This window comes from Oricola nitratireducens (genome assembly GCF_014904745.1).
GTDB lineage: Bacteria > Pseudomonadota > Alphaproteobacteria > Rhizobiales > Rhizobiaceae > Oricola > Oricola nitratireducens.
In genome coordinates, this window is sequence record NZ_JACZCS010000042.1 from 1 (window position 1) to 55,436 (window position 55,436).

Consider the following 55,436-nt stretch of genomic DNA (forward strand, 5'->3'; position numbering starts at 1 on the left):
TGACGGTCTCCAATTCGCGCGGCGCGTGCCTATTTCGCCGAATATCAATTAAAAAATCTCAACGCGCCGCACGAAACCGCTTCAGGACCGGCGGGATCGCGGCGACGGCGGCAAGCGCCAGGAAAGCAAGCGTGATCTGCGGCGTCACCAGATCGCCGGCCGATACTTCCGTGCCGGCCTCGTGCGCCGCAACGAGCACGCTGTCGAGACCCTCTCCGAGATAGGCATAGGCGAAAGTGCCCGGCAGGATACCGAGAAAGGTCGCCGCGACATATGTGCGCAGCGACACGTTGAAGAGCGCCGGCGCGATATTGACGACGAAAAACGGAAAGACCGGCGCCAGCCGCAGCACCAGAAGGTAGGAGAAGGCATCCTTTTCGAAACCGTCGGCGAGCCGCCGCGCGACACCGCCGACCTTGTCGCGCAGGAAATCACCAAAGGCGCTGCGCGCCGCCAGGAACACGATGGTCGCGCCAGCCGTCGCGGCAAAGGCAACGACGGTTCCGGCGACCAGCCAGCCGAACAGAAACCCGCCGAAGATCGTCAGGATAGACGCGGCGGGGACCGAAAACGCCACCGCGAGGACATAAACGACAGCAAATCCGGCGACCGACAGCGCATAATTGGCTTCGACGAAACCGAGCAGCATCTCGCGGCTTTCGGCGAGAAAGGTCAGCGAGAAATAGCGATGCCAGCCCATCGCGTAGGCAAAGGCGAGCCCGGCGGCAATGACCGCCAGGGGAGCAAAGCGCCGGACAGCACTCACGCGCTTTGTCGTTTTACCGGCTTCGGCCATCATGATCGTCTCGTCGGGCACGCAGCTTTCCTATCGTGTACCGTCTTGATAAACCGTTTTGCCGGCTCCGATACCATAGCCGCCCACCGCATTTGGCCGTCGCGGCGGTAAAGAACAATTCACAAAGCATTGATGCCCGCCAGTGTGATCGGGAGGGCGGCCAGCTTCACAATGCCGTGAGCCGGATCACGGCCGCATCCCGCCATCGCGGGCATTGACTTGATGGCCCGTTTGGATCATAAGCCCGCAACGCTCGGGCGCGTCTCCGGCGGCGCATATTTATTGCGCAAGCCATGAAGACCACGTTCCCAACCGAAAGAATTCAGCCAAGGGCCGCCTCAAGAGGGCGGAAACGACAATGAAACGCACCTATCAGCCTTCGAAACTGGTTCGCAAGCGCCGTCACGGCTTCCGCACGCGCATGGCTACCCCCGGCGGACGCAAGATTCTTTCCGCACGCCGCGCCCGCGGCCGCAAGCGTCTCTCGGCGTAATCGCCCGCCCGCGACGCTGGCGATGTACGAACCGGCAGCAATAGCCGGCACGGATGACCAGCGCGCCAGCAGACCATATGGCGTTTTGCGAAAACGCTCCGAATTTCTTGCCGTGCGCCGTGGGACCAAAGTCCGCGGCGCTTTCGTGCTTGTGGAGGCCTTGAACCGGCAGGAGGGCGGCGCTCCGCGCCTCGGCCTGACCGTGTCGCGCAAGAACGGAAACGCCGTCAGGCGCAACCGCATCAAAAGGCGGCTTCGCGAGGCGGTGCGCCTGCATGGCGCGGGTGACATGGCGGATGGAAATGACTATGTGATCGTTTCAACGCCGAAGGTGCTGCGCGCACCGTTCGATGCCCTGTGTGCCGATGTCTCTTCCGCATTCGCCCAGGCCAATACGAAACTGCAGCGCCGGCAGGACGGCGCGAAAGAGGACCGGAAACCGCACGATGGAAAATAACCGCAACCTGTTCATCACGATCATTCTTTCCGTCGTGATCCTGGCGGCATGGCAGATTTTTTACATCGGGCCGAAGATCGAGGCCGAAAAGCAGGCGCAGATCGAACAGCAGGCCACGCAGCAGACCGAGACGGCCGCCGAAACACCGGCTACGACGACCGAGGCGGGCGGAACGGCCCCGCAGGCGGGGACCGCTCCGGTGATGAGCGAGACGGCAGCCGATACCGCGGCCGAAAGCGCTGGCCGGATCACGATCGACACCCCGGCGCTGACCGGTTCCATCAATCTGCGCGGCGCGCGTTTCGACGACCTGAAGCTCAAGCAGTATCGCGAGACGATCAAGAAGGATTCGCCGATCGTCACCCTGCTGCAGCCGGCTGCCGATCCAAACGGTTATTTCGGCGAGTATGGCTATATCGGCGTCGATGGCGCGCCTGCGGCCGATACCGTCTGGCAGGCGCCGGACGGCGCGACGCTGACGCAGGACTCCCCCGTCGAACTCACCTACACGGCGCCCAACGGGCTCGTCTTCAAGCGCACGGTCTCGGTCGACGACAAATACATGTTCCAGATCAAGGACAGCGTGACGAACAGCTCCGGCGCGGCGGTCGCCCTGCAGCAATACGGCCGCGTCACGCGCTATTCGAAGCCCGAGAAGCCCCCGATCTACGTGCTGCATGAAGGCCTGATCGGCGTCACCGGCGACGAAGGCCTGACCGAGATAAAATACACCAAGATCGAGAAGGAAGGCGAAGTCAAACCCGGCAAATCGACCGATGGCTGGCTGGGCATCACCGACAAGTACTGGGCGGTCACCGTGATCCCCGAAGACGGCAAGTCGTTCCAGCCGCATTACGCCTATTACACGGAGGGACGCACCCGCTACCAGAGTGATTTCCTCACCGATCCGGTTACGATCAATGCCGGCGATACGGCGCAGTTCGACAACCTGTTCTTCGCCGGTGCGAAGATCTCCACCCTGCTCGACGGCTACAAGGAAAAATACAATATCCGCCTGTTCGAGAAGCTGATCGACTGGGGCTGGTTCTTCTTCATCACCCGGCCGATGTTTCAGTTGATCGACTTCCTCTATCATTTCCTGGGCAATTTCGGTCTCGCCATCCTGGCGACGACGGTCATCGTCAAGGCGGTCTTCTTCCCGCTGGCCAATATGTCCTACGCCTCGATGGCGCGGATGAAGGTCGTCCAGCCGAAAATGGCGGAGATCAAGGAGAAGTTCGGCGACGACCGCGAGAAGATGCAGAAGGCGATGATGGAGCTGTACAAGACCGAGAAGATCAATCCGGTCGCGGGCTGCTGGCCGATGCTGATCCAGATCCCGGTCTTCTTCTCGCTCTACAAGGTGATCTACATCACCATCGAGATGCGCCAGGCGCCGTTCTTCGGCTGGATCCAGGACCTGTCGGCGCCCGATCCGTCGCATGTGCTGAACCTGTTCGGCCTGCTTCCCTACGATCCGTCGGCGATTCCGGTCTTCGGGACGTTCCTCGCCATCGGCGTGTGGCCGCTGATCATGGGCATCACCATGTTCCTGCAGATGCGCATGAACCCGACACCGCCGGATCCGACGCAGGCGATGATCTTCACCTGGATGCCGCTGATCTTCATGTTCATGCTGTCGAGCTTCCCGGCCGGCCTCGTGATCTACTGGGCGTGGAACAACACGCTTTCGATCATCCAGCAGGGCATCATCATGAAACGAAACGGCGCCAAGATCGAACTGTTCGACAATCTGAAAGGATTGTTCGGCGGCAAGAAGAAGGCCGATGCGGCGAAATAGCGAAGCCGCATGACCTCCGGCACCAATCACGGCGACGATCAGGCTCTGACGAGCTTCCCGCTGCAATGGGACTTCATCCGGGGCGTGCCCTCGATGAAGTTCCTGCCGCCGGAAGGCCCGCCCGAGGTTGCGTTTGCCGGCCGCTCGAATGTCGGTAAATCGTCGCTGATCAACGCCATCGTCGCCAAGAAGGGCCTGGCGCGCACCTCCAACACGCCGGGACGCACGCAGGAACTGAACTTCTTCGTGCCGGGCGGCTATTCCGGCGAGGCCGGCGACCTGCCGCCGCTGGCGATCATCGACATGCCCGGCTACGGCTTCGCGCAGGCGCCGAAGACGCAAGTGGACCAGTGGACGAAGCTGGTCTTCGACTACCTGCGCGGCCGGGTGACGCTGAAGCGGGTCTATCTGCTGATCGACGCGCGCCACGGCATCAAGAAGAACGACGAAGAGGTGATGGACCTCCTCGACAAGGCGGCCGTCTCCTACCAGGTGGTGCTGACGAAGATCGACAAGATCAAGGAAGCCGGCGTGCCGGGGATGCTCGCGGAAACGGCCAGCCGCATCAAGAAACGCCCCGCCGCATTTCCGTACGTGCTGTCGACCTCGTCGGAAAAGAATATCGGGATCGAGGAATTGCGAGCGGCGATGCTGGTCGCCGCCCGGTCGTAACCGTCAGGCCGTTTCGCCGGGTTTGAACGTCAGCGCGACGCCGTTGATGCAGTGGCGCTTGCCGGTCGGCGGCGGGCCGTCGTTGAAGACATGGCCGAGATGGCCGCCGCAGCGGCGGCAGTGTTCCTCGGTGCGCGGATAAATCAGCTTGAAATCGGTCCGGTTGGCGACAGCGTTCGGCAAGGCCTCGTAGAAACTTGGCCAGCCGGTGCCGCTGTCGAACTTCGCCTCCGAGGAATAGAGTGGCAGGTCGCATGCGGCACAGTGGAATATGCCGGCGCGATGCTCGTCGTTGAGCGGGCTCGTGAACGCCCGCTCCGTCGCTTGCTTGCGCATCACCGCGAATTGCTCTTCCGTCAGGATCTTGCGCCATTCGTCGTCGGTTTTCATGATCTCGAACTCACCTTCAGATCCAGCTGCCAAAGCGTAGGCCGATGCACCGCCGAGAAGAACCGCCGCGGCGCCCATGCCGAGAAAACTGCGTCTTTTCATTGCGGAAACCTCCATCTTTCTCCCGATATATAGGAGGCCGCGGGCGCCGCTGCACATCACGGTTCTGAACAAATTCGTGATGGAACCGGCGCGGGGAAAATCCGGCACCGGGGACCCCGGATGGTTTGCGGGCCGCCTTTCAAACCGGAATTGCCCTCGTTCCCGCAAACGGATAGACGAGAGGAACCGAATGAAAAGGCCCATCGAAAAAGCGGTTCCATGTCCGAAGATACCTCCCCTCCCGCCCCGCAGTCCGAAGCGCATATCCTCGCGAAGGCGCTGCCCTATATGCAGCGTTACGAAAACAAGACGATCGTCGTGAAATATGGCGGCAACGCCATGGGCGACGCCTCGCTCGGCCATGCCTTCGCCCAGGACATCGCGCTTCTCAAGCAATCGGGCGTCAATCCGGTCGTCATCCATGGCGGCGGGCCGCAGATCGGCGCGATGCTGAAAAAGATGGGCATCGAATCGAAATTCGAGGGCGGCCTGCGCGTCACCGACCAGGCCACCGTCGAGATCGTCGAGATGGTGCTGGCCGGATCGATCAACAAGGAAATCGTCGCGATGATCAACGCGGCGGGCGAATGGGCGATCGGGCTGTGCGGCAAGGACGGAAACATGGTCTTCGCCGAGAAGGCCCAAAAGACCGCCAAGGATCCGGACAGCAACATCGAACGCGTCATCGACCTCGGCTTCGTCGGCGAGCCGGTGGAGGTCGACCGCACGCTGCTCGACCTGCTGGCGAAATCCGAGATGATCCCGGTGATCGCGCCGGTCGCGCCGGGACGCGACGGCCACACCTACAACATCAATGCCGACACGTTTGCCGGCGCCATCGCCGGCGCGCTCGCGGCGTCGCGGCTGCTGTTTCTCACCGACGTGCCCGGGGTGCTCGACCGCGACGGCAAGCTGATCAAGGAACTGACCGTCTCGGAGGCCAAGGCGCTGATCACGGACGGCACCATCTCGGGCGGCATGATCCCGAAGGTCGAGACCTGCATCGAGGCGCTGCAGCGCGGCGTGAAGGGCGTGGTCATCGTCAACGGCAAGGTGCCGCACGCGGTGCTGCTGGAACTTTTCACCGAACACGGCGCCGGAACGCTTCTCGTCCACGACAAGAGCTGACGCGAAAAAAATCGCGTCCGACCGCTTGACCTGGAGTTCACTCCAGCCGGTAGAGTCCGATTCACCCGTTCAAGAGAGCGGGCGCAATCGGAGACGGCAGGATGAAAATCGGCGACGTTTCGGCGAAGACCGGCCTCAGCATCGATACGCTGCGTTATTATGAGAAGATCGGGCTGATCGACCCGCCGCCCCGGTCGGGCGGATCGCGTGTCTATGACGACAGCATCCTTGGCTGGATCGGTTTTCTCCAGGCGCTGAAATCGACCGGCATGCCGCTGTCGCAAATGGCCGACTATGCGCGTCTGCGTCGCGAAGGTACCGCGACAGCGGCGCCCCGGCGGCTGATGCTGGAACGCCAGCGCGAGGCCGTGCGGGCGCGCATCGCCGAACTCGAGGACTGCCTGCAGCTTCTCGACCACAAAATCCTCAACTACGAGCAAATCGAAGCCGGCCACGCAGTCGAAGACCGACGCAGAACAGGAACCAACCGATGACCGTACAACCAACCCAAACAACCGCACTCGAACGCGGCCGCGACCTGATCGCGCGGATGAATCCCGACCTCGAACGTGTGCTGGCGGAACGCTACGACGAACATCTGCCGGGCTTTGCGGAAACCCTGATCGAACAGGCCTATGGCCGCCATTACGCCCGCGACGGGCTCGATCTGAAAACGCGCCAGATCGCCACCGTCGCCGCGCTGACGGCGCTCGGCGGCCAGACAGGTCCGCAACTCGCGATCAATATCGAGCACGCGCTCGCGGCGGGCGCCAGCGAGCGTGAAGTCCTGGAGGTCATCTACCAGATGGCCATCTATGGCGGCATGCCGGCGGCGATCAACGGCTTGAACACGGCGATCGCGCTGTTCGAGGAGCGCCGGAAAACGGCCAGCTCTAGCCCTCGATGACCGGTTGCGGCGCGCCCTCGTCGCGGGGCGGGGCGGCGACCGGCTTCGGCAGCAGGCGCACGAGCAGAGCGATCACGACGAAAGCCGAGGCGTTGTAGTATAGCGCGTCCGTCAACGCGGCGGTGTAGGTCTCGGCTTTCGGCAGACCTGCCTGAAGGCCCTGCGCCAGACGCGAGAAGAACAATTGCCCCATCAGGGCAAGGCCGAGCGCGCCGCCGACCTGCTGGAACGACTGCAAGGCACCCGATCCGGACCCGGCATCGCGCGGCGGGACATTCGACAGCACGGTCTGGAACATCGGCGAGATCGCGACGCCGAGTCCGATGCCGCCGGCAAGCAGCGGCAGCGCGAAAAGGAGCCTGTCCAGTGGCGGCTCGATCGCCTGCACGACGAAATGCAGCGCGATCATCGCCGCGGCCAGGAACAGCGCGCCGGCCATGATGCGGCGGCGCAGCCATTGCATGCCGAGCCGGCCGGAAATGACCGAGGCAATCAGGACGCCGATCGAAAACGGCATGGTGGTCAGCCCCGATTGCAGAGGCGTCAGGCCGTTTCCGTTCTGGAGGTAGATGGCGAGCACTAGGAAAAAGCCGGGAATGCCGGAAAACAGGATCGTCGCCATGGCCGAACCGATCAGGAAATTCCGGTTGGTCAAAAGGGTGAACGGCAGAAGCTGCGGCGCACCCGTGCCCTGCTGGCGGCGTTGCCAGACAACGAAGGCCGCGGCAGCGGGAACGGAGGCAGCGATCATCACGAATGTCCATGCCGGCCAGCCGAGTTCCCTGCCCTCGATCAGCGGGAAAATCAGCAGCAGGACGGTCAGGCTGGCGAGCGCGATCCCGCCATAGTCGTTGCGCAGCTCGCGCGATCCGGGCATCGGCGGGATGAACCGCAGGGCGCCGATCACCGCCAGCGCGCCGACCGGAATGTTGACGAGGAAGATCGGGCGCCAGTCGAGCCCGTAGATGTCGGCGTCGATCAGGAAGCCGCCGGCGGCGGGGCCCGTCACCGACGCCAGCCCGGCCGTCAGACCGAAAAGCGAGAAGGCCATCGCGCGTTCGTGCGGCGGGAACAGCACCTGGGCGATCGCCAGCGTCTGCGGCACCATCATGGCGCCGCCGAGCCCCTGCAACACGCGCGCGGCGATCACGAACTGCATCGAGATGGCAAGGCCGCACAATGTCGATCCGAGCGTGAAGACGCCGACACCGATGATGAACATGCGCGGACGGCCGAAAATGTCGCCCAGCCGTCCGAAGGGAAGCAGGCCCAGCGCGAAGACCAGGATATAGGCGGCCACGACCCATTCGATCTGGCTGCTGGTTGCGCTGAAGGCTTTTTGCAGGCTCGGCATCGCGACGTTGACGATGGTCACGTCAATCAGGTTCATGAAGCCGGCGAGCAGCAGCACGAACATGGCAATCCACCGGTCCGGACGCAGGTCTTCCGGCTGGAACTGTTCCTTGGTCATGGCCTTCCCGTTTCGCCGCACTCAGGATTGAAATGATCGAAGCAGTCCGGCCGTCAAGTTCCGCGATGCGATTCGCCGTTCAGGCCATCGACTGCATGCCCGATCCGAACATCAAAGGGAAGGTTTACCGGGCGGTGGCGCAGTCCTGCCGCCGGGGATCGCACCGCCTGGCGCCGGATGTCCCGACCGGCACGAGGCCGGTGACGGCGTTGCCGAGATGCCGGCCCAACTGGTCGGCCTGGTCGTCCAGGCTGTCGCGGGTCGCCGGATCGATGATGGCGATCGGCACCGAGACGGCAAGTCCGGCGGCCGATCCGACCGTGTTGGTCACATCCATCGCAGCCGCGCCCAAACGCTCGCCCAGACCGATGTCCTGATCCGTCACGGTCTGGCCGGCGATCAGGCGGGCGCCAAGCAGGCGAACGACTTCCGGGCTTTCGGCGAACTTGGAGTGGTTCAGCCGGTCGCCGACCCGCAAGGCGGAGAGATCCAGAACCACGATGCCTTCGCGCTCCAGGAGCGCGCGATACTGCGGGTCGTTGATGTCGATCGCGCCGAGGCGATCCACATTGCCGGATATGCGCCGGGACACGCGCAGAGCCTGGTCGTCACGCGACACGAAAACGGTGAACTTCGGATGCTTCGGCCCCATGTCCGCCAATTGCTGACGGAACACGTCGACATCGAGATCCGGCGAGGCGAGGATCACGTTCTCGATCTTTGAGGGCACACCACCATCCCGGATCGCCATCTGGCGCAGCGCCTCGACCGTCAGCCACGTGCCCATCGAGTGGGCGAGCACCGTGATCTCGTCCACCGCGGGATTTTGCACGGCTGTTTTCAGCACCAGTTCCAGCGCGGACCGGGAATAGTTGGTGCTTTCCTTGTCATAACCGTAGGCGAACAGGCTGCCGCGCGACGGCCAGGTAAACAGCAGCGGCGTTGCCTCCATGCGGCTGTCATGGGCGATCTGGGCGAAGCGGAACACCGCGTCTTCATAGCGGTTGTTGAAACCGTGCACGAAGATCAGCAGGCGACGGTTCGGCGTGCGATGCTTGAGGAACCAGGCTTCGGCCGCGCGAACATCGGGAATGGTTTTCACCGAAAGCGCCGCGAAATCCCTGGACGGGTCGGGCGGCAGCTTCTTCGGCCACTGGACTTCCCCGACAGTGCGGTTTTCCTCCGGCGGAATGGAGACGACGATTTCGTTGAGGTCTATCGCGGGGCCCCGTTCACCCGAATAGAGGATGCCGGGATCGGCGGACGGCGCACGGGTGGTTGCAACGAGAATCGGAACCTGCGTCGTGCCTGGAACATCGGTCTCCAGCGGAATCAGGACGCCCTCGGGCAATCCCGCGCAACCGGCGAGCCAAACTACCGCAAACAAGCCTGCCATGTGACGCCCGGCAAAACGCCGGACGGAAGCAACGCAAAACATCCGTCTTCCCTGTAAATAGCCGGCGAACCGATACCCGATCCGTTCCGGACCTACGGGCCGGACGAGGTAAACACATTCGCCCTGAGCATGAAACCGTCCTCAGCCGAGAACAAGGACGAGAATTCCTGCCACAATGAGAAAGCAGCCGGCCAGTTCGAGCCGGTTAATGTGCTCGCGGAAGAAGAAGACGCTCGTCGTCAGCGCAAAGATCATCTCGATCTGGGCAAGCGCCTTGACGATGGCGGCCTGCTGCAGGGTCATGGCGGCGAACCAGCCGAAGGACGCCGTCGCGCCGACAAAGCCGACGACGGCCGAGATCTTCCGGGCCGAGCGGATCTGCGCGATCCCGTCGCGCTCGCGCCAGAGCATCCAGGCGAGCATGACGACGGTCTGGAGCGTGATCGCCCACAACAGCGTCGTGGCCGCCTGGATGGCGAAATTGGGATAACCGAGAGAAAGCGACGCGGCGCGATAGGCGACGGCGGCGACCCCGAACAGGGTACCCGACAGGAGGCCGATCCCGGCGGTGCGCGTGAAGACGGACGTGACCAGCGCCGCCGGGCTGAACACGCTGCGCGCAACGGAAATCAGCATCACGCCGGCGACCGAAATGGCGATGGCGACAAGGCCGGGCGGGCTGACCGTCTCGCCGAGGAAAACGAGGCCGAACAGCGCGGCCTGCGCCGGTTCGGTGCGCGAATACGCCGTGCCGACGGTGAAATTCCGGAAGGCGAAGAGATGAATGAGCAAAAAGGTCCCGGCGATCTGCGACAGGGCGCCGACGCTCATCCAGCCAAGGAAAACGGGCGACGGCGACGGGACCGGCGCGCCGGTGAAGGCGGCGAGGAGAAACAGGTAGAGCGCCGCGAACGGCAGGCCGAAGCCGAAGCGCACGAAGGTGGCGCCGGTGGTGCCCATATGGCCCTTCAGGTGCCTTTGAAGCGAGGAGCGGATGTTCTGCAGGAACGCCGCGGCGATTGTGATGACTATCCAGAGTTCCATGGGATGTCCCATTGTCGGGCTCGATACCGCGGCGACGAAACCGGCGGGCGGTTTCAAATCGCGGAGGCCAAGCAATCAGGCGTGGAGATGCGGGTTGAGCGGCCGCAACGATGCGGGCCTTTGAACTGTTCAGGAAAGCCGGCTCAGCATCGTGCCCGAGAAGGCGCCAAAGAAACGCACCGGCAGGCGTTTGCGGTCCTGCAGGATAAAGGCGGCGGCGAGCGCCTTGCGTTCGGCGGTCGAGTTCGACATGCGCGAAATCTACCACCCTTTGGTCAGAGCCGCCAATTCTATTTCACGCCATGTCCGCCACGGCGGCAAAACGCGAAAGCCGCGATCACAACCCTGAAATCTCCATGACTTGGCCGGGATTTCGTGCTTAAGCATCGCGCATGAACGCAAAAGCCTCCCCCGCCGATTTCGCGCATGTGCGCGAATGGGTATTCGATCTCGACAACACGCTCTACCCGCATCACAGCAATCTGTTTTCGCAGATCGACGTGAAGATGACGGCCTATGTCGCCGAGCTTCTGCAGATCCCCAGCGACGAAGCCCGCACAATCCAGAAGGACTTTTACCAGCGCTACGGCACGACGCTGAAAGGGCTGATGGAAAACCACGGTGTCGATCCGGACGACTTCCTGGAGAAGGTGCACGACATCGACTATTCGTGGATCGCGCCCGACCCGGCGCTGGGCGAGGCGATCAAGGCCCTGCCCGGCCGCAAATTCATCTTCACCAATGGCGACCGCGGACACGCGGAACGCGCCGCACGGCAACTCGGCGTGCTCGATCATTTCGACGACATTTTCGACGTCGTCGCGGCGGATCTGGTGCCGAAGCCGGCGGCAGAGACCTACGACAAGTTCCGCGCGCTCCACAGGGTGGATTGCGAACATGCGGCGATGTTCGAGGATCTGGCCCGCAACCTGACGATTCCCAAGTCGCTCGGCATGACGACGGTGCTGGTCGTGCCGCATAATTTCGAGCCGGACTTCACGGAGATCTGGGAACAGGACGCCGGCGAGGATCAGGTCGACTACGTGACCGACAATCTCGCCGATTTCCTGAGCGCGCTGACGGGAACCGCTGCCGGCGCCTGACCGCGTACGCTTTCCCCGGTCAGATCGCGTAAAAGGCTTTCACCACGCCCCACGCCTCCTCCGCCGTATCGACCGAGTCGAAGAGCCCGGCATCGTCCGGGGAAATGGTGCCCTGTTCGGCGAGGAATTCGAGATTGATGACGTTCGCCCAGAAGTCCTTGCCGAACAGCAGGATGGGCACGCGCTCCATGCGCCCGGTCTGGATCAGGGTCAGCGACTCGAACAGTTCGTCCATCGTGCCGAAGCCGCCGGGGAAGACCGCGATCACCCGGGCCCGCATCAGGAAGTGCATCTTGCGGATCGCGAAATAGTGGAAGTTGAAGCAGAGGTCGGGCGTCACATACTCGTTCGGCGCCTGTTCGTGCGGCAGCACGATGTTGAGACCGATCGACTGTGCCCCGACATCGACCGCACCACGGTTTCCGGCCTCCATGACCCCCGGTCCGCCGCCGGTCACGACCACGAACTCGGTGCCGCCGGTGGAAAGGGAGTGTTCGGAGCAAAGCCGGGCGAAGGCGCGCGCCTCGTCGTAGTAACGCGCATTGGCCTCCAGGTTCCGCTTTTGCGTCTCGTTCTTGGCCGCCCACGCGATGCCGCCCGGTTCCGGGATGCGCGCGCCGCCGAACAGGACGACCGTCGAGGTGATGCCGCGCTCCTGCAGCATCAGCTCCGGCTTGAGGAGTTCCAACTGCAGGCGGACAGGACGGAGATCTTCCCGGCACAGGAAATCCGAATCGTCATAGGCAAGCCGGTAAGCCGGTGCGCGCGTCTGTGGCGTGTCGGGGACGACCCTCGCCCGGTTCATGTCCTGATGGGAGGGGACCAGGGGGTCCCAGACATCCCGGTATCGCTTGGCACTCATTCACTTTCCCCAAGGCGCGCACAGATGCCGCACCGCCGTTGTCTGCATTGACCACGGCACGCGCATTCGCGTAGGAACCCGCCGAATGCGCACAGCCGAAGCGCCCCATATTATCCGCCGATAAGGAAACAATTCATGACCGCTCACGACATCGCGACGCTGGAAACCATCATCGAGGCCGCGTTCGAGAACCGGGATACCGTATCCACGAACACGCGCGGCGAAATCCGCGACGCGGTCGACGAAGCGCTCAACCTGCTCGATTCCGGCAAGGCGCGGGTCGCCGAACGCCAGGCCGACGGCAACTGGACCGTGAACCAGTGGCTGAAAAAGGCGGTGCTGCTGTCGTTCCGGCTCAATCCGATGGAAGTCATCGGCGGAGGCCCTGGCGACGCGGTCTGGTGGGACAAGGTGCCGTCCAAATTCGACGGCTGGAGCGGGCAGCATTTCGAAAAAGCCGGGTTCCGCGCCGTGCCGAACTGCATCGTGCGCCGTTCCGCCCATATCGCCAACGGCGTCGTCCTGATGCCGTCCTTCGTCAATCTCGGCGCCTATGTTGACGAAGGCACGATGGTCGACACCTGGGCGACCGTCGGCTCCTGCGCGCAGATCGGCAAGAACGTGCATCTTTCGGGCGGCGTCGGCATCGGCGGCGTGCTGGAGCCGATGCAGGCCGGACCGACGATCATCGAGGACAACTGCTTCATCGGTGCGCGTTCGGAGGTCGTGGAAGGCTGCATCGTGCGCGAGGGCTCCGTGCTCGGCATGGGCGTCTTCATCGGCAAGTCGACCAAGATCGTGAACCGTGCGACCGGCGAGATTTCCTACGGCGAAGTACCGCCCTATTCCGTCGTCGTTGCCGGCACGATGCCCGGCAAACCGTTCCCGAACAACGAGCCGGGCCCGAGCCTCTATTGCGCGGTGATCGTGAAGACCGTCGACGAAAAGACGCGCTCGAAGACCGGCATCAACGAATTGCTGCGGGACTGAACGCGGTGACCGGGGCGCCTCGTCATCCGGTAACGGTCGGCTGGGTGCTGTTCGGTTTCAGGGGCCGGATCGGGCGCAAGAGCTTCTGGCTCGGCGCGCTGCTGATGATCCTGATCCAGGCGGCGGTTATCTCGCGGATCGTCACTATTCCGGAGGACAGCCCGGAAATCGCGCTGTGGGGGCTGGTGTTGCTTGCGATCTGGCTGGCATCCGCCTGGGTGGCTCTCGCGCTGGCGGCGAAACGGCTGCACGATCTCGGCCTGCCGGGCATGCTGGCGATCTGCCTGCTGATACCGGCGATATCGTTCATCGCCTTCCTGCTTCTGGCATTCCTGCCGTCGCGCCCGGAAACCAACGAATACGGCCCGCCGCCTTTTTCGAACAGCTAGACCATCGGAATTATCCGGCGATCAGAGCCCGGCGACTTTTTTCGTCAGGCCGGTGACGCGCAGCCATTCGGCGGAATTCTCCGGCGACTGGATCTTGGAAATCCTCACGCTGGTCTTTGCCGCCGGCAGCACGGCGTCGGTCATGTTGTCGAGAACAAAGTCACCCTTGTCGGTCCTGACGACCAGAACGGCGTGGGGTTCACCGTGGCGCCGGCCGACGGCGATCAGGAGATCGCTGGCCGAATATCCGCGCCGCATCAGTTCGGCCCGTTTCTCCAGCACATAGTCCTCGCAGTCGCCGGCCTTGTTGACCGGCAGGCGCCAGACCTCGCGCTTGCCGTAGTGGTCCCAGTCCGACATCGACTTGACGGAGCGATTGACGCGCAAATTGACGCTGCGCAACACGCCCATGCGACTGGACGCGAGACGGCCGGCGCCGCCATGCGCCCTGCAATCGGAACGGTGGGACTTGCAATATTCGTAATGGCCGACCGGTTTGGATGCCGGGCCGCCCATTCTCAACCAGGTGGAAGCATACGCGCCTGACGGGATACTGCCCGAGATGACGAGGGCAGCGGTCAAGAAGAACCTTTTCATCCCGGTTACCTCCTTCGCCTGTTCTCCGCTTCCCTCATTTTTCGGCCGCGAACGTTGTCCGGAAACGACTTCGGCGGCTTTTGCATTAACAGTTAACCAAATCCCGGGCGCTGGCGCCAGAACGAATTGGAAGGCACGGCGGACGCCGTGCCTTCAGGTTACAGTCTTCGACGCTCGACTCGCGGTCGGCGCGCCGTCTCCGAGACGGGACCGAGCCTGGTCCAGCCTTAATGGTGGATTGCGCCGGTAGCGGTGGAGTCACGGTCCTAGTGACTCTCATGCCCCGTCGTGGCCGCCGGGGCGCTGTTGCCGAGGCGCAGGGACTGTTTCATCGGCGCCATGTCGTCGCGATCAATCGCGGCCGTTGCGGTGTGGTCGATCGCGGCCGTCGCGGTGTGGTCGATCTTCGACGCGGCGGCAGGCATCGGATTGTAGAAGTCGAGCCGGCCGGACTTGGCGAACGCACCGGATGCAGTGGCGAGAACGATACCCGTCGCGATGAGGAACTTTTTCATTTTCATACTCCTTATCTTTTCGAATACGGCCGTCTTGGGAGGATGGCCCTGCTCCGGCGGGTTCGTTTTCACCGCCTCGGCTGTCTACAAGTTGAGGTATCGGGCGCTCATGTTCCAATTACAAAAACGTAACCGGAATCACGCATTCGTTGCCTTGAACATCCGCCCGCGCGCTCCTAACCCCTGAAAAATAATAGCAATATCAATATGATATGACTTCCGCCTCCGTGTGATTCTTCGTGATGTGCGGCCGCTCGTTCACGGGATGGAGCCACACCGTTCAGGCATGCGTGAACGCCGGGCGCGCGAAAGGCGCTTTTTCGCATGACATTCACCGCCGGGACTGACGGCCAGCGGCTCGCCGTCAGCGCCGCGGCGGCCATTGTTCACGCGAAACGTGAAGTCCGTGACCGGTTTTGCGCCCGCCCGGGCGCCGTCACGGACCGCTCCCGGCCGGCAAACCGAAAGTTAAGCACGGGCGATTACAGTCGCGGCAATGCCCTACCGCACGCTCGACAAGGACCGGATCGAAGCAACCGCCGCTTTGCTGGAACAGCGGATCGCGGAACGCTTTCCCGATTCCAGCCTGCGCAAGGTTGCCGGAGAGATCGTCGCGCTGTCGCGCGACATCGGCAGACTGACCGCCGACCTCGAAAAGCCGATCGTCTGGCTGCGTCTGCTGACGCTGGCCGCGATCGCCGCCGCCGCGACGATCTTCGCGCTTGTCGGTACGGTCCTGTCCTTCGACCGGATCTCCACCGGCGCGTTCGACTTCGTCCAGGGACTGGAAGCCTCCCTCAACACGCTGGTCTTTGCCGGCGTTGGATTCTGGACGCTGGTGACACTGGAAGAGCGGTTCAAGCGCAGACGGGCGCTGGACGGGCTGCATGCGCTGCGCTCGGTGATCCACATCATCGACATGCACCAGCTGACCAAGGATCCGGCGGTTCTCCAGCAGGGCTTCACCCCGACAAAAAGTTCGCCTGAGCGCCACCTCACGCGGCCGCAACTGACCCGTTATCTCGACTATTGCTCGGAGATGCTCTCGATCACCGGCAAGCTCGCCGCACTCTACGCCCAGGCGCTCAACGACGACATCGTCGTCAACGCGGTCAACGACATCGAGAACCTCGGCACCAACCTGTCGCGCAAGATCTGGCAGAAGATCATGCTGATCGGCGAAGAGACGATGCACGCCACGGCGTGATATCCGGACAAGACCGGCCGATTGTAAAATTGACGAAACAGCCGGGGCGGATTACGGGAAAGGCATGAATTCAAGCCTTGGCCGTCCGGCAGACATTCTCAAAGATCTCATCCACTGTCCGTCGGTCACGCCGGCGGAGGGCGGCGCGCTGTCGGCGCTCGAAACCATGCTGAAACCGCTCGGATTCGAGATTCAGCGTCCGGTCTTTTCCGAGGACGGCACGCCGGATGTCGAAAACCTCTATGCGCGGCTCGGCACCGGCGGCCCGCATCTGATGTTCGCCGGGCATACCGACGTCGTGCCGGTCGGCGACGAGACCGCCTGGACGCATCCGCCTTTCGGCGCGGAAACCGCCGACGGCATGCTATACGGGCGCGGCGCCGTCGACATGAAAGGCGGCATTGCCTGCTTCGTCGCCGCGGTCGCCCAGCACATCGAGAAACACGGCCCCCCGCCCGGATCGATTTCGTTCCTGATCACCGGCGACGAGGAAGGCCCGGCGATCAACGGCACCGCAAAGCTCCTGACATGGGCGGTCGAGCGCGGCGAAAGCTGGGATGCCTGCATCGTCGGCGAACCGACCAATCCGGACGCGCTCGGCGACATGATCAAGATCGGGCGCCGCGGTTCGGTGTCCGGGACGGTGACGGTTCACGGCGTACAGGGCCATGCCGCCTATCCGCATCTCGCCGACAATCCGGTTCGCGGCATCGTCCAGGTGGTCGAGGCGCTTTTCGATCCACCCTTCGATGCGGGCACGGAGAATTTCCAGGCGACAAATCTCGAAGTCACGACCATCGATACCGGCAATCCGGCGGTCAACGTGATCCCGGCGGCATCGTCGGCCTCCTTCAATGTCCGCTTCAACGACAGCTGGAGCGTGGACAGCCTGAAGGAAGAAATCGGCGCGCGTATCGCCAAAGCGGCGGCGTCGACGCATCTGAGGCCCGGAAAATCCGCGCCGATGCGATACGACCTCGTCTGGAAAGACCCGCCGAGCCCGGTCTTCCTGACCCGCGACGAGACGCTCGTCGGCGTCGTCAGCGGCGCCGTCGCGGCCGTGACCGGCAGGACGCCGGTCCTGTCGACATCGGGCGGCACGTCGGATGCACGTTTCATCAAGGATTATTGCCCGGTGGTGGAATTTGGCCTCGTCGGCAAGACCATGCACATGGTCGACGAATGCGTGGCGGTCGACGATCTCGATACGCTGACGGAGATCTATGCCCGTGTCATCGCGGACTGGTTTGCGAGCCGCGCATGAATTTCTTCGACTATGCCTTCCACCACATCGGCTGCGTGGCGCGGATATTGCGCGGCGACCCGCGGGCGCTTGGCGACATGGATATCTCGGCCGACGGCTTCTGGCGGTCGTTCGAGGCGTTTCCCGCCGCCCTGCCGGCGCTGATTTTCGCCTGGGTGGTGGAGGCGCGCCAGATCGAGGCCGCCGGCGCGCTGGCTCCTCTCGGCTCGCTGATCGCGCGGATGGCGGTGCTGGAGGTCGTGTTCTGGATCCTGCCGGTGATCGTGCTGGCGTTCGTGCTGCGGGCGTTGCGGATGCAGCGGCGCTTTTCGCAGCTGATCATCGCCAGGAACTGGCTCTCCGCGCTGATGAGTTACGTGTTCGTCAGCGTGCCGCTTGCCGAAATGACGCTGAATGGCGGCCAGACCAGCCAGGCGACCGCGTTGCTCACACTGGTCACGATGGGCCTGATGCTGTGGTTTTCCGTACGCGTCACGCGAACCGCCCTGAATGTCACGCCGATGGTGGCGGTCGGTTTCGTCGCCGTCGAGACGCTGATCACCTACCCGCTCGCCGTCTCGCTTTACGAGGTGGCGGGGTTGTATCCAGGGGCGTGAACACGCGGTCGTACTCGACCCGGGCCAAGTAGAGGCCGTGCGGCGGCGCGAGCGCGCCGCAGCGCTGATGGTCGCGGGCATCGAGCGCCGCCTGCACGTCCTCGCCGGTCCAGCGCCCCTCACCGACGAGCTTCAGCGTGCCGACCAGCGAGCGGACCTGATTGTGCAGGAAACTGCGCGCGGAAACGCGAACCTCGATCAGTTCGCCATTTCGCGAGAAACGGATCTCGTCGAGCGTCTTGACCGGCGATTTCGATTGGCACTGCGCGGCGCGGAAGGTCGTGAAATCGTGCGTGCCGATGAGGATCGCCGCGGCGTCCTGCATGACGGCGACATCGAGCGGCATCTTGACCCACCAGGCGCGCTCGCGTTCCAGCGGGCTCGGCGTGTGGCGATTGACGATCCTGTAGAGATAGTGGCGCGTCGTCGCCGAAAACCGGGCGTGGAAGCCCTCGTCCATCTTCTCGGCATCGAGCACGACGACGCATTCATCGGCCATGACCAGATAGGCGTTGATCGCCTCCATGACGCGGCGCGCGTCCCAGTCGCGCGTGAGGTCGACATGGCAAACCTGCCCGAGTGCGTGGACGCCGGTGTCGGTGCGCCCGGCGACATGGATCGTGACGTCCTCGCCGGTGAACTTCTTCACCGCCCGTTCCATCGCTTCCTGCACGGCATAGCCGTTGCGTTGGCGCTGGAAGCCAACATAGGGCGTGCCGTCATATTCGACGGTCAAACGGTAACGGGGCATAGGGTCACTTCAGGTTAAGTCAGGCACCGGCTCATAAAGCGCGGCGAGCGCCTCGTCCAGTTCAGCGAATGGCGGCGATGGTCGCGCCCCTGACGAAATCGGCGGCGCCAAGCGGCTTGCCGCCGGCCTTCTGCATCAGGAGAAGCTCCACCGAAGCATCGGCGCAGGCGATGAACAGCCGGCCGTCGGTCACCGAGACGGCCCCCGCGCCACCCGGCACAAGCGGAGCCAGGCGGCTGCGCAGGAGCTTGACGCGCTCCCACTTGCCGCCGATCTCCATCTCGCACCATGCGCCCGGAAACGGCGACAGGCCGCGAATATGGTCATGCACATCGCGCGCGGGACGCGACCAGTCGACCCGGCATTCCGCCTTGTCGATCTTGGCGGCATAGAGAACACCTTCGTCGGGTTGCGGCGTCAGCGAAAGGCTGCCGCGCTCGAGGGCGGCCATCGCACGCACCATGAGATCCGCGCAGAGCTGCGACAACGCGTCATGCAGTTCGCCGGCGGTCATGTCCTCGCCGATCGGCATGCGGTCTTCGAGCGCGATGTCGCCGGTGTCGAGACCCTTGTCCATCTTCATGACCATCATGCCGGTTTCGGCGTCGCCGGCCATGATCGCGCGCTGGATCGGCGCGGCGCCGCGCCAGCGCGGCAGCAGCGAGGCATGGCCGTTGAAGCAGCCCAAACGGGTGCCGTTCAGAACGGTTTCCGGCAACAGCAGACCGTAGGCGACCACCACGGCGGCATCGGCCTCCAGATCGCGGAAGGCGTCCTGTTCCTCGCTTCCCTTCAGGCTTGCCGGTGTGCGCACGGGAATACCCAGCGCCTCGGCCTGGCGATGCACCGGGGACCTGATGAGTTCGAGGCCGCGGCGGCCGGCGGGACGCGGCGGCTGGGTATAGCAGGCCACGACGTCGTGTCCGTGGGCGACCAGGGCGGTCAGCGTCGGAACCGAAAACTCCGGGGTCCCCATGAAAATTAACCGCATACTGCCGTCCCTCATAAAAAAATAACCGGATCACTAAAATGCGCGCGGTTTTGTAAAGGCAATCTTCAGTCGCTTTGCAAATATACGATTAACCTAGCTAGAGGTTCGTTCGGAGGGCATGAAGCATGACACGGGCTGCTTTCGGCCAGCGTGAGGCCAGGCAACTTACCTATGCGCACGCGGGCGTATTGAAGGAACACGCGGACTACACAAGCAGCGCCAAGGAGCGCAAGCCGGTCCGCAAGAAACTGCATACGCCCGTCGTCAAGAAGAAACGCGTCACGGTCAATAACAACAAACAGCGGATGAGTTTACTCGACCGCATCCTGACCTCGTTAACCGTTGTCGCACTGGCCTTTGCCGCCGTTAACATTTTCCTGCCCGACGCCGCCGTTGCCGCGGCGTTGCGGGTCAGCGAGATCGCCGGCATCGCGCTTCCGGCTTAAAGCCGGGTTCCGCCGCGCTGCCTGGCCAGCTTGGTGAACTTCTTGACGACCATGTCGCGCTTCAGCTTGGAGATGTGGTCGATAAACAAGATGCCGTTGAGATGGTCGATCTCGTGCTGCAGGCAGGTGGCGAAAACGCCGTCCGCCGTTACCGTGTTCTCCTTGCCGTTCCTGTCGAGATAGTTGACCGTCACGGTCGCCGGGCGCTCGACCTCGGCATAGTAGTCCGGAATCGACAGGCAGCCTTCCTCGTAGGTCGACACCTCGTCGCCGGTGGCGACGACTTCCGGATTGATGAAGACCTGCGGATTCTTCGGTTCGTCCTCTTTCGAGACGTCGATGACGAGCAAGCGGATCGGCTCGCCGACCTGCACGGCGGCAAGGCCGATGCCCGGCGCGTCATACATGGTCTCCAGCATGTCGTCGGCAAAACGGCGCAGTTCGTCATCCACGCGCTCGACGGGTCTGGAGCTTTCGCGGAGGATCGGATCCGGCAGAAGTACAAGCGGTTTGGTCGTCATTATGGCGCTCACGTAAGCAATGCGATACGCATCGTCAATCTCCCGCGATACAGTGCGATCTGACAGCGGCACGCGAATCGCCTAAATTCGGCAAATGGAAACAACTCTCGATCTGTCCCGGCCGTTTCTGGCCGTCGGGAACACCGTTCTGACCCTCGGCGACACGCTTCTGGCGGGAGCCGGTTTGCTGGTGCTCGTTCTCGCGGGCATGGCGTTTGCAGGCTGGCGGGCGGCGAAACACCGCGCCGCGGTTCTGGAGGACAACCAGCGCCGGGCGGCGGAAGCCGAAGCGCGCATGGCCGACATCCTCAAGGCGCAGTCGGAAATGCACGGGCGCATGGCCTCGATGACGGAAATCTTCGGCTCGCGGCAGTCGGAACTGAACCAGGCCATCCACCAGCGCTTCGATTCCATGACCAACCGGATCGGCCAGTCGATGACCGAGCAGCAGAAATCGACGCATGAAAATCTCGCGAAGCTGCAGGAGCGGCTGGCGGTGATCGACACGGCGCAGACCAACATCCAGCAACTCGCCGGTCAGGTCGTCGAACTGCAGTCGATCCTGTCGAACAAGCAGACGCGCGGCGCGTTCGGGCAGGCGCGCATGGAGACGATCATCTCCGACGGTCTGCCGATGGACGCCTACACATTCCAGGCCACGCTTTCCAACGGCAACCGGCCCGACTGCATCGTGCACATGCCGAACGACGCGCCGGGCCTCGTCATCGACGCGAAGTTTCCGCTCGAAGCCTGGAACGCGATCCGCAGCGCCGGTGACGCCGCGCAATCGGCGGAGGCGGCGAAACAGTTCCGCCGCGACATGGACGTCCACATCAAGGCGATCTCGGAGAAATACCTGATCACCGGCGAAACGCAGGACACGGCGTTCCTGTTCGTGCCGTCGGAATCGATCTTCGCCGACATCCACGAGCATCACGAGGCGGTCGTCCAGAAAGCGCACCGGGCGCGCGTCGTCATCGTTTCGCCATCGCTCCTGATGCTGTCGATCCAGGTGATCCAGGCGCTTCTGAAGGATGCGCGCATGCGTGAACAGGCGCATCTCATTCAGGGCGAAGTGTTGCGCCTGATGGAGGACGTGGTGCGGCTCGACGACCGGGTGCGCAAGCTGCAGACCCATTTCGGCCAGGCGCAGAAGGACATCGACGACATCCTCGTCTCGTCGAACAAGGTCACGCGGCGCGGCCAGAAGATCGAGGCGCTCGAATTCAGCGGCGACCGGCCGGTTGCGGACGCGCCCGCCGTGGCAGATGCGGCGGAGTCGAAGACGGCCAGCAGCAAGACCGGCCAGTTGCGCCTCAGGGTCGTCGATCCGGAAGAGGACTGACCTCGAAGGGCTGCTTCAGAACGACCGCCGATATCGCCGACAGGACCGCGCGCCGGATGCGCGCCAATGTCTCGCCGTCATTGCGCAACGACGTGATCAGCGGCAGCGCGGGACGGCTTGCGGTCCAGCCTGCCACATATACGTCCTTCGCCGCCGGCTCGTGCTCCTGCGCGATCGCCCAGGTGACGCAGTCTATCGCCGCGTAGTCTGTTTCTCCCGCCGCGACGGCACGGATCGAGGCGCGATGCGAGCCGGTCCAGATGATTTCAGCATTGTCGGGCGGCGCCATCCCCAGGGCTTTCCTGTCGCGGGCAAGCGCCACCCAGCCGGACATGGAATCGGCGCTGTTGGCTGCCTGGCGTCCGGCCACGGCTTTCGGCGCGAAGCGCGGTGCGAATGTGCGGCGCGGCGCGGGCATGTCCGCATCCGATCCTTTTCGCAGAATGGCGCTGCGGTAGGTGGCATTTCCGCACCCGGGCACGCGATGCACCGGCGTCGCGACATAGCGGACACGACCATCGAGAACAGTCGCCAGAGGATGGCTGCAGGTCTCGCCGATCAGTAAATCCGGGGAAAGCCAGAGCATTTCGAGGTCGCCGTCACGCGTCAGGGTTTCAGGTGCGTCAAAGCCCTCGGCGCGCAACGCGTCGCGCAACTTCGCCCAGCGCGCGTCGGTTTCGGCGCGGCGCTCGGGCCAGTCATACATGGGAAGAGTAGCGATAGGCGGCATTGCGTTTCCCTACGCCGCCCGGCGGGCGGCGTCCACCGGATCAATCCTGGTCCGGTTTCGCGGGCACCGCGGCGTTGCAGCCGATCTGCGGGCCGGTCGGAACGCCGACGGGATGAAAGCTGCCGCCATTTGCCGGCACAACCGCTTCGCCCGTTCGCCAGGCCGGATGGACAACCGGCTCCTTGGCGCGGAAGGCGAAGGCGCGGAAAATGGTCCAGTAGTCCGGGAACACATAGCCGCCGTTGCGCCGCAGCCAGTCCGCGCGGCCTGCACGGTAGAGTTTCGGCAGCGCGTACCACGGCGCGCGCGGCAGCTTGTGATGAACGAAATGCAGATTGTTGTAGAGGAAGAGCAGGCCGAAAATTCCGCCGTGCTCGACGATCACCGTGCGCCCGTCGGGATCATTCTCCCAGCGGTGCTCGCAATAGGTGCGGATCGCGATGATGGCGAGCCCGCCATAGGCGACGGTCACGACATAGAGCAGCGGATCGATGCCCATGACACCCTTCACGATGTAGAGCAGCACGGCCAGACCGGCCAAATGATTGAGCCATGCCTGGCGAACGCCGCGCTCGCCGCGCCACAACCGGCCCGCTTCTGCAACCATGAATGCGGTGACCATCAAGGCGGGGCCGAGCAGCAGGCGGCCGGCAAGCGTGTTGTTGACGGCGAGCAGGAAACGCAGCGGCGCATTCATGCGGCCGTGGTCGGCGGCGGCGCGATACCAGCTTTCCGGATCATCGTAAGGATCGGTCAGACGCTCGTCGTCGTGGTGGCGCAGATGCAGCTGCTTGAAGCGACGGAAGGGATAGAAAACGGTGAGCGGCAGCGCGACCAGCAATTCGTTGATGCCCGCGTTGCGGGTCGGATGGCCATGCAGCGCCTCATGCTGCAAGGACGAGTGCAAGGCCGCCGCGACCGCCATCACGCACAGCGCCAGAACCGGCCAGGCCGGGTAAAGCGCCAGGCCACTGACAAGCCAAAGGCAGTAGCACAGGGCCAGCATGGCCAAGGTCGGCCATTCCAAACTCTTCGAATCCTTCATGTTTTTCCCCTTGTGGAGAATACATGACTCCTGACACTCGCTGTTTCCATGAGGAAATGGTGAACTTTTATGGATTTTGACAAACAAATTCCGAATGTGTTGATTGTTATCAACATATGGGGAATATTATCTTCGAAACAGGAGGTTTGACATGGAGCTACCGGACAAGCGGGACGTCTCGCGGCTGTTCCGCGAGCGGCTCGAACACCTGCTGCAGCGTTCCGGACAGAACCGTTCGACCTTTGCGGCGAAGGTCGGGATCGACCGGTCGGCGCTGTCGCTGCTGCTCGCCGGCGAGGTGACGCGGCTGCCGCGCGCCGAGACGCTGATGCGGATCGCCATCGTGCACGGCGTCAGTCTCGACTGGCTGCTCGGGATCAGCCAGGCGGAAGACGTGACGGCCGCGATCAAGCCGTCGCTGGAACTGGAAGAGGCGCCGGACGACACTGACGAGACGCTGCTGGAAACCTGGCACGCCGAAGCCGCCGGAACCAAGATCCGCTATGTGCCGACGACCCTTCCGGACCTGCTGCGCACCGACGCGGTGATCTCCTATGAAAGCCGTGAAAACAAGCGCTCGCTCGTCTCGCGCATCGACGAGGCGCAGGGCCGCATCGCCTACACGCGCAGGCCCGAAACCGACATCGAGATCTGCATGCCGCTGCAGCGCCTGCTCGACCTGGTGCGCGGCACCGGCATCTGGGGGGATCTCGCTGCGCCGGCGCGCATCGCGCAGATCGAGCACATGGCGAACCTGATCGACGAACTCTATCCGAGCCTGCGGCTCTATCTCTTCGACGCCCAGAGCCATTTCTCGGCGCCCTACACGGTGTTCGGGCCGTACCGCGCGGCGGTCTATATGGGCGACATGTATCTGGTCCTGAACACCAAGGAAGCGGTGTCCGCGATGACGCGGCATTTCGACAACCTCATCCGCGCGGCGACGGTGCAGGCGCACGAGGCTGCGGCCTGGATACGGGCACTGCCCGGCGAAAAGCTCTAGCGGATCGCGCGGACGAGGCCGGCGGACGGGAAACAGGCCGGCGAGCGGCCGTGTTTCGCCTCCCAGTCGCCGATCGACCGGCGGGTCTTGAAGCCCGGAAGGCCGTCGGCGCCGCCGACGTCGTAGCCGATTTTCTCCAGTGCGCGCTGCATGGCTGCGATGTCGAACCGGAACAACTTGTCGGTGCGGCCCCATTTGGCGGCAAAGCTCTTGTCGCCCCACTGGATGCGGTCGCCGGCATGACCGACGAAGAGCGCATAGAGATCGCTCTCGTTATAGGCCTTCAGGACGTAGAAATTCGGCGTGACGATAAAGGCGGGGCCGTAGCGGCCGGCCGGCATCAGGAGATAGCCATCCTGGCGCAGTTCGTGCGCGGGGAACGGTTTTCCGGAGACGCGCCTGACGCCGAGCTTCACCCAGTCGGACATGCGCTTGCCGCGATCGGGACCTTCCATCGCACAGGAAATCGAGGCGGGAACCGTGACCTCGAAGCCCCAGTCGCGGCCGGTCTGCCAGCCGAAGGTCTTCAGATAGCCCGCAATGGAGGCGAGCGTGTCGGGGACCGAGTTCCAGATATCGGGGTGGCCGTCACGATCAAAATCGACGGCGTGAGCGAGGTAGGACGACGGCATGAATTGCGGCTGACCGAGCGCCCCCGCCCAGGACGAGCGCATCGTCTCCGGCTCGGCGAGACCGCGCTGGACGATGACAAGCGCGGCGACCAGTTCGCTGCGGAACAGTTCGGGCCGCGTCGACATGAACGCCTTGGTTCCCAGCACCTGGAAGGCATCATGCGGGATCTTGACGCGGCCGAAGCCGGATTCGCGGCCCCAGATGGCGAGAACGATGCGGCCCGGAACGCCATAGGCGCGTTCGACGGCGGCAAGCGTCGAGGCGTATTTCCTGGCCAGGCTGCGGCCGGTTGCGGTCACGAAACCGATATTGCGCTCGTCGAAATATTTCGCGGGCGCGCTGAATTCAGCCTGGTGCATGTCCTTTGGCGGCTCCTTGGAGCCGGGCTTGACGAGGCCGGGAATGTCGAGATTGAGCCGCTTAGCGCCAAGCGCCCGGTCGAAGGTCGCGCGGGAGATGCCGGACTGCTTCGCCATCGGCCAGATCGTGTTTTCGAGAAAGGCCGCATATTGCGCCTGCAGTCCGGATTGCGCAGCGGCAGGCGCGACAACGAGAAGCAGGACGGCAAGAGCGGCAGCGAAACGGATCATCGGGGCCTCCTCGATTCGGGCAAAGGGTAGCAGACCGATACGGAATGGAAAGGAAACGGTCACAGCGCCGTAAACGAACGAGGCCGGCCGTTGCAATTTGGCCGCGGGATCGCGAAAAGGTCACCTAGGGGCACAGGAACGACCGAAACGACGATGCGTATTCTTTATCTCACGGTGGATAGCCCCTGGCCTCCGCGAAGCGGCGGCGACATCCGCAACGCGCATATCGCCAAAAACGCAGCGCGGCTCGGTCCGGCACATGCCATCAGCCTCGGGCCGGCGTATCCGGGCCCGCCACCGGAAAACATCACCACGATCCAGGCATCCGGCATCGGAGAAGACAATCCGTGGCATTTCCACGACCCCGTCATCCGCACGCGGTTGCGGCTTCCGGCCGAAACCCTCGACCACATAGCGGCGGAGGCAAACGGGTTCGGGCCGGACGTAGCGATCGTCGAGGGCGTGATGTTCGCCGACGCCATTCCCGTCTTCCAGGCGGCCGGCATTCCCGTCGTGCTCGACATGCACAACATCGAATCCGACCTCTTTCGCATGATCCGGCGCAGCAAGGGCCCGTTTCGCCGTTTGAGCGATGCCTTACGCGGAGGTCGGCGTTGGCGCGGCCTACGCGAACTCGACATTGCTACAAGCCGCCTGGCGGAGGAGACATGGGTCACGTCGGAGATCGACCGCCGCCGTCTTCTGGAACTGGGCGGCGCCGATGCAACCGTGATCCCCAATCCGATCCCTAACGAGACGTTCTTCGACATCCCTCTCGACCCGGCACGCTACAGCGCGCCACATGCACTTTTTCTGGGACATCTGTCCTATCCGCCGAATATCGCCGCCGCGCGTGAACTCGCAACCGACATCTGGCCGGCCGCCTCACGCGCCGTCCCGTCCGCGCGACTGACGATCGCGGGACGCACTCCGGTACCGGCCGTGCGCAACCTGGAAAAGCCCGGCAGCATCCGGATCGCCGCCGATCCGGCCGATCCGCGCGGCCTCGTCGCCGAGCACGGTTATACACTGATGCCGATCCGCCAGGGCGGCGGAACGCGGGTCAAGGCGCTGGAAGCCATGGCCGGCGGGATGGTCATCATCGCCACGGCAAAGGCGGTCGAAGGCCTTCCGATCGAGGACGGGGTGCATTACTTGCGTGCGGAACGCACGCGCGACTTCGCCACCGCGCTGGCCCGGTTGCACGCCGACCCGGCGCGCACGATGGCGCTGGCGGAAAGCGCGCGCGGTTACGTGCGCGAGCGCTACAACACCCGAACGCTGGGCGACATGATCGCCGCGCGCCTGCAGGATCTGAAGCGCGGCTGACCCGGCCGCAAAACGGCACTTATTTGAGGACAGCCAGCATGCGCCGGATTTCCGGCAGGGCGTATTCGGCCGTCTTGCGGCCTTCCTCAATGGCTTTTTTCGCATCCTCGAAATCGAGAATACCCATGTCGCCGAGTCGGGGCACAAGCAGGGCATGCGGCGGTTCGCCGGCAAGGCGGGACCGGGTGATCCGGTCCTGCATGATGTTGATGGAGTTGGCGAGAATCTCGAAATAACCCGGCACCTGCTCCGAGCTGCCGAGATATTTTTCGACAGCCTGCGCCACGGTCGGGCGCCAGCTTTCGGGCAGGTTGCCGAGCACCGTCTCGATCATGCCGGTGTCGTCCCCTTTAGCCTTGTTCGTGCGGACACGACGCCGCCCGACCAGTTCCCCGTTCAGGTTGACCGCGATGACGAAGGTCGCGCCGAGCGCCCGGCAGGTGGAGACCGGGACCGGATTGACGAGACCGCCGTCGACGAACCAGCTTCCGTCGATCCTGACCGGCGCGAACAATCCCGGCAGCGCAACCGAGGCCTGCACGGCGCGGTCCGCCGAGCCCTTTTCGAACCATTGCTCCAGACCGGTCACGTAATCGGTGGCGACCGCGGCGAAGGGAAGATCGAAGTCCTCGATATTCTCTTTGATGCCGAGATCATTCATCAGCCGCGTGACGAAGCCGGTCGAGATCGGTCCGCCGCCGGCAAGCGCCATCTCGAGCCTGCCGACCATGCGGCGCCAGGAAAAGGCTTCGGCCCAGTCCCGAAGCTCGTTTAGCCGGCCCGCCGCATAGGCGGCGCCAACGAAGGCGCCCATCGAGCATCCGCAGACGATGTCAGGCCGGATGCCCTGCTTTTCGAGAACCTCGATAACGCCGATATGCGACCAGCCGCGCGCCGCGCCGCTGCCCAGCGCGAGACCGATTACCGGTTTGGCCATGTCCGTTCTCCAAGTTCCAGCATGCAATGTCCCGCGCAACGGGCGGGCAGGCAAGTGCGGCGTTCATGCCGCCATCACCGTCCATCCCCTGTAGACGAGCCGCAACGCGACAAGCGTGATCAGCCAGCGGAATACCGTGCGGAAGGCCGTTTCGGAGACATGGACCGTGGCGCGCTTGCCGATCCAGGTGCCGGCGAAGCCGGCGAACGTGGCAAGAACGATATGCGGGATGTAGTCCTGATAGCGGAATCCGAAGCCGACATAGCTGGTCATTTTCATCACATCCAGCGCGATCATGCAGGCGGCCAGCGTGCCGGTGATCTGCACCTTTCGCAGATCGGTGCGAATGATGACGGACTGCAGCACGCCGCCGACACCGAACATCGTGCCGACGAAAGAGTGTACGACGCCAACATAGGCGAAGGGGTGCTTGACCTTCCATCCACCGCCGGTTTTCGGCAGCCAGATCAGCGCCATCAGCAGGATGCCAAGCAACATCTGCAGCAGCGCGTCCGAAGCGGCGACGAAGGCGCGCGCGCCGAAATAGACGCCGAACAGACAACCGAACACGAAGGTGGCGACAATTCGCCACTGGATATCGTGCCAGAACAATCCGATCCGGGCCGCCAGCGATCCGGCGGAAAGCGGCGACTGCAGCGGAATCGCGGTCGAGGCCGGCAACACCGCAAGCGCGCTCAGAAGAAGAACATAAACGCCGCCCGTGGCGAAGGCGGCGTTGACGAAGGAGGCGGCGAAGGCGCCAAGCGTGATGACGACGAGTGTGATGTCCATGAAGTCGGAAGCCGCTCAGAAACTCGTGCGCGAGCGCAGCGCCGCGGACAGGGTGCCTTCGTCGAGATAATCGAGTTCGCCGCCGACCGGCACGCCGTGGGCAAGCCGGGTGATCTTGACGTCGAAGCCGGACAGCTGGTCGGTGATGTAATGGGCCGTGGTCTGGCCCTCGACCGTAGCGTTGACGGCGATAATCAACTCCTGCACACCGCCGGCAGCGACACGGTCGACCAGTGTCTTGATGTTGAGATCGTCCGGACCGATGCCGTCGAGCGGCGACAGCGTGCCGCCGAGGACATGATACTTGGCGTTCATCGCGCCGGCGCGCTCCAATGCCCAGAGATCGGAGACGTCCTCGACGACGATCAGCGTCGTCTCGTCGCGGCGCGGATCGGTGCAGATCGAGCAGGGATCGATAGTGTCGACATTGCCGCAGACCGAGCATTCGGTGACCTTTTCGACCGCCTCGGCAAGCGCCACGGCGAGCGGCGCCATCAACTGGTCCTTCTTCTTGATCATGTGCAGCGCGGCGCGGCGCGCCGAGCGCGGCCCGAGCCCCGGCACCTTGGCCAGAAGCTGGATCAGTTTCTCGATTTCGGGCCCGGCGATTCGCTTGGTGGACATGAGCCAGATTTATGGGTTTCACGGCCGCCGTAAAAGGAAAAACGTCACAGTGACAAGAAACGGGTGGCGGATGCGACACCACCTTGGCACGGTCCGCGCATTCAAACGGAGACGGAAATGCCCCCCACCCGCACATCGATGACGCCCGCCGAGTGGGCTATGCTGGTCGCGCTCTCGGTTCTGTGGGGCGGATCGTTCTTCTTCAACGGGGTCGCGGTGAAGGAACTGCCGGCGCTGACCATCGTGTTTTCGCGCGTGGCGCTGGCGGCGCTGACGCTGCATCTCGTCATGGCGGCCACGGGCAGAAAGCTGCCGGCCGGCCGGGATGCCTGGTTCGCCTTCGCCGGCATGGGGCTCCTGAACAACGTGATCCCGTTCTCGCTGATCGTCTGGGGCCAGGGACATATCGCGTCCGGCGTCGCCTCGATCCTGAACGCGACGACGCCGCTCTTCACCGTGCTGGCGGCGCATGTCGTCACGAGCGACGAGAAGCTGACGCCGCTGCGCGTCGGCGGCGTGATCGCCGGCTTTGCGGGCGTGGCGGTGATGCTCGGCGCCGGCAAGCTCGCCGGCGCGCCGGTCCTCGCCTATGCGGCATGTCTCGGCGCGGCGCTCTCCTACGGGCTCGCGAGCGTCCATGGCCGGCGGTTCCGGGCGCTCGGCATCCAACCGATGGCCGTGGCGACCGGACAGTTGACCATGTCGAGCCTGATCATGGCGCCGATGATGTTGGTCGTCGACCGACCCTGGACGCTAACGCTGCCCGGGCCCCACACAATGCTGGCGATCATCGGGCTGGCGACAATCTCGACGGCGCTTGCCTATCTCCTGTTCTTCCGCATCCTGAACGGCGCGGGCGCGACGAACATTTCGCTCGTCACTTTCCTGATCCCGCCAAGCGCCATTCTGCTCGGCATCATGTTCCTCGGTGAAGTGCTGCTGCCACGCCACGTCGCGGGGATGGCGCTGATCGGGCTCGGACTGGCGCTGGTCGACGGACGGCTGGTGAGCAAGAAAAAACCCCTGCCGTCCTGATGACAGCAGGGGCGAATTTGCGTCCCTGAGTTATGTCCGGATCAGCGGATCAACGCCGGCCCCCGCCGCCGTTTCCGTTACCGCCGCCATTGCCGGAGCCACCGCCCGAACCGGACGATTCACCGGCACCGGAACCGCTGTCCGGGGCATCGACATCGATGGTGTCCGGACGGCTCTGGCGGGCATATGCGGTTTCCTCGTTCGTCACGTCGATATCGGCGCCCTGAAACGGCTCGTCAGAGGCCGTGTCGAGGCTGTCGAAGCGGGCGTCATGGATGCCGAGCGGATCGAGCGCAGTGCCTTCGCCCCATTTGCTGTTGTGGTCAGCCATCGCGATACCGGTGCTGGCAGCGACAAGAGCAAATGCGAGTGCGACTTGTTTTTTCATTTTCGGGTTTCCTCAGGTTGTTGGTTGTACTCCCTACATTTGCGTACGTTTATATAGATTATGGCCGATATTAGACAGAGAAGCGGGCGAGCCACGCCGAACCGCAGTTGCCCGCGCAATGGCGGGTTCCTGCCGGGAAACTGTCAGATTATTGTCAGCGGGCAGACGCGCCGGGTGTTGTCAGAACGGCAGTTTCATCCCCGGCGGGATGGGTAGGCCTGCGGTCATTTCCTGAGTTTTCTCGGCGATGATCGCCTCGATCTTCGCCTTCGCGTCGTTATGGGCGGCGATGATCAGGTCCTCGAGGATCTCGACATCGTCCTCCTTGAACATGGAGGGGTCGATCTTGACGGCCTGCAGGGCGCCCTTGCCGTTGAGCGTGACGGTGACCATGCCGCCGCCGGCCGTGCCGTCCGCGGTCATGGTCTCCATTTCCGCCTGCATGGCCTGCATCTTTTCCTGCATTTCCTTGGCCTTGCTCATCAGGCCCATAATATCGCGCATGGCGTTTCTCCAACTCTCTACAGGTCGTCCGCCTCGTCCGGATCGACCGGGATGGCTGACGGATCGAAAACTTCGTCGTCGATATCGGCATCCTCGCCGGTCTCGGCAAGACGCACATCGATGATTTTCGCGCCGGGGAAGGCGGCGAGGATCGCGGCGACGTCCGGATCGCGGCTGGCGTCGGCGACGGCGGATTCGCGACGCTCGTTGTCGATCTCCTCCAGCGTCGCGCCGCCCGGATCGCGCGACAGCGAAACGATCCAGCGCGAGCCCGTCCAGTCCATCAGCTTGCGCGACAGGTCACCGAGCAGCGTGCGCGGCGCATCCTCGGTCAGCGAGACGGCGAGCTTGCCCGGTTCGATGGAGACCGGCCGCACGCATTTGCGGATATTGACCTTCATCAGCGGGTCACGGTTCTTGTCGGCGAGATCGCTGAGGTCCTGCATGCTGTTGACAGGCACGGAAGGCAGCGCCGGCTCGGGGGCAGGCTGCGGCGGGGCCTCGTGCCGGACGGGTTCCGGTTCCGACGAGACCAGACGCATCGCCTGCGCGCCGTGGCCGCCGCTTGCCGTCGGGGCGGACGTGCGCGGCGGGGCGGAAACCGGTGCAGCGGGCCGGGCGACCGCATGGGCGCCGTTGCCGTTGCCGGAAGCCGGGGCGCCGTTGCCACCGGAGAGCGCCGGCCGTGACGGCTCGCCGGCGGGCGCGTCGTCGAGCGCCTTCAGCGCCTCGTCGAGCGTCGGCAGGGTGGCCGCGTGAGCGAGCCGGATCAGCACCATCTCGGCGGCGGCGACCGGGCGCGAGGAGAGTTCAGCTTCCGGGATGCCCTTCAGCAGCATCTGCCAGGTTCGTGACAGCACCTTGACCGGCAATTGTTTGGCAAAGGCAAGTCCGCGTTCGCGTTCGTCCGGCGTCAGTGACGGGTCGTTTTCCGCCGCCTCCGGCACGAAACGCAGACGGGTGACCAGATGGGTGAAATCGGCGAGATCGGTCAGGACCACCGCCGGGTCCGCGCCAACGTCGTACTGGTTGCGGAACTCGTCCAGGGCCTCGGAAATGCGGCCGGCCATCAGGTGCTCGAACAGGTCGATGACGCGGGCGCGGTCGGCAAGGCCGAGCATGGAGCGCACGGCCTCCGCACCGACCGCTCCGGACCCGTGGGCGATCGCCTGGTCGAGGATCGACAGCGAATCGCGCACCGAGCCTTCGGCCGCACGGGCGATCATGGCGAGCGCCTGCTCGTCGGCGTCCACGGTTTCAAGGTTGGCGATCTTGCGCAGGTGCTGGACCAGCTCCGCGGTCTCGATGCGGCGCAGGTCGAAGCGCTGACAGCGCGACAGAACGGTGATCGGGACCTTGCGGATCTCGGTCGTCGCGAAGATGAACTTCACATGTTCCGGCGGCTCCTCGAGCGTCTTCAAGAGGCCGTTGAAGGCCTGCGTGGAGAGCATGTGGACTTCATCGATGATGTAGACCTTGTAGCGCGCCGAGACCGGGCGGTAGCGCACCTGCTCGATGATCTCGCGGATATCGTCGATGCCGGTATGCGAGGCGGCGTCCATCTCGATCACGTCGACATGGCGGCCTTCCATGATCGCCGCGCAATGCTCGCCCATTTCAGCGAGATCGATCTGCGGCTGATCGACCGTGTCGGTCCTGTAGTTGAGCGCGCGGGCGAGGATGCGCGCCGTCGTCGTCTTGCCGACACCGCGCACACCGGTCAGCATCCAGGCCTGCGCGATGCGTCCGGCGGCGAACGCGTTTTTCAGCGTGCGCACCATCGGCTCCTGACCGATCAGGTCGGAGAAATCGCGCGGGCGGTATTTTCTCGCCAATACGCGATAAGGCGTCTTCGGTGCGGGGGTATCGCTCATGCTTCATTCCTAGCGCAAAGCGAAAGCGCTTGACCAGAAGCCTCAGGCCGATTGGCACATGAAAGGTTGGAGAAAATAAAGGTGGGAGGCTGGCACGGTGACCCGTGCCGGGGCTCGTTAGGGCTGCTTCCTTCCGGACCTGACCCGGTTGGCGAGTGGCTCGTCCACCACCAACCTCCCGACCGCGATATCGTATTTCGGGAGGTCAAAAGCAAGTCGCCAATGCGCAAAAAACTGATATTGTCGCAAAATGGAACAGTTCAGCCTCGATCCGGCCCTCCAGGCCGACACGCTTCCCGTCGCCGATCTCGGCCTGTGCCGGCTGCTGCTGATGAACGACAACCGGTTTCCCTGGCTCATTCTCGTCCCGCAGCGCGCCGGAACCGTCGAAATCCACGACCTGTCGCCACTCGACCAGACGATGCTGACATTCGAGATGGTCACGGTCAGCGAACATCTCAAGGCGCTGACCGGTTGCCACAAGGTCAATGTCGCGGCGCTCGGCAACCAGGTGCGGCAGCTGCACATGCATGTGATCGCGCGCGACACCGGCGATGCCGCCTGGCCCAACCCGGTCTGGGGATCGGGACCGGCGGTCCCGTACGAACCGGGAGCGGCGGATGCCTTCATCGCCAAATTCAAGGCAAGCTTTTAAGCTCAATGTCTAGCGGGCGAGCCGGCGTTCTGGCATGACACGCCACAACGCAGGGCGTATTCATGCGCCTTCGGGACATTCGAGAGACGAGGCATTCGCATGACGATTCGACTGGCCGACGCGCCGTTTCCCGACCACTCGAGCGAGACCGGGTTTTCGCAGAACAGACTGGAACGACGCTCGGAAAAGCGCAACGCGTCGAGCACGCGCAATGCGCTGAAGGACGACCGCGCCCATCTCTATCTCCTGAGCGAGGGCCGCGTGCTGCTGAAGCACGACGAGGAGATTTTCGATCCATTGTTTTCGCCGGGCGAGGTCTACGATCTCGACGTCGATTTCGACGAATCCGTGCTGCTCGGTTTCGAGGCCGACGAGACACCGGTGCTGGCCGCCTGGACCGGCATCGACAAGGAGCACCTGCCGCATCACATCAAGGCGATCGACCTGCGCTCCGTCTATACGCAGGGGCTGGTGCCGCCCGACAAGCTCGGCGCGATCGCGCAGGGCGCGGCGCTGGTTTCCTGGAACAGGAGCCACCGCTTCTGCGCGCGCTGCGGGACGGCAAGCGAGATCACCGACGGCGGCTACAAGCGGATCTGCCCGAATTGCCAGACGATGCATTTCCCGCGCACCGATCCTGTCGTCATCATGCTGGCGCTGACGCCGGACGGATCGTCCTGCCTGCTCGGGCGCGGCGCGCATTTCCAGGAAGGCATGTATTCCTGCCTCGCCGGCTTCGTGGAGCCGGGAGAAACCATCGAGAACGCGGTCCGGCGCGAGACGGAGGAAGAGGCGGGCATCCGGATAGGCAAGGTCGCCTATTACGCGAGCCAGCCATGGCCGTTTCCGCACACGCTGATGATCGGATGCCACGCAGTGGCCGAGACCACCGACATAAGGCTCGACGAGGAGCTCGAGGATTGCCGCTGGTTCTCACGCGCCGACGTGCGGCTCATGCTCGAACAGGAACACCCGGACGGATTGTGGACACCGCCTTATGGCGCCATCGCGACGCACCTGATCCGCGCATGGGCCGAAGAAGGAGAATAGGACAATGGCAAGCTGGGCAAAGGACGTCCTCGATTTCTGGTTCCGCGACCTGACGCCGAAGCAGTGGTACACCAAGGACGACGCGGTCGACCGAACGATCGTCGAACAGTTCGGCGCGCTGCACGAGACGATCGCGGCGACCGACAATGCGGAGCTTGCCGCCTCGCGCGAGACGGCGCTGGCGGCGATCATCGTGCTCGACCAGTTCGCGCGCAACATGTTCCGCGGGTCTGCGAAGAGTTTTGCCGGAGACGCGAAGGCGCGCGCGCTCGCCAACGCCGTCATCGAGGCGGGGCACGAGGCGGCGATGAACGACGACGAGCGGCAATTCCTCTACATGCCGTTCATGCATTCCGAGACGCTCGCCGACCAGGACCGTTCGGTGGCGCTGTTCGAAACGCTGGGCCGGGAAGAAAACCTCAAATACGCCAGGATGCATCGCGACCCGATCAAGGCGTTCGGCCAGTTCCCGCACCGCAATGAAATTCTCGGGCGGGCAACCTCGCCCGCCGAACGGGCCTGGATCGAGGAACATGGCGGTTTCTGACCGCGCACGGAATCGACGTTTACGTTTACGTCAAAAAAACTTGCATCGCTGACAGGCGCGAAATATGTCAACGTGACGCATTCAATGATCCGGGCAGGTTTGCCGGTTTTCGGGGGATTGCCGCAAACGGACTGCCGATTCCGGGAGGAGCAGGAATGGCACAAGCATCGAAATCGGCATCCGCCTATGCGGACAAGCCGTGGCTGAAATCCTATCCGGACGGCGTGCCGGCGGAGATGGCGGCCATCCCCTACGGCTCGCTGGCGGACATGGTCGATCGATGCTGCCGGAAATATGCCGATCGCGCCGCCTATACCTGCATGGACAAGACGCTCACCTATGCCGAACTCGACACGGCATCGAAGGCATTCGGCGCCTATCTGCAGTCGCTCGGCCTCGAGAAGGGCGACCGGGTCGCGCTGATGATGCCGAACATCCTGCAATATCCTGTGGCGCTTTACGGCGTGCTGCGCGCGGGCATGGTGGTGGTCAACGTCAATCCGCTCTATACGCCGCGCGAACTGGAACACCAGCTCAACGATTCCGGCGCGACCGCCATCGTGGTGCTCGAGAATTTCGCGCACACGCTGCAGCAGGTCGCCGCCCGGACCGGCGTAAAGCACATGATCGTCGCCACGATGGGCGACCTGATGGGACTGAAGGGCCATCTCGTCAATTTCGTCGTGCGCAAGGTCAAGAAGATGGTGCCGGCCTGGTCGCTGCCGGGGCATGTCGGCTTCAAGGCGGCGCTCAAGGCCGGCGGCGGCAAGACGCTCGCGGCCCGGCAACTCGGCCATGACGACGTGGCCTTCCTGCAATATACCGGCGGGACGACGGGCGTGTCGAAGGGTGCGACCCTGACGCACGGCAACGTACTGGCCAATGTGCAACAGAACACGCACTGGGTGGAGGTCGCCTATGCGGCGCGCGGCAAGCCGGACCAGATCACCTATCTCTGCGCGCTGCCGCTCTATCATATCTTCGCGCTGACGGTGAACGCGATCTGCGGCATGGACCAGGGCGGACACAATGTCCTGATCCCCAATCCGCGCGACATCCCCGGTTTCGTCAAGGAAATGGCGAAATACAAGTGGAACTTCTTCGCAGGCCTCAACACGCTGTTCAACGCGCTGCTCAACAACGAGGATTTCCGCAATCTCGACTTTTCGTCCGTCCGCCTCGTCATGGGCGGCGGCATGGCGGTGCAGAAGCCGGTCGCCGACCGCTGGAAGGAAATCACGGGGACGGTCATCTACGAGGGCTACGGCCTGTCGGAAACCTCTCCGGTCGCCACCGCCAACCGTTTCGATTCCCCGGACTTCACCGGCACGATCGGACTGCCGCTGCCCTCGACCGACATCGCCATCCGCGACGAGGACGGCAACGACCTGCCGCTCGGCGAGGTCGGCGAGATCTGCATCCGCGGGCCGCAGGTGATGGCCGGCTACTGGAACAGGCCGGACGAGACCGCCAATGTGATGACGCCGGACGGCTATTTCCGGTCCGGCGACATGGGCTTCATGGACGAGGCGGGGCGGACCAAGATCGTCGACCGCAAGAAGGACATGATCCTGGTGTCGGGCTTCAACGTCTATCCGAACGAGGTCGAGGAAGTCGCGGTGTCGCATCCGGGCATCGTCGAGGCGGCCGCCGTCGGCGTGCCGGACGAGCATTCCGGCGAGGTGGTCAAGCTGTTCGTCGTGCGCAAGGACGCAAGCGTGACGGAAGCGGTGGTTCGCGAACACTGCGCCGCCAACCTGACCGGCTACAAGCGGCCGAAGATCATCGAATTCCGCGACGACCTGCCGAAAACCAATGTCGGCAAGATATTGAGGCGGGAGCTGCGGTAGGACACCGGCCGACCCGCAGACAACCGCACGTTGCCACCGCAACCCGCGATTTGCTATCAATTCCCTGTCGCCTCGGCATGCGAGGCGGGGAAACAGCGAGATGCTGCTTCGGACAGCCGGTTACATGGCCCCATCGCCGGCCTGAACGACCGCAGCACCGCCTGTCGCGCAAGGATCGTAGTCGGATGAAGCTCGTATCATTGACAGCAGCACTGTTCGTTTTCACCGCCACCATGGCGAACGCGCAGGTTTCCCTAGACGAACTCGACGCGCAGGTATCGGCGCGGGACAAGGAACTCGCCGCATTCGCGGACCGCCTGAACGATCCCGACCCGGAAAAGTCATTGGCCGCGATGAAGCTGTTGATCGAAAAGGGCGACGCGGACCAGCAAAGAATGGCGATCCGATTCGGGCTCTACAGCCCGGACTTGGCGGTCCGGTCGACGGTACTGCGCGCCATCTTCAATTCGAGTCCGACGCTAGTGGTCAACATGAAACCGGTCTCGGAGAAGCAAGGCGTCTATTTCCAGCGCGAAATCAGAAGACTGAATGGCTCCTATCTCGACGACAGTTCCGTGTCGGTGGTGTTCAAGGTCGCCGGTTACAATGACGACGAGGCTTGCTGGTTCTACAAGAGCGGCGTCTACGAACCGTGCCTGGTTCGCCTGACGGCTGACACCGTCAGCGTTTTCATTGGGGACTCGTGGAGCCAGTATACACTCAATGCCCAAGGCGTTCTCACGGGCACCCAGAATGTGAAGGGCGAAGTCACCGAAGCGACGATTTCGCTCGCGGAATAGCTCTACCGGAAACCTATCTCATCGATGCGGACCGGCGATCCGCCACCCCAGGTGGACAGGATCTCGATCGTTGCGCGACGTGCGTAGGTCTTGCGACGCGTCACATCCATGATGCCGTCCGGCGGCATGTCCCGGTCGATAAAAGTCAGCGGGCGGCGCACCTCGCCGTTCGAGGTATCGACAGTCACGCGTATCGAACGGGGCACGAAGGATGCGACGCCGTCCGCCTCCGACCGCAGGACAACGCGGCCGAGCACCACCGTATCGGGGAAAAGGACCTCGATGACGACCGGATGGCCGGGAATCATCTCGGCGACATAAGGTCCCCGTCCTTCCGTCATCGCCACCGGATCGGCGCCGTCGTCGACGGGATGCTCCGACCATTTCACCACTTTGAAAGCCAAGGCGTCACCTTCAGGCGGCTCTTGCGGGCGGCAGGCGGCGACCCGTTCGGCGACGGCCGGATCGTCGCAGACCCGCCCGTCCTGGACACCTTCGATCCAGCGCGACAGGCGGCCGACGATCTCATCCATCCTCAGCCCCCAGACCTCGCCCGCTGTTTCGGCGTCGGTGACCATGGCAATCGGCGTTTTACCGGCGAAGACCGTCGCACCGCTCGTACCGGCGAAGAAATCCTCCGGTTGTCCGGGAGCGGCCATGACGCTCACGCCATCGAAGGTGACCGCGCCCAGCGTGCCGGCGCGGGCTTCTTCCGATTTCTGTCTCCCGCGCAGTATGGTGACCTCGGCGCCTGGCCTCAGTCCGTCGATCCGCCGCGGCAAGCTCGACCACTCGACACCGCAATCCCGGGTGATGCCGCCACTGACGAGGCCAAGCGACAGGTCCGTCCGCTTATCGGTGGAATAGACGATGTCGGAACTGCCTATCGGCCCGTTGGGGACGGAGAGCCGGACGCCGCTGAAACGCGGGCCGTGGACGTGTTTCGGCATGATGACGAAACAATTGCCGCGATGATGGAATAGAAAACCGCTGCCGGAACTGTCGCCAACCTCGACGACTTGGGCGGCAGCGGGAACCGACGCGCCAACCCCTAGCAAAAGGATGCATGCAAGCCTTATGATGGTATCGTGCCATCTAGGGGGTGGGAAATTGCGGAAATTCAGAGTCCTGGCCGTTGCGACCTGCTTGCTTTGGCATCCATTGGCGAGCGTCGCGCAAGACGTCGTGCTCGCCGAGCCGCCGCTGCGCGAAGAATTGTTACCACGTTCGAAAGTGAGCACCGAGATCGTCATGGGCGTGATGCTAACCGGAACGGGCGGCGACGGGAAGCTGCCGGCGCTCGCCATGACGCTGCCGGATCGCTGGGTACCGAAGGGGGATTCGGAAACATCGATCTGCGCACGCGTGACATCGAAGAATGGGCGCTACACCGCAACCAATACCTACCGCATCCGGCCCGCGGCGAAGGCCGGCACACAGCCGCTCGATTTCAATTCGAAAAAACTGGATTTTCTCCGCGAGAACGAGGCAGCCGTACGGATCACGCTTGGGGATTGCCAAACCCGGCCGAAACAATTCGCGCCCGCACTGTGGACCGGTGACGTGTCCGGCGGAAGCCTTCATGTGTTCCTGAACGCCGGCGGGCAGCAGGCCGCCGTGGCGGCGGATGGTCCCGGAGATTTCTCGGCCTATTGCGCAGACGAGAGCGAGGATACCGGCCTGAAATACACGGCACGCTGCGACATTCCGCTTGAGAAGCTCAATCCGCACGGCCCGACCACGCTATTCTTCACTGTCAACCGCAATCGCACGGCCGAGCATTTCCAGATCGACGTCGTGCTGCCGGAAAACTGACCGTGCTGGCGAGGGCGCGCACGGCCGTCGCGAACGTCTGGCGGATCCTGTTCATCCGGGTGATCGTGATCTTCATCGTCTGTTGGGCGGTGTTCGGCCTTGCCTACGGCTATTTAGCCGCGCGCACCGTGATCGTGGAAGCCAGGACATCCGCTTTCCAGATCCTCCTCAAGGAGGACCTCGATCCGCTGACGCTCGGCCCCTATCATCTCTGCCTGCCCCGGGAGGCGCCCAATCCGAGGGAGACGGGCAAGACCAGATACGGCTGCTCGCCCAGCCTTTATACGATAACCGAATTCAACGAGCCCAGCCTCTTTTTCAGCAGCGGGACATTGCTGGAATTCAGGATCAACGCCGAACGTTTCGAAATCGAGGTAGTGGCAACTCCAACAGACTGGAGCCTGAAGGAGCATGGCTATGGGAAAAACGCGATCTTCAGCGTTGACGCAGACCGTCTTTCCGAACTAGGGCAACTCGCGGCAACAGGTACGGTTTCGATCGGCGCGCAGGGTACGTCAAGCAAGGGCGCTGTGCATTCGGGCCGCTACGAGATCTACGGCAAGCCGCTGACCGGTTTCATTCCGCGCGGCCGGAGCGTGTTGCTCAACGAGGCCACGATCCCGGCTGGCGCCTTCGTTACGCTGGTGCGGGCGCTTTCCGGCAAGGATGCAACGGCACATATCCAACTTACCGCACCCACCGACAGCGCACGCACGCTTGCGCTCCTGGCGATCTCGGAAACCGCGCCGGTGGACCTGAAGCTGGAGTTGTTCCAGACGGATCCTATCCTGCTGCGTCCAAGTTTCGCCGACGCGTTCCAGAACGATCCGGTTCTCATCGTGCTGCTTACCCTTCTCGGCGCCCTGGCGACCGCCATTGAGCTGTCGAAGAAAAAATCCAGGGGCGGTTAAAAAAGGATAAACCGGGCCTCCTGCGAGGCCGACCAGTAAGATTCCGGCATTCCGGATGCTCCGCTAAGCGGTTTTCCGCTCGTCGCTAAAAACACCGTGACGTGCCGGATCGCCCGCCGTCTCGTAGTAAGCGGCGATTTCCTCATCGGTCAGGCCGAGATCCAGAAGCGTTTCCCATGCCTTGCGACGCAGTTCCGTCAAGACGGGGCGAATGTCGCGGGTATCGAAGCGATCGGAATCCGAAAACAGTCGGCTCGTGTTTTCCATGTCATCCTCCTTAGCCGCCCGGCGATGCGGTGCGTGCCCCTCCCCTACATCGCCGAGATGCCAATTCGATGAAAAAACCAAGGCGGAAACAAGACGCCGCCCGGTTTGTTGCAAACGATGCACAGAAATTGCGCCCGGAAGAGATCGGCCATCTGCCGGGGATTATCGCATCAGAACGACGTGATCACCGGAATCCCCGTCTGCGTCGAGGTTTCCATGTTGACGAGGGCGTCGATGGACTCCTCGAGCGTGATGCGGCTGCCGATCATCTTTTCGGGATGCAGGCGGCCGGACTCGATCAGGTTGAAGGCCGCGTCATATCGGAAGGCCTGGATGCCGTGACTGCCGTGGATTTCCAGCTCCAGCGCAATGACGCGGGCCATCGGTGCGGGCGGATTGTTGTGTTCGCCGAGAAGCAGGCCGACCTGGACGTGGCGTCCGCGCGGGCGCAGGCATTTGACCGAATTGGCGAAGGTCATCGAATGGCCCAGCGCGTCAAGCGACAGATGCGCGCCGCCGCCGGTCACGCTGCGGATCGCCTTGACCGGATTGTCACTGGCGGCGTTGACGCCGATCTCCGCGCCAAGCGCCTTCGCCATGGCCAGTTTCTCATCCGTCACGTCGACGGCGACGACACGGGCGCCGGCGGCCGCCGCGATCATGATCGCCGACAGGCCGACGCCGCCGCAACCATGCACCGCGACCCATTCGCCGGCGGCGACCCGGCCCTTGTCGACCACGGCGCGAAACGAGGTCACGAAACGGCAACCGAGACTTGCCGCAGTGTCGTATGCCATCGAATCCGGCAGGCGGACGAGGTTCTGGTCGGCGTAGCGCAAACCGACATATTCGGCGAAGGATCCCCAGCCGGAAAAGCCGGCCTGGAACTGGTCGGGACAGACCTGCTGGTTGCCCGATGCGCATTCCGGGCAATGGCCACAGCCGGCGACGAAGGGAATGGTAACCCGGTCGCCTTCCTTCCAGCGGCGCACCTCGCTTCCGGTGGCGACGACCGTTCCGGCGAGTTCGTGGCCCGGCACATGCGGCAGCACTATGCTCGGGTCATGCCCGATCCAGCCGTGCCAGTCGGAACGGCAGACGCCGTTCGCCTCCACCTTGACCACCACGCCATCCGGTTCCGGTGTCGGATCGGGTACTGTTTGCACCTGGGGTCGTCTGCCGAATTCCTCGAATACCACCGCGCGCATGCTCTCTCCCTTCAGTCTTCCAGAATGCAAGGACTAATCGGCTTCCCGCGCAAATGGAATTGCCGTCCGGCAGATCAGGGATTTTTTTGCCGATGCGAGCGGAGTCGGAAAACCGCTCCACCTGACGAGGGCAATCGCCCATCCCTTGAAATTCTGCTCTTGAGGCTCTTTAAAGGGCCCGGTTCCGCCGCATATTCTGTATCCTGCCATCTCCGGACCGAACGGGAGTTTCCGCATCATGCCGACCAAGATCGAAGCCGTCGCCACGCTGAAACGCCATGCCGAAGCAAACGCGCCGGTGGACATGCGCGCCGCCTTCGACACGGACCCGGAGCGGTTTTCCAGACACAGCGCGCGGCTCGACGACATGCTGCTCGACTGGTCGAAATGCCGGGTGGATGAAACGGCGATCGAATTGCTCGAGGATCTGGCACGGGCCTGCGACGTCGAAGGCCGGCGCGACGCGATGTTTTCCGGCGAGAAGATCAACACGACCGAAAACCGGGCCGTGCTGCACACCGCGCTGCGCAACCGCTCGAACACGCCCGTCATGGTCGACGGCGCCGACGTGATGCCGGACGTCAACGCCGTGCTCGCGGCGATGGCGGATTTCTGCCATGCGGTCCGGGCCGGCACGCTGAAAGGCGCCACCGGCGCGAAAATCACCGACGTCGTCAATATCGGCATCGGCGGCTCGGATCTCGGCCCGGCGATGGCGGTGCTGGCGCTGGCGCCGTATCATGACGGGCCGCGCTGCCATTTCGTCTCCAATGTCGACGGCGCCCATATCGCCGACACGATCGCCGGGCTCGACCCGGCGGCGACGCTGTTCATCGTCGCCTCGAAGACCTTCACCACCATCGAGACCATGACGAACGCCGCGACCGCGCGCGGCTGGATCGTCAACGCGCTCGGCGAAGGCGCGGTCGGCGCGCATTTCTGCGCAGTGTCGACGGCGCTTCCCAAGGTCGCCGCCTTCGGCATCGGCGAGGACCGGACTTTCGGCTTCTGGGACTGGGTCGGCGGACGCTACTCGCTGTGGAGCGCCATCGGCCTGCCGATCATGCTGTCGGTGGGTCCGGAGAACTTCGGCAAGTTCCTGGAGGGCGCGCATGCCGTCGACAATCATTTCAGGACCGCGCCAACACGCGCGAACCTGCCGATGATGCTCGGCCTGATCGGCTACTGGAACCGGGCGGTCTGCGGCTATCCGTCGAGAGCGGTGATCCCCTATGACCAGCGCCTCACGCGCCTGCCGGCCTATCTGCAGCAGCTCGACATGGAATCGAACGGCAAGGGCGTGACGGTTTCCGGCAAGCCGGTGGACGGCGTCTCCGGCCCGGTCGTGTGGGGCGAGCCCGGCACCAACGGGCAGCACGCCTTCTTCCAGCTCCTGCACCAGGGTACGGATATCGTGCCGGTGGAGTTCCTGGTCGCCGCCAACGGCCACGAACCGGGCTTGCGCAACCATCACGAATTGCTTCTCGCCAATTGTCTGGCGCAATCCGAAGCACTGATGAAGGGCCGCACGCTCGCGGAAGCGAAGGCACAGCTGATGTCCAAGGGCATGGGCGAGGCCGAAGCATCCGAGCTGGCGCCGCACCGCGTGTTCACCGGCAACCGGCCCTCGATCACGCTTACCTATGACCGGCTCGATCCGTTCACGCTCGGGCGGATCATCGCGCTTTACGAGCACCGGGTTTTCGTCGAGGCGCAGCTCTACGGCATCAACGCCTTCGACCAGTGGGGCGTCGAGCTGGGCAAGGAACTGGCGACCGCGCTGCTGCCGGTCGTCGAGACCGGCGAAGGCGCGGACAAGCGCGACGGCTCGACCGCCGCGCTCGTCGCGCATGTCCGGGGGCTGGTCAGGCAATAAGCCGATTCAGGCATCGTCGCTTCATCGCACTTGATAGCGCTGCCATCATGGCCTAACGCTTGTATCGAGGAGCGCGAGAACGCCATGACCAACCATACGAAGAAGACGCTGCGCAGCCAGGAATGGTTCGACAATCCCGACAATCCGGGCATGACCGCGCTCTATCTGGAACGCTACCTGAATTTCGGACTGACGCGCGAAGAGCTGCAGTCGGGCAAGCCGATCATCGGCATTGCGCAGACGGGATCCGACCTTTCGCCCTGCAACAGACACCATATAGAACTGGCAAAACGCGTACGGGCGGGCATTGAGGCTGCGGGCGGCATTCCCTTCGAATTCCCCTGCCACCCGATCCAGGAAACGGGCAAGCGGCCGACCGCGTCGCTTGACCGGAACCTCGCCTATCTGTCGCTGGTGGAAGTGCTGTACGGCTACCCGCTCGACGGCGTGGTGCTGACGATCGGCTGCGACAAGACCACGCCTGCGCTGCTGATGGCGGCGGCCACCGTGAACATCCCCGCGATAGCGCTATCAGTCGGACCGATGCTGAACGGCTGGCACCGTAGTGAGCGCACCGGATCGGGCACGATCGTGTGGAAAATGCGCGAGCGGCTATCGGCCGGCGAGATCGACTACGATGAATTCATGGACATCGTCGCGTCGTCCGCGCCGTCGGTCGGCTACTGCAACACGATGGGCACGGCGACGACGATGAACTCGCTCGCCGAAGCGCTCGGCATGCAGTTGCCCGGCTCGGCGGCGATCCCGGCGCCGTATCGCGAACGCGGCCAGATCTCGTATGAGACCGGCAAGCGGATCGTCGAGATGGTGCATGCGGACCTGAAGCCGTCGGACATCATGACGCGCGAGGCCTTCGAAAACGCCATCGTCGTCAATTCGGCCATCGGCGGCTCGACCAACGCGCCGATCCACCTCAACGCAATCGCGCGGCATATCGGCGTGAAGCTCGACAATGACGACTGGCAGGCGCTCGGCCACAAGATCCCGCTGCTCGTCAACCTGCAGCCAGCGGGCGAATATCTCGGCGAGGACTATTGCCGCGCCGGCGGCGTTCCCGCCGTGGTGATGGAGCTGATGAAGGAAGGGATGCTGCCGCATCCTGGCGAGATCACCGTCAACGGAAAATCGATTGGCGAAAACTGCGCGGGGATCGAAAATCTCAACACCGACGTCATCCATACCGTCGCCGACCCGCTGAAAGACCATGCCGGTTTCATCAATCTGAAGGGAACGCTGTTCGACTCGGCGATCATGAAGACCAGCGTGATCTCGGAGGAGTTCCGTAAGCGATACCTTTCCAATCCTGACGATCCCGAAGCTTTCGAAGGCAAGGTCGCGGTGTTCGAAGGGCCGGAGGACTATCACAAGCGCATCGACGATCCGGCCGAGAATATCGACGAGAACACGATCCTCGTGATCCGGGGCGCGGGACCCATCGGCTATCCCGGCGCGGCGGAAGTGGTCAACATGCAGCCGCCCAACTACCTGATCAAGAAGGGCATCCATTCCCTGCCCTGCATCGGCGACGGCCGCCAGTCGGGCACGTCGGGCTCGCCGTCGATCCTCAACGCATCGCCTGAAGCGGCCGTGATGGGCGGGCTGGCGCTGCTGCAGAACGGCGACCGCATTCGCGTCGATCTCGGCAAGGGGACAGCCGATATCCTGATCTCCGACGAGGATCTTTCGGCAAGGCGCAAGGCGATGATCGAGGCCGGCGGGTTCCCCTATCCGGCGCACCAGACGCCGTGGCAGGAGATCCAGCGGGGCATCGTCGACCAGCTGTCGGAAGGCATGGTGCTGAAACCGGCGGTCAAGTACCAGAAGGTTGCCCAGACCAAGGGCGTGCCGCGCGACAATCACTGAACGAAAAAGCCTCCCCGAAGGGAGGCCTTTCCGGGGAGGAAGCGTGTTTAGGCAGCCATCTGGCGCGCGCTCGACAGGGACTTTCCGTCGCTGTCGAAGAGGTGCAGCACGCTGGACGACGCGGACAGGTTGATCTTGTCACCGCGTGCGATCTTCACATCGCCCTGCAATTTGACGATTAGCGGTTCCGGATGGCCTTCGGCTTTGACATAGAGCAGCGTGACCTCGCCGAGCGCCTCGACGATGTCGACAGTGCCGCTGATGATCGCGTCCTTTGCCGTCTTCGCGAGGAACAAGTCCTCCGGCCGCACGCCAAGACTGACCTTCTGGCCCTTGAGACCCGCATCGCCGCCGACCGGAACCGTCGCCTTGCCCGCATCGGCAAGGTCGACTTCGATCGCGCTGTCGGAGGCGGCGGTCACGGTCGCACCGAGGATGTTCATGGAAGGAGACCCGATGAACTGGGCGACGAACAGGTTGGCCGGGCGGTGATAGAGTTCCATCGGCGAGCCGACCTGCTCGATATAGCCTGCCCTTAGCACGACGATGCGATCGGCAAGCGTCATCGCCTCGACCTGGTCGTGGGTGACGTAGATCATCGTCGTGTCGGGCATCGACTCGTTGAGCTTGGAGATCTCGATGCGTGTCGCGACGCGCAGCGCCGCGTCGAGGTTCGACAGCGGCTCGTCGAACAGGAAGACCTTGGGATCGCGGCAGATCGAGCGGCCGATGGCGACGCGCTGGCGCTGGCCGCCGGACAGCGCCTTGGGAAGGCGGTCGAGATAGGGCGTCAGTTGCAGGATGTTGGCGGCATTCTGGACGCGGCGCTCGATTTCATCCTTGGAGAATTTCGCCAGCCGCAGGCCGAAGGCCATGTTGTCGTAGACGGTCATGTGCGGATAGAGCGCGTAGGTCTGGAACACCATGGCGATGCCGCGCTGCGACGGCGGCACGTCGTTGACGACCATGCCGTCGATTTCCAGCGTACCGCCGGTAATCTCCTCAAGACCGGCGATACAACGCAGAAGCGTGGACTTGCCGCAGCCCGACGGGCCGACGAAAACGATGAACTCGCCCTTTTCGATATGCAGATTGATGCCGTGGAGCACCTTCACGTGGCCATAGGCCTTCTGCAGATCGGTCAGCTTCAATTCAGCCATGGATTCTCCTCCCTCGCCGCTCGACCATCAATGCGACTTCACACGCCCGATAAAACCGCCGAGCGCCTTCAGCTTGATTTTTCCCCCGTCGACCTCGCCGTCGAGCGGAACATTCTCCAGCCGGGCGACCTTCATCCCCGGCGAAAACTCGACCTCGCCATGGCCGAGATTGAACGCGCATAGAAGCGTCACGTCGCCATCCTCGCGCAGGAAGGCGACGACGTCCTCGGGTGCATCGACGAACCGGATGCCGCCCTTGGAGAGCACCTGGTATTCGTGCCGGAATTCGAGGAAATCGCGGTAGAATTCGTAGATGCTGCCTTCCCGTCCGATCTGGGTATCGACCGCCATGGCGCGATGGATATCGGGCACCGGAAGCCAGGGCTTGCCGGTCGAAAATCCGCCATTGAGCAGGTTGCTCGCCCAGACCATCGGCGTGCGGGCGCCGTCGCGACCCTTGAATTTCGGCCAGAAACGGATGCCGTAGGGATCCTGCAGATCCTCGTAGCCGATATCGGCCTCCGGCAGGCCCAGTTCCTCGCCCTGATAGATGCAGACCGAGCCGCGCATGGTGAAGAGCAATGCCGCAACGACCTTCAGATAGCGCTCCGGATCACGCTCATAGGCGCCCCAGCGCGTCGCATGGCGCACGACGTCATGGTTGGAGAATGCCCAGCACGACCAGCCGTCCGGCGCCTCGCGCTCGAATTCCTCGATCACGGTGCGCACCTTGTCGGCCGTGATCGGATCGGGCGCCAGGAAATCGAAGGAATAGCACATGTGGATGCGGTCGTTGCCGGCGGTGTACTGCGCCAGGATTTCGAGGCCACGCTGCGCATCGCCGACTTCGCCGACGGCAGCGGTGGCGGGGAACTCGTCGAGTACGGCGCGGAACCGTTTCAAGAACTCGATGTTCTCCGGCTGGCTCTTGTCGTAGAGGTGGTCCTGATAGTTATAGGGGTTCACTTCCGGCGCGATCGAGGCATTGCGCACCTCGGGCGGCAGCGGCGGATTGTCCTTCAGCGTCTGCGAATGGAAGTAGAAATTGATAGTGTCGAGGCGGAAGCCGTCGACGCCGAGTTCCAGCCAGAACCGCACCACATTCAGCAGCGCATCCTGAACCTCGGGATTGTGGAAGTTCAGATCCGGCTGGCTCGTCAGGAAATTGTGCATGTAGTACTGGCGGCGATTGGTATCCCATTCCCACGCCGAGCCGCCGAAGATCGACAGCCAGTTGTTGGGCGGCGAGCCGTCCGGCTTCGGGTCGGCCCAGACATACCAGTCCGCCTTGTGGTTTTCGCGGTTCGACCGGCTCTCGGCGAACCAGGGATGCTGGTCCGAGGTGTGGGAAATCACCAGATCGATCATCACCTTCAGGCCGTGGTGATGGGCGTCGTCCACCAGCACCCGGAAGTCCTCCAGGCTGCCGAACATCGGATCGACGCCCTTGTAGTCGGAAACGTCGTAGCCGAAATCCTTCATCGGCGAGGTGAAGAAGGGGGAAATCCAGATCGCGTCCGCGCCCAGATTGGCGATATAGGGCAGGCGCTGGCGGATACCCGCCAGATCGCCGATGCCGTCGCCGTTGGAGTCCTGAAAGGAGCGCGGATAGATCTGATAGATCACCGCGCCGCGCCACCAGTCCGGATCGGGCTGGAGTTCCGCTTCGATGCGTTGTGCTGCGGATGCGAACACGCTCATGGACTAACGAAACCTCACTTGACTGAGCCGGCCAGAAGGCCGCGCACGAGATATCTCTGCATGGCGAAGAAGACGACGAGCGGCACCGCGATCGACACGAAGGCCGCCGTCGCCAGGATCTCCCAGTTGCCGCCCCTGGTACCAAGCAGTTCGACGATCTGGTTGGTCATCACCGTCGTCTCACCGGTCGCGTCGATGAGGAACACCTTGGCCACCAGCAGGTCGTTCCAGGTCCACAGGAACTGGAAGATCGCGAAGGAGGCGAGCGCCGGGAAGGACAGCGGCAGGACGATCTTGGTGAAGATCTGGAAGTCCGTCGCGCCGTCGACCTTGGCGTTTTCGATGATGTCGCGCGGAAGGCCGACCATGTAGTTGCGCAGGAGGTAGATCGCCAGCGGCAGGCCGAAGCCGGTATGAGCAAGCCAGACGCCGAGATAGCCCTTGCCGATGCCGATCGCCAGATGCAGCCGCAACAGCGGAATGAGCGCGAGCTGCAACGGCACGACGAGAAGCGCGACGACGAGCGCGATCAGCAAGGCGCGGCCGGGAAAGCGCATCCAGGCAAGCGCATAGGCGGCGAATGCGGCGATCAGGATCGGGATAACCGTCGCCGGAATCGTCACGGTCAGCGTGTTGAAGAACGCCTTGGCCATCGAGTCGGTCGTCGAACCGGAGAACAGGACCGTCCGGTAGTTGTTGAGGGTAAATACCGGCGGCGTCTTGGCCGTGGCGAAGATGCGTTCGCCGCGGCTTCCCGTAAACTCGGCATCGTTCACAAGTCGGTAGTCGCCATTCGCCTGCAGGGTGATGCGCCCGTCCTTGCCCATGTCGGCGGTATCGCCGGGTGCATAATCGGAAATCGCGCGCGACGACGTGCCCCAACGGGAAATGACACCGTCGGTGCTGACATCGTTTTCGGTGAAAATGTTGCCCTGGATGACGTAGAGACCGTCCTCCTGTTTCTGCGTCGACGGTGCGGCCGTCCGCAGAACGAGGTTTTGTTCCTGTTTGAACATCGAATCCCACCAGCCGCTCGACGAGATCTGGTCGGCTGTTCGGAAGGAGGACACGAACAGCCCGACTGTCGGAAACAGCCAGAGGAGGACGAGCGCAATAACCGAGATATGAACGGCCCACGAAAGACCGGATTTGCTGCCTGCAATCGATGACATCGTTCCGGCCTCCCTCAGCGCATTTCTTTGCGGGCGTTGTAGACGTTCCAGATCAGGATCGGCGACACCAGCAGCATGATGACGATGGCGCTGGCCGAGCCGACGCCCCAGTCATTGGCGCGGAAAAGCTTGTCGAACATGTAGTTCGCCAGGACCTGGGTTTCCCACTGGCCGTTGGTCATCGCGTAGACGATGTCGAAGACCTTCAGCACGACCAGCGTGATCGTCGTCCAGACGACGACGATCGTGCTCATGATCTGCGGCACCTTGATCTTGAAGAAGATATCGAAGGGGTTCGCCCCGTCGATGATGGCCGCCTCGATCGTTTCCTCAGGGATTCCCCGCAGCGCCGCCGACAGGATGACCATCGCGAAGCCTGTCTGGATCCAGATCAGGACGACCATCAGGAAGAAACTGTTCCAGAAGGTTATCGTCAGCCATGTCTGCGGTTCGCCATAGGGCAGCGTCACGGTGAGCACGGAGAAGATCGACTTGAGCGACAGCCACAGGAGCCAGGCGCCGCCAAGGGCCACGACGCCGCGCAGCGGCACCGTCCACCAGGACCCGCCTCCATGGGACGCTTCGCCCCAGATCAGCGGGCGCAGCGCCAGATATATGCCGTAGGCCATGAATGCCGCGAAGGCCAACAGGATCAGCGCCGGCACCAGCCGCAGGAAAATGAAGGACGGCGCACCGCCGTCAAAGGCCAGCCAGACAGCGTTGAGAACGCCGATCTGGTCCTGGTTGGCCGGGCGCGTATCGTAAACCAGCTTGAAGATCACGGAGGCGCCGACGAAGGAGATCGCCATCGGCATGAAGATCAGCGACTTGGCGATGTTGCCCCATGCGATTCGGTCGGTCAGTTGCGCGGCGAGCAGACCGAAGGCGGTCGAGGCCGCAGGCACGACGATCAGCCAGAGCATGTTGTTCCGGATCGCTTCCCAGAACTTCGGTTCCGAAATCATCTGGGAGTAGTTCGCCAGCCCCACGAAGACGCCGCCTGCACTGCGATCAGTCAGCGACAACCAGAGCGTGGCGACCACCGGATAGGCCAGATAGAGGCCGAGCGCAAAAATCGCCGGAAACAGGAACAGCCACGGTCGGACCAAGTTGGCGCGATTGATGTTGCGCCCCGCATGCGGTCCCTTCGCCGGGAAAAGAACCTTGTCCAGAAAAATATTGGAAACATAGAAATAACCTATGCAACCGCCGACGCCGACAATGATCGTTATCAGGCCTTGTAACGCTGGATGCATGGTTCCCTCCCGAGCACATGCCTCTGGTCGATCTGTCCGGCCATCCGGGCCGGAGCCCGGATGGTATCATTCGACGCGGTTGCCCGCCTTGTCGATTTGTTCGTTTACTTGATGGCGTCCCAGGATTTCTGGATCGCGTCGGCGACATCTTTCGCAGACTTCCCGCCGGTGTAATCGACCATGCCGGTCCAGAAGGAACCCGCGCCGACTGCGCCAGGCATAAGGTCGGAACCGTCGAAGCGGAACGTTGTCGCCTGCAGCAGGATGTCGTTCATCTTGCGAAGGGTCGGATCGCTGAAGGCGTCCGGATTGACCCCCTTGAAGGGTGTCAGGAAGCCCTTGCGCGCCATCCAGATCTCATGCGCCTCTGGCGTCTGCAGGAAGGCGATCAAATCGTGCGCGGCCTGGTTCTCGTTGGTGATCACCCAGGTCGTTCCCGCGCCGAGGACCGGCTTGCCGAGATCCTTGCTTGCGTAAGCCGGGAAGTAGAAGAAGTCGACATCCTCGCCCACGACCGTGCCTTCCGGGAAGAAGGCCGGGATGAACGATGCCTGGCGGTGCATGTAACACTGCGGTGGCGACGAGAAGAGACCCTTCGGGGAATCGCGGAAATCCGTCGATGCGACCGCGTTTGCGCCGCCGGCGACGAACTTGTCGTTACGGGCGAACCAGCCGAATTCATCGATTGCGTTGATAACGACCGGATCGTTGAACTTCAGATCGTTGGTAACCCACTTGTCGTAGTTTTCCGGTGTGGTCGTGCGGAGCATCATGTCCTCGACCCAGTCGGTTGCCGGCCAGCCGGTGGCCGCGCCGGACCCGAGGCCGATGCACCAGGGCGTGCCGCCATCGGCGACGATCTGTTCGGTCAGGGCCTTGAGTTCTTCCATGGTTTTCGGAATCTCGTAGCCCGCATCATCGAAGTTCTCGGGCACGTACCAGACCAGCGATTTCACGTCGGTCTTGTAGGGGAAGCCGTAGAAATGGTTCTCGCCGTCCTTGCCCTTGTAGGTACCCAGGGCAACCCAGGAGTCGCCGGCCGCGTAGTTGTCGCGCAGCCAGTTGGCCACATCGTCGCCCAGCGGCGTGAGGAAGCCGCGGGCGGCCATATCGGACGCGAGGCCCGGTTGCGGGAACGCAGCGACGTTCGGCGCCGAACCGGCTTCGAGGTCCACGACGATCTGCTGTTCGAAGCTGTCCGAGCCGACATAACGAACGTCATTGCCGGACTTCTCGGCGAAGGCGTTGAGCACAGCCTCGACATTTTGCTGGTCGGGGCCAAGCCACGGACCGAAAACGGTTAGCTGTTCGGCGAGCGCCGAACCGGCGGTACAAGTCAGCAACGCGGCGGCAACGCCCGCCATGACTGTCTTCTTCATCGGTAATCCTCCCAGGATTGGTAACTTAGTGAGCAACGAGACTCATAAACCATTCATTCGACCAAGGCCAGTCAAAGCGCTTTGGCTATCGTAAACTTTGGTCGCCAACGATAGAGAGTCAAGCGATTTATTTATGGCGCAAAGCACAACCGCTCTTGACGCTGCGGCACAAGCGACACCCCGCAACCAAGGCGAACCAACCACAAAAAAACCGGGCGGACTGGTCAGGACGTTAATAATTCGTCATTATCCAAAGCCCTTTGAATGCCTTCTGGAGGAGGGGCATCCAATGAATCTGAAAGAATTATCGGAAAAACTCGGCCTTTCGCAGACCACCGTCAGCCGCGCCCTGAACGGCTATCCGGAGGTCAGCGAGGAAACGCGCCGGCGCGTGCAGGAATTCGCGCGGCGCATGAACTATCAGCCGAATTCGAACGCCCGGCGACTCGCCACGGGCAAGTCCAACACGATCGGCCATGTCGTGCCGCTGTCCGAGCACGACATGCTCAATCCGCATTTCACCGACTTCGTCGCCGGCGCCAGCAAGGTCTACAACCGGCGCGGCTACGACATGCTGATTTCGGTGGTCAACGCCGGCACGGAAAAGGAAGTCTACCGCAACCTCGCCCGCAACAGGCGAGTGGACGGCGTCATCGTGCACGGGCCGCGGGTCAAGGACGACCGGGTGCGGATCCTGACCGATCTGAAACTGCCCTTCGTGATCCACGGACGCACCAACGATCCCGAGGACGGCTATTGCTGGGTCGACGTCAACAACCGGCGGGCGTTCGCCAAGGCGACCGAATATCTGATCGAGGCGGGACACCGGCGCATCGCGCTGATCAACGGCCTCGAATTCATGACGTTTGCGGCGAACCGCCGCGAAGGGATGGAGAAAGCGCTTCGCGAGCACGGCATCGAGCCGGACGCGGAGATCATGTTCTCCAGCGACATGATCGAGCCGAACGGCTACGGCGCGATGACGGATTTCCTGTCGCATCGCGATCCGCCGACCGCGGTTCTGTGTTCGAGCATCCTGACGGCAATGGGCGCGATGCGGGCGATGCACGAGCGCGGCTTCTCCGTCGGCCGCGACCTGTCGCTGATCGCTTACGACGACTGCCTGTCCTTCCTGCCGTCGACCGGCGATCATCCGAGCATGACGGTGATGCGATCCTCGATCCGGCTTGCCGGCGAGCTCTGCGCCGACATGCTGATCGACCAGATCGAAAAGAAGCCGGGCCGCCGCAATCACCTGCTCGAGGCTGAGTTCGTTATCGGCTCGTCGACCGGACCGGTGCGCGCGAAGGCCACCGCCTGACTTCGCGCTGTGCATTTGCGCACAGCCAAGGGAACAGCATCTGCCTAATCATGGTCGCACGATACAGGGCCGGTTCGCGGCCGGCGGGGTGACCAGTTACATATGTTGTTTGTTTTCGTTCTGATTTCCGCATTGCTCATCAAGCACTATCTCGCGGATTTTGTCTTTCAGCCGCAGTGGATGCTGAAAGGCAAAGGCAGCCTGACGGCGCCCGGCGGATACGCGCATGCGGCGCTGCATGCCGCCGGAAGCGGGTTGATCCTCGGAATGGCCGGGCTGGCCGCCACACCGATCGCAATGGTGATGGCGACGGAATTCATCGTCCACTACACGATCGACTTCGCCAAGGACCGCATCACCGCCTATTCCAGCGCCGACAGCAGCCCTTATCTCTACTGGCAGCTGCACGGCTTCGACCAGCTGGCGCATCAGATGACCTATGTCGCCATCGCCTGGGTCGCCATGACGACACTGGCCTAGGCTTTCAGGCCGTTGTGGTCGAGCAGTTCGAGAAACAGCGCGGTGTGATCGAGACCGGCGCCGCCGAGATCCCGGCATAGCCGTGCGAACCGTTCCTCCAGCATCCGGCTCATCGGCAGGTCGAGACCGAGCTTTTCGGCCTCGCCGAGGATGTTGCGCATGTCTTTGAGGTGGAGGGTGGCGCGACCGCGCGGCGCGAAGTCGTCCGCCGCCATGCGCGCGCCGTGCAATTGCAGCACCGTCGAATCGGCGAATCCGCCCTTGAGCGCCGCGCGGAAGGCGTCGAGATCGCCGCCGCCCTGGCGCATCAGCAGGATCGCCTCGGCGACCGCGCCGATGGCAGCACCGACGATCAGCTGGTTGGCGAGCTTGGCAAGCTGGCCGGT

General features: G+C 63.3%; 59 protein-coding genes and 1 other RNA gene (1 of these 60 running past the window's edge). 29 read left to right on the forward strand and 31 right to left on the reverse strand.

Features of this window, described 5'->3' with window-relative positions; genetic code table 11:
- Positions 1–58: 58 nt before the first annotated feature.
- A complete protein-coding gene (locus IG169_RS18640; RefSeq protein ID WP_193177835.1) occupies positions 59–796 on the reverse strand; it encodes a TVP38/TMEM64 family protein in 738 nt (245 codons plus the stop codon).
- 358 nt (positions 797–1,154) lie between these two features.
- Here IG169_RS18640 and rpmH point away from each other — a divergent pair, with 358 nt between their 5' ends.
- From rpmH to yihA, 4 genes are read left to right on the forward strand one after another with little or no spacing between them, the layout of a single operon-like run.
- Entirely contained in the window at positions 1,155–1,289 is a 135-nt protein-coding gene (gene rpmH / locus IG169_RS18645; protein WP_193177767.1) for a 50S ribosomal protein L34, read from the forward strand.
- Positions 1,290–1,311: 22 nt separating this feature from the next.
- The gene (gene rnpA / locus IG169_RS18650; RefSeq protein WP_193177768.1) at positions 1,312–1,746 is read left to right on the forward strand and encodes a ribonuclease P protein component; all 435 of its coding nucleotides are present in this window, start codon (positions 1,312–1,314) and stop codon (positions 1,744–1,746) included.
- On the forward strand, positions 1,736–3,547 hold the full coding sequence (yidC, locus tag IG169_RS18655; RefSeq protein WP_193177769.1) for a membrane protein insertase YidC: 1,812 nt from the start codon (positions 1,736–1,738) through the stop codon (positions 3,545–3,547). Before rnpA ends, yidC begins: the two co-directional genes overlap by 11 nt.
- Before the next feature lie 9 nt (positions 3,548–3,556).
- Complete coding sequence (gene yihA / locus IG169_RS18660) at positions 3,557–4,219, forward strand: ribosome biogenesis GTP-binding protein YihA/YsxC (RefSeq protein WP_193177770.1); 663 nt, start codon at positions 3,557–3,559, stop codon at positions 4,217–4,219.
- A gap of 3 nt (positions 4,220–4,222) precedes the next feature.
- On the opposite strand, the gene msrB is transcribed toward yihA, so the two are convergent.
- Positions 4,223–4,711, reverse strand: coding sequence for a peptide-methionine (R)-S-oxide reductase MsrB (msrB, locus tag IG169_RS18665; RefSeq protein WP_193177771.1), 489 nt, complete (start codon positions 4,709–4,711; stop codon positions 4,223–4,225).
- A gap of 219 nt (positions 4,712–4,930) precedes the next feature.
- Between msrB and argB the strand changes: the two genes are divergently transcribed.
- The 3 genes from argB (at position 4,931) to IG169_RS18680 (ending at position 6,746) form a co-directional block, all read left to right on the forward strand.
- Positions 4,931–5,839, forward strand: a complete 909-nt coding sequence (argB, locus tag IG169_RS18670) for an acetylglutamate kinase (protein ID WP_193177772.1) — start codon at positions 4,931–4,933, stop codon at positions 5,837–5,839.
- Between the two features lie 101 nt (positions 5,840–5,940).
- On the forward strand, positions 5,941–6,333 hold the full coding sequence (locus IG169_RS18675; RefSeq protein WP_193177773.1) for a MerR family transcriptional regulator: 393 nt from the start codon (positions 5,941–5,943) through the stop codon (positions 6,331–6,333).
- Positions 6,330–6,746 carry a carboxymuconolactone decarboxylase family protein gene (locus tag IG169_RS18680; protein ID WP_193177774.1) on the forward strand — a complete coding sequence of 139 codons (417 nt, stop codon included), beginning with the start codon at positions 6,330–6,332 and terminating at the stop codon, positions 6,744–6,746. The genes IG169_RS18675 and IG169_RS18680 overlap by 4 nt, the downstream gene beginning before the upstream one ends.
- Here IG169_RS18680 and IG169_RS18685 read toward each other — a convergent pair.
- The 4 genes from IG169_RS18685 to IG169_RS24265 form a co-directional block, all read right to left on the reverse strand.
- Complete coding sequence (locus IG169_RS18685) at positions 6,733–8,217, reverse strand: MFS transporter (protein ID WP_246717454.1); 1,485 nt, start codon at positions 8,215–8,217, stop codon at positions 6,733–6,735. The genes IG169_RS18680 and IG169_RS18685 overlap by 14 nt on opposite strands.
- Before the next feature lie 124 nt (positions 8,218–8,341).
- On the reverse strand, positions 8,342–9,613 hold the full coding sequence (locus IG169_RS18690) for an alpha/beta hydrolase (RefSeq protein ID WP_193177775.1): 1,272 nt from the start codon (positions 9,611–9,613) through the stop codon (positions 8,342–8,344).
- A gap of 141 nt (positions 9,614–9,754) precedes the next feature.
- A complete protein-coding gene (locus IG169_RS18695) occupies positions 9,755–10,657 on the reverse strand; it encodes a DMT family transporter (protein WP_193177776.1) in 903 nt (300 codons plus the stop codon).
- A 129-nt stretch (positions 10,658–10,786) separates the two neighbouring features.
- Positions 10,787–10,909, reverse strand: coding sequence for a hypothetical protein (locus IG169_RS24265; protein ID WP_281435947.1), 123 nt, complete (start codon positions 10,907–10,909; stop codon positions 10,787–10,789).
- A gap of 140 nt (positions 10,910–11,049) precedes the next feature.
- On the opposite strand from IG169_RS24265, the gene IG169_RS18700 reads away from it, so the two are divergent.
- Positions 11,050–11,760: a pyrimidine 5'-nucleotidase gene (locus IG169_RS18700; protein WP_193177777.1), complete on the forward strand. Its 711-nt coding sequence runs from the start codon at positions 11,050–11,052 to the stop codon at positions 11,758–11,760.
- 19 nt (positions 11,761–11,779) lie between these two features.
- Here IG169_RS18700 and IG169_RS18705 read toward each other — a convergent pair whose 3' ends face one another.
- Positions 11,780–12,565 carry an LOG family protein gene (locus IG169_RS18705; protein ID WP_428982269.1) on the reverse strand — a complete coding sequence of 262 codons (786 nt, stop codon included), beginning with the start codon at positions 12,563–12,565 and terminating at the stop codon, positions 11,780–11,782.
- Positions 12,566–12,757: 192 nt separating this feature from the next.
- Between IG169_RS18705 and dapD the strand changes: the two genes are divergently transcribed.
- Positions 12,758–13,612, forward strand: a complete 855-nt coding sequence (gene dapD / locus IG169_RS18710; RefSeq protein WP_193177779.1) for a 2,3,4,5-tetrahydropyridine-2,6-dicarboxylate N-succinyltransferase — start codon at positions 12,758–12,760, stop codon at positions 13,610–13,612.
- 5 nt (positions 13,613–13,617) lie between these two features.
- Positions 13,618–14,001 (forward strand): DUF805 domain-containing protein, encoded by a 384-nt coding sequence (locus tag IG169_RS24270; protein ID WP_193177780.1) that lies wholly within the window; start codon positions 13,618–13,620, stop codon positions 13,999–14,001.
- Between the two features lie 21 nt (positions 14,002–14,022).
- On the opposite strand, the gene IG169_RS18720 is transcribed toward IG169_RS24270, so the two are convergent.
- A complete protein-coding gene (locus IG169_RS18720; protein WP_193177781.1) occupies positions 14,023–14,598 on the reverse strand; it encodes a transglutaminase-like cysteine peptidase in 576 nt (191 codons plus the stop codon).
- A gap of 266 nt (positions 14,599–14,864) precedes the next feature.
- Positions 14,865–15,113 carry a hypothetical protein gene (locus IG169_RS18725; protein WP_193177782.1) on the reverse strand — a complete coding sequence of 83 codons (249 nt, stop codon included), beginning with the start codon at positions 15,111–15,113 and terminating at the stop codon, positions 14,865–14,867.
- Between the two features lie 496 nt (positions 15,114–15,609).
- Here IG169_RS18725 and IG169_RS18730 point away from each other — a divergent pair, with 496 nt between their 5' ends.
- The 3 genes from IG169_RS18730 (at position 15,610) to IG169_RS18740 (ending at position 18,180) form a co-directional block, all read left to right on the forward strand.
- On the forward strand, positions 15,610–16,320 hold the full coding sequence (locus IG169_RS18730) for a hypothetical protein (protein ID WP_193177783.1): 711 nt from the start codon (positions 15,610–15,612) through the stop codon (positions 16,318–16,320).
- 64 nt (positions 16,321–16,384) lie between these two features.
- Entirely contained in the window at positions 16,385–17,584 is a 1,200-nt protein-coding gene (dapE, locus tag IG169_RS18735) for a succinyl-diaminopimelate desuccinylase (RefSeq protein ID WP_193177784.1), read from the forward strand.
- Positions 17,581–18,180 (forward strand): hypothetical protein, encoded by a 600-nt coding sequence (locus IG169_RS18740; protein ID WP_193177785.1) that lies wholly within the window; start codon positions 17,581–17,583, stop codon positions 18,178–18,180. The genes dapE and IG169_RS18740 overlap by 4 nt, the downstream gene beginning before the upstream one ends.
- On the opposite strand, the gene truA is transcribed toward IG169_RS18740, so the two are convergent.
- Together truA and fmt are read right to left on the reverse strand one after the other, a co-directional pair.
- Entirely contained in the window at positions 18,122–18,931 is an 810-nt protein-coding gene (gene truA, locus IG169_RS18745; protein ID WP_193177786.1) for a tRNA pseudouridine(38-40) synthase TruA, read from the reverse strand. The genes IG169_RS18740 and truA overlap by 59 nt on opposite strands.
- Positions 18,932–18,992: 61 nt before the next feature.
- Entirely contained in the window at positions 18,993–19,922 is a 930-nt protein-coding gene (gene fmt, locus IG169_RS18750) for a methionyl-tRNA formyltransferase (RefSeq protein ID WP_193177787.1), read from the reverse strand.
- A gap of 125 nt (positions 19,923–20,047) precedes the next feature.
- Between fmt and IG169_RS18755 the strand changes: the two genes are divergently transcribed.
- Entirely contained in the window at positions 20,048–20,368 is a 321-nt protein-coding gene (locus IG169_RS18755) for a hypothetical protein (protein ID WP_193177788.1), read from the forward strand.
- Here IG169_RS18755 and def read toward each other — a convergent pair.
- The gene (def, locus tag IG169_RS18760; RefSeq protein ID WP_193177789.1) at positions 20,365–20,889 is read right to left on the reverse strand and encodes a peptide deformylase; all 525 of its coding nucleotides are present in this window, start codon (positions 20,887–20,889) and stop codon (positions 20,365–20,367) included. The two genes, IG169_RS18755 and def, sit on opposite strands and share 4 nt — an antisense overlap.
- A gap of 94 nt (positions 20,890–20,983) precedes the next feature.
- On the opposite strand from def, the gene IG169_RS18765 reads away from it, so the two are divergent.
- On the forward strand, positions 20,984–22,234 hold the full coding sequence (locus tag IG169_RS18765) for a DNA recombination protein RmuC (RefSeq protein ID WP_193177790.1): 1,251 nt from the start codon (positions 20,984–20,986) through the stop codon (positions 22,232–22,234).
- Here IG169_RS18765 and IG169_RS18770 read toward each other — a convergent pair.
- Complete coding sequence (locus IG169_RS18770; protein WP_193177791.1) at positions 22,206–22,964, reverse strand: phosphate/phosphite/phosphonate ABC transporter substrate-binding protein; 759 nt, start codon at positions 22,962–22,964, stop codon at positions 22,206–22,208. The two genes, IG169_RS18765 and IG169_RS18770, sit on opposite strands and share 29 nt — an antisense overlap.
- Before the next feature lie 40 nt (positions 22,965–23,004).
- Positions 23,005–24,009 (reverse strand): fatty acid desaturase, encoded by a 1,005-nt coding sequence (locus IG169_RS18775; RefSeq protein ID WP_193177792.1) that lies wholly within the window; start codon positions 24,007–24,009, stop codon positions 23,005–23,007.
- 151 nt (positions 24,010–24,160) lie between these two features.
- Between IG169_RS18775 and IG169_RS18780 the strand changes: the two genes are divergently transcribed.
- Positions 24,161–25,012, forward strand: a complete 852-nt coding sequence (locus IG169_RS18780; RefSeq protein ID WP_193177793.1) for a helix-turn-helix domain-containing protein — start codon at positions 24,161–24,163, stop codon at positions 25,010–25,012.
- On the opposite strand, the gene IG169_RS18785 is transcribed toward IG169_RS18780, so the two are convergent.
- Positions 25,009–26,235, reverse strand: a complete 1,227-nt coding sequence (locus IG169_RS18785; RefSeq protein ID WP_193177794.1) for a lytic murein transglycosylase — start codon at positions 26,233–26,235, stop codon at positions 25,009–25,011. The genes IG169_RS18780 and IG169_RS18785 overlap by 4 nt on opposite strands.
- A 153-nt stretch (positions 26,236–26,388) precedes the next feature.
- Here IG169_RS18785 and IG169_RS18790 point away from each other — a divergent pair, with 153 nt between their 5' ends.
- The gene (locus tag IG169_RS18790) at positions 26,389–27,564 is read left to right on the forward strand and encodes a glycosyltransferase family 4 protein (protein ID WP_193177795.1); all 1,176 of its coding nucleotides are present in this window, start codon (positions 26,389–26,391) and stop codon (positions 27,562–27,564) included.
- A 19-nt stretch (positions 27,565–27,583) separates the two neighbouring features.
- Here IG169_RS18790 and IG169_RS18795 read toward each other — a convergent pair whose 3' ends face one another.
- The 3 genes from IG169_RS18795 to recR all read right to left on the reverse strand — a co-directional run bounded on the left by IG169_RS18795 (position 27,584) and on the right by recR (position 29,917).
- Positions 27,584–28,501, reverse strand: a complete 918-nt coding sequence (locus IG169_RS18795) for a patatin-like phospholipase family protein (RefSeq protein ID WP_193177796.1) — start codon at positions 28,499–28,501, stop codon at positions 27,584–27,586.
- A 63-nt stretch (positions 28,502–28,564) separates the two neighbouring features.
- Complete coding sequence (locus tag IG169_RS18800; protein ID WP_193177797.1) at positions 28,565–29,293, reverse strand: sulfite exporter TauE/SafE family protein; 729 nt, start codon at positions 29,291–29,293, stop codon at positions 28,565–28,567.
- Between the two features lie 15 nt (positions 29,294–29,308).
- Complete coding sequence (gene recR / locus IG169_RS18805) at positions 29,309–29,917, reverse strand: recombination mediator RecR (RefSeq protein WP_193177798.1); 609 nt, start codon at positions 29,915–29,917, stop codon at positions 29,309–29,311.
- A gap of 117 nt (positions 29,918–30,034) precedes the next feature.
- Between recR and IG169_RS18810 the strand changes: the two genes are divergently transcribed.
- Positions 30,035–30,952 (forward strand): DMT family transporter, encoded by a 918-nt coding sequence (locus tag IG169_RS18810; RefSeq protein ID WP_193177799.1) that lies wholly within the window; start codon positions 30,035–30,037, stop codon positions 30,950–30,952.
- 49 nt (positions 30,953–31,001) lie between these two features.
- Here IG169_RS18810 and IG169_RS18815 read toward each other — a convergent pair whose 3' ends face one another.
- From IG169_RS18815 to ffs, 4 genes are all read right to left on the reverse strand, one after another.
- On the reverse strand, positions 31,002–31,340 hold the full coding sequence (locus IG169_RS18815; RefSeq protein ID WP_193177800.1) for a hypothetical protein: 339 nt from the start codon (positions 31,338–31,340) through the stop codon (positions 31,002–31,004).
- 180 nt (positions 31,341–31,520) lie between these two features.
- Positions 31,521–31,844, reverse strand: a complete 324-nt coding sequence (locus tag IG169_RS18820) for a YbaB/EbfC family nucleoid-associated protein (RefSeq protein ID WP_193177801.1) — start codon at positions 31,842–31,844, stop codon at positions 31,521–31,523.
- A 17-nt stretch (positions 31,845–31,861) separates the two neighbouring features.
- Positions 31,862–33,718 (reverse strand): DNA polymerase III subunit gamma/tau, encoded by a 1,857-nt coding sequence (locus IG169_RS18825; protein WP_193177802.1) that lies wholly within the window; start codon positions 33,716–33,718, stop codon positions 31,862–31,864.
- Between the two features lie 81 nt (positions 33,719–33,799).
- Positions 33,800–33,897, reverse strand: an RNA gene (ffs, locus tag IG169_RS18830) — signal recognition particle sRNA small type.
- A 71-nt stretch (positions 33,898–33,968) separates the two neighbouring features.
- On the opposite strand from ffs, the gene IG169_RS18835 reads away from it, so the two are divergent.
- The 5 genes from IG169_RS18835 to IG169_RS18855 all read left to right on the forward strand — a co-directional run bounded on the left by IG169_RS18835 (position 33,969) and on the right by IG169_RS18855 (position 38,620).
- Complete coding sequence (locus IG169_RS18835) at positions 33,969–34,373, forward strand: HIT domain-containing protein (protein WP_193177803.1); 405 nt, start codon at positions 33,969–33,971, stop codon at positions 34,371–34,373.
- Between the two features lie 99 nt (positions 34,374–34,472).
- The gene (gene nudC, locus IG169_RS18840) at positions 34,473–35,423 is read left to right on the forward strand and encodes an NAD(+) diphosphatase (RefSeq protein ID WP_193177804.1); all 951 of its coding nucleotides are present in this window, start codon (positions 34,473–34,475) and stop codon (positions 35,421–35,423) included.
- A 4-nt stretch (positions 35,424–35,427) separates the two neighbouring features.
- Positions 35,428–35,970, forward strand: coding sequence for a DUF924 family protein (locus tag IG169_RS18845; protein ID WP_193177805.1), 543 nt, complete (start codon positions 35,428–35,430; stop codon positions 35,968–35,970).
- 155 nt (positions 35,971–36,125) lie between these two features.
- Positions 36,126–37,820: a long-chain-fatty-acid--CoA ligase gene (locus IG169_RS18850; protein WP_193177806.1), complete on the forward strand. Its 1,695-nt coding sequence runs from the start codon at positions 36,126–36,128 to the stop codon at positions 37,818–37,820.
- Between the two features lie 185 nt (positions 37,821–38,005).
- Positions 38,006–38,620: a hypothetical protein gene (locus tag IG169_RS18855; protein WP_193177807.1), complete on the forward strand. Its 615-nt coding sequence runs from the start codon at positions 38,006–38,008 to the stop codon at positions 38,618–38,620.
- Between the two features lie 2 nt (positions 38,621–38,622).
- Here the strand turns inward: IG169_RS18855 and IG169_RS18860 are convergent, their stop codons facing one another.
- Positions 38,623–39,570 carry a hypothetical protein gene (locus IG169_RS18860; protein ID WP_193177808.1) on the reverse strand — a complete coding sequence of 316 codons (948 nt, stop codon included), beginning with the start codon at positions 39,568–39,570 and terminating at the stop codon, positions 38,623–38,625.
- 160 nt (positions 39,571–39,730) lie between these two features.
- Here IG169_RS18860 and IG169_RS18865 point away from each other — a divergent pair, with 160 nt between their 5' ends.
- On the forward strand, positions 39,731–40,435 hold the full coding sequence (locus IG169_RS18865) for a hypothetical protein (RefSeq protein WP_193177809.1): 705 nt from the start codon (positions 39,731–39,733) through the stop codon (positions 40,433–40,435).
- Positions 40,436–40,494: 59 nt separating this feature from the next.
- Positions 40,495–41,346 (forward strand): hypothetical protein, encoded by an 852-nt coding sequence (locus tag IG169_RS18870; protein ID WP_193177810.1) that lies wholly within the window; start codon positions 40,495–40,497, stop codon positions 41,344–41,346.
- Between the two features lie 63 nt (positions 41,347–41,409).
- Here the strand turns inward: IG169_RS18870 and IG169_RS18875 are convergent, their stop codons facing one another.
- Both IG169_RS18875 and IG169_RS18880 read right to left on the reverse strand, forming a co-directional pair.
- Entirely contained in the window at positions 41,410–41,613 is a 204-nt protein-coding gene (locus IG169_RS18875) for a hypothetical protein (RefSeq protein WP_193177811.1), read from the reverse strand.
- Positions 41,614–41,783: 170 nt separating this feature from the next.
- Positions 41,784–42,821, reverse strand: coding sequence for a zinc-dependent alcohol dehydrogenase family protein (locus tag IG169_RS18880; RefSeq protein ID WP_193177812.1), 1,038 nt, complete (start codon positions 42,819–42,821; stop codon positions 41,784–41,786).
- A 238-nt stretch (positions 42,822–43,059) separates the two neighbouring features.
- On the opposite strand from IG169_RS18880, the gene pgi reads away from it, so the two are divergent.
- Together pgi and IG169_RS18890 are read left to right on the forward strand one after the other, a co-directional pair.
- Positions 43,060–44,697: a glucose-6-phosphate isomerase gene (gene pgi, locus IG169_RS18885; protein ID WP_193177813.1), complete on the forward strand. Its 1,638-nt coding sequence runs from the start codon at positions 43,060–43,062 to the stop codon at positions 44,695–44,697.
- Between the two features lie 84 nt (positions 44,698–44,781).
- Entirely contained in the window at positions 44,782–46,581 is a 1,800-nt protein-coding gene (locus tag IG169_RS18890) for an IlvD/Edd family dehydratase (protein ID WP_193177814.1), read from the forward strand.
- A gap of 47 nt (positions 46,582–46,628) precedes the next feature.
- On the opposite strand, the gene IG169_RS18895 is transcribed toward IG169_RS18890, so the two are convergent.
- The 5 genes from IG169_RS18895 to IG169_RS18915 all read right to left on the reverse strand — a co-directional run bounded on the left by IG169_RS18895 (position 46,629) and on the right by IG169_RS18915 (position 53,249).
- On the reverse strand, positions 46,629–47,741 hold the full coding sequence (locus IG169_RS18895) for an ABC transporter ATP-binding protein (protein WP_193177815.1): 1,113 nt from the start codon (positions 47,739–47,741) through the stop codon (positions 46,629–46,631).
- A gap of 27 nt (positions 47,742–47,768) precedes the next feature.
- On the reverse strand, positions 47,769–49,442 hold the full coding sequence (gene bglA, locus IG169_RS18900; RefSeq protein WP_193177816.1) for a beta-galactosidase BglA: 1,674 nt from the start codon (positions 49,440–49,442) through the stop codon (positions 47,769–47,771).
- 14 nt (positions 49,443–49,456) lie between these two features.
- Positions 49,457–50,614: a carbohydrate ABC transporter permease gene (locus tag IG169_RS18905; protein ID WP_193177817.1), complete on the reverse strand. Its 1,158-nt coding sequence runs from the start codon at positions 50,612–50,614 to the stop codon at positions 49,457–49,459.
- Positions 50,615–50,628: 14 nt separating this feature from the next.
- Entirely contained in the window at positions 50,629–51,870 is a 1,242-nt protein-coding gene (locus tag IG169_RS18910) for a carbohydrate ABC transporter permease (RefSeq protein WP_193177818.1), read from the reverse strand.
- A gap of 104 nt (positions 51,871–51,974) precedes the next feature.
- Positions 51,975–53,249, reverse strand: a complete 1,275-nt coding sequence (locus IG169_RS18915; protein WP_193177819.1) for an ABC transporter substrate-binding protein — start codon at positions 53,247–53,249, stop codon at positions 51,975–51,977.
- Positions 53,250–53,538: 289 nt separating this feature from the next.
- Here IG169_RS18915 and IG169_RS18920 point away from each other — a divergent pair, with 289 nt between their 5' ends.
- Positions 53,539–54,570, forward strand: a complete 1,032-nt coding sequence (locus IG169_RS18920) for a LacI family DNA-binding transcriptional regulator (protein WP_193177820.1) — start codon at positions 53,539–53,541, stop codon at positions 54,568–54,570.
- Between the two features lie 102 nt (positions 54,571–54,672).
- Positions 54,673–55,050, forward strand: coding sequence for a DUF3307 domain-containing protein (locus tag IG169_RS18925; protein WP_193177821.1), 378 nt, complete (start codon positions 54,673–54,675; stop codon positions 55,048–55,050).
- Here IG169_RS18925 and IG169_RS18930 read toward each other — a convergent pair.
- Positions 55,047–55,436: the 3' portion of an NAD(P)-dependent oxidoreductase gene (locus tag IG169_RS18930; protein WP_193177822.1), read on the reverse strand. 501 nt of this gene lie beyond the right edge of the window; only the last 390 of its 891 coding nucleotides appear in the window; the start codon falls outside the window, past its right edge — the gene reads right to left on this strand; it ends in the stop codon at positions 55,047–55,049. The two genes, IG169_RS18925 and IG169_RS18930, sit on opposite strands and share 4 nt — an antisense overlap.

Coding starts and splice junctions, on each gene's coding strand:
- IG169_RS18880 (WP_193177812.1), bottom strand. CDS start 42,821: ATGCGCGCGGTGGTATTCGAGGAATTCGGCAGACGACCCCAGGTGCAA.
- recR (WP_193177798.1), bottom strand. CDS start 29,917: ATGTCCACCAAGCGAATCGCCGGGCCCGAAATCGAGAAACTGATCCAG.
- IG169_RS18855 (WP_193177807.1), top strand. CDS start 38,006: ATGAAGCTCGTATCATTGACAGCAGCACTGTTCGTTTTCACCGCCACC.
- msrB (WP_193177771.1), bottom strand. CDS start 4,711: ATGAAAAGACGCAGTTTTCTCGGCATGGGCGCCGCGGCGGTTCTTCTC.
- IG169_RS18815 (WP_193177800.1), bottom strand. CDS start 31,340: ATGAAAAAACAAGTCGCACTCGCATTTGCTCTTGTCGCTGCCAGCACC.
- yidC (WP_193177769.1), top strand. CDS start 1,736: ATGGAAAATAACCGCAACCTGTTCATCACGATCATTCTTTCCGTCGTG.
- IG169_RS18860 (WP_193177808.1), bottom strand. CDS start 39,570: ATGCCGAAACACGTCCACGGCCCGCGTTTCAGCGGCGTCCGGCTCTCC.
- yihA (WP_193177770.1), top strand. CDS start 3,557: ATGACCTCCGGCACCAATCACGGCGACGATCAGGCTCTGACGAGCTTC.
- IG169_RS18785 (WP_193177794.1), bottom strand. CDS start 26,235: ATGATCCGTTTCGCTGCCGCTCTTGCCGTCCTGCTTCTCGTTGTCGCG.
- IG169_RS18705 (WP_428982269.1), bottom strand. CDS start 12,565: ATGAACCGGGCGAGGGTCGTCCCCGACACGCCACAGACGCGCGCACCG.
- IG169_RS18695 (WP_193177776.1), bottom strand. CDS start 10,657: ATGGAACTCTGGATAGTCATCACAATCGCCGCGGCGTTCCTGCAGAAC.
- truA (WP_193177786.1), bottom strand. CDS start 18,931: ATGCCCCGTTACCGTTTGACCGTCGAATATGACGGCACGCCCTATGTT.
- IG169_RS18725 (WP_193177782.1), bottom strand. CDS start 15,113: ATGAAAAAGTTCCTCATCGCGACGGGTATCGTTCTCGCCACTGCATCC.
- IG169_RS18915 (WP_193177819.1), bottom strand. CDS start 53,249: ATGAAGAAGACAGTCATGGCGGGCGTTGCCGCCGCGTTGCTGACTTGT.
- argB (WP_193177772.1), top strand. CDS start 4,931: ATGTCCGAAGATACCTCCCCTCCCGCCCCGCAGTCCGAAGCGCATATC.
- rpmH (WP_193177767.1), top strand. CDS start 1,155: ATGAAACGCACCTATCAGCCTTCGAAACTGGTTCGCAAGCGCCGTCAC.
- IG169_RS18685 (WP_246717454.1), bottom strand. CDS start 8,217: ATGACCAAGGAACAGTTCCAGCCGGAAGACCTGCGTCCGGACCGGTGG.
- dapD (WP_193177779.1), top strand. CDS start 12,758: ATGACCGCTCACGACATCGCGACGCTGGAAACCATCATCGAGGCCGCG.
- IG169_RS18780 (WP_193177793.1), top strand. CDS start 24,161: ATGGAGCTACCGGACAAGCGGGACGTCTCGCGGCTGTTCCGCGAGCGG.
- IG169_RS18925 (WP_193177821.1), top strand. CDS start 54,673: ATGTTGTTTGTTTTCGTTCTGATTTCCGCATTGCTCATCAAGCACTAT.
- IG169_RS18910 (WP_193177818.1), bottom strand. CDS start 51,870: ATGCATCCAGCGTTACAAGGCCTGATAACGATCATTGTCGGCGTCGGC.
- IG169_RS18905 (WP_193177817.1), bottom strand. CDS start 50,614: ATGTCATCGATTGCAGGCAGCAAATCCGGTCTTTCGTGGGCCGTTCAT.
- IG169_RS18820 (WP_193177801.1), bottom strand. CDS start 31,844: ATGCGCGATATTATGGGCCTGATGAGCAAGGCCAAGGAAATGCAGGAA.
- IG169_RS18680 (WP_193177774.1), top strand. CDS start 6,330: ATGACCGTACAACCAACCCAAACAACCGCACTCGAACGCGGCCGCGAC.
- IG169_RS18755 (WP_193177788.1), top strand. CDS start 20,048: ATGACACGGGCTGCTTTCGGCCAGCGTGAGGCCAGGCAACTTACCTAT.
- bglA (WP_193177816.1), bottom strand. CDS start 49,442: ATGAGCGTGTTCGCATCCGCAGCACAACGCATCGAAGCGGAACTCCAG.
- IG169_RS18740 (WP_193177785.1), top strand. CDS start 17,581: ATGAATTTCTTCGACTATGCCTTCCACCACATCGGCTGCGTGGCGCGG.
- dapE (WP_193177784.1), top strand. CDS start 16,385: ATGAATTCAAGCCTTGGCCGTCCGGCAGACATTCTCAAAGATCTCATC.
- IG169_RS18920 (WP_193177820.1), top strand. CDS start 53,539: ATGAATCTGAAAGAATTATCGGAAAAACTCGGCCTTTCGCAGACCACC.
- IG169_RS18895 (WP_193177815.1), bottom strand. CDS start 47,741: ATGGCTGAATTGAAGCTGACCGATCTGCAGAAGGCCTATGGCCACGTG.
- IG169_RS18765 (WP_193177790.1), top strand. CDS start 20,984: ATGGAAACAACTCTCGATCTGTCCCGGCCGTTTCTGGCCGTCGGGAAC.
- IG169_RS18790 (WP_193177795.1), top strand. CDS start 26,389: ATGCGTATTCTTTATCTCACGGTGGATAGCCCCTGGCCTCCGCGAAGC.
- fmt (WP_193177787.1), bottom strand. CDS start 19,922: ATGCGGTTAATTTTCATGGGGACCCCGGAGTTTTCGGTTCCGACGCTG.
- IG169_RS18690 (WP_193177775.1), bottom strand. CDS start 9,613: ATGGCAGGCTTGTTTGCGGTAGTTTGGCTCGCCGGTTGCGCGGGATTG.
- IG169_RS18850 (WP_193177806.1), top strand. CDS start 36,126: ATGGCACAAGCATCGAAATCGGCATCCGCCTATGCGGACAAGCCGTGG.
- IG169_RS18875 (WP_193177811.1), bottom strand. CDS start 41,613: ATGGAAAACACGAGCCGACTGTTTTCGGATTCCGATCGCTTCGATACC.
- IG169_RS18700 (WP_193177777.1), top strand. CDS start 11,050: ATGAACGCAAAAGCCTCCCCCGCCGATTTCGCGCATGTGCGCGAATGG.
- IG169_RS18720 (WP_193177781.1), bottom strand. CDS start 14,598: ATGAAAAGGTTCTTCTTGACCGCTGCCCTCGTCATCTCGGGCAGTATC.
- def (WP_193177789.1), bottom strand. CDS start 20,889: ATGACGACCAAACCGCTTGTACTTCTGCCGGATCCGATCCTCCGCGAA.
- IG169_RS18795 (WP_193177796.1), bottom strand. CDS start 28,501: ATGGCCAAACCGGTAATCGGTCTCGCGCTGGGCAGCGGCGCGGCGCGC.
- IG169_RS18640 (WP_193177835.1), bottom strand. CDS start 796: ATGGCCGAAGCCGGTAAAACGACAAAGCGCGTGAGTGCTGTCCGGCGC.
- IG169_RS18730 (WP_193177783.1), top strand. CDS start 15,610: ATGCCCTACCGCACGCTCGACAAGGACCGGATCGAAGCAACCGCCGCT.
- nudC (WP_193177804.1), top strand. CDS start 34,473: ATGACGATTCGACTGGCCGACGCGCCGTTTCCCGACCACTCGAGCGAG.
- IG169_RS18775 (WP_193177792.1), bottom strand. CDS start 24,009: ATGAAGGATTCGAAGAGTTTGGAATGGCCGACCTTGGCCATGCTGGCC.
- rnpA (WP_193177768.1), top strand. CDS start 1,312: ATGTACGAACCGGCAGCAATAGCCGGCACGGATGACCAGCGCGCCAGC.
- IG169_RS18845 (WP_193177805.1), top strand. CDS start 35,428: ATGGCAAGCTGGGCAAAGGACGTCCTCGATTTCTGGTTCCGCGACCTG.
- IG169_RS18810 (WP_193177799.1), top strand. CDS start 30,035: ATGCCCCCCACCCGCACATCGATGACGCCCGCCGAGTGGGCTATGCTG.
- IG169_RS18825 (WP_193177802.1), bottom strand. CDS start 33,718: ATGAGCGATACCCCCGCACCGAAGACGCCTTATCGCGTATTGGCGAGA.
- IG169_RS18770 (WP_193177791.1), bottom strand. CDS start 22,964: ATGCCGCCTATCGCTACTCTTCCCATGTATGACTGGCCCGAGCGCCGC.
- IG169_RS18890 (WP_193177814.1), top strand. CDS start 44,782: ATGACCAACCATACGAAGAAGACGCTGCGCAGCCAGGAATGGTTCGAC.
- IG169_RS18675 (WP_193177773.1), top strand. CDS start 5,941: ATGAAAATCGGCGACGTTTCGGCGAAGACCGGCCTCAGCATCGATACG.
- pgi (WP_193177813.1), top strand. CDS start 43,060: ATGCCGACCAAGATCGAAGCCGTCGCCACGCTGAAACGCCATGCCGAA.
- IG169_RS18835 (WP_193177803.1), top strand. CDS start 33,969: ATGGAACAGTTCAGCCTCGATCCGGCCCTCCAGGCCGACACGCTTCCC.
- IG169_RS18800 (WP_193177797.1), bottom strand. CDS start 29,293: ATGGACATCACACTCGTCGTCATCACGCTTGGCGCCTTCGCCGCCTCC.
- IG169_RS24265 (WP_281435947.1), bottom strand. CDS start 10,909: ATGTCGAACTCGACCGCCGAACGCAAGGCGCTCGCCGCCGCCTTTATC.